We start from the raw sequence: 57671 nt of genomic DNA on the forward strand, positions 1-57671 counted from the left end.
TCATTGTGTCACCTATATTGATATGAAACTGATTATACAGTCTCTAAGTAGGTGGCCAAATTCACTATACCTCTTCATATTAGTCAGTTTTTTTATCATGCATGAATGAGATTGTTTTTGCATTTGGGCTACGATAAAGGTGTAACTGTGGACTCATTAAGTCTGCTTTATATTCATGAATTTTATCAACTTCTGGCCTCACATAATGAGTGAGCGGAGTGATTTTAAGTACTTCTTTTGAAAAAACCAATACAGGGGTGGTTGCACTGCATTCTTTTGGTCTAAGGTGAGTACTTGGATCTGAGCCATATTCATTTTTATATGACAGTTTAATCATAGGTTTGACTCTAACTGGTCGACGGATCACCAATTTGTCGTTACAAGTGTGCAGACTATTAATTTGTGATTGTATATCCCGTATTTTATTTTCTGGTTCTTTTGCTAATGAAGCTTGATGAAGTAACTTCTCTAATTGATTCAGCGCTTGTTTTTTTGTGATTTTTGGAGAGCTCATTTTTTTTGCCCAGTAAAAACGTAAGCGAGCAGGGGCTGTGGGTGTGTCTGCGATGAGGATTTGACGTTTAAGTTGATGGGTCATAATGCGTTTAAAAAGGTGATGAATGACATCCCACTGTTGCTGATGATCTTTAGTGTTGTTTTTTAAGCAATGCATAAATCGCTTTTTTGTATCATTTAATGCTTGAACAAGCTTACAAACATAGGAAGGACAAGCATCTAAATCAAATTGAATAAAGCCTGGATAACGCCTTACAAGTCGAGTACTGTATTCTTTTTCTAGAGTATTGTCTTTCGCATAGTATGCGGTTAATGAATTGAGTGATTGCTCAAAGGCTTCCTTTCCAGCAATACCGGTCACAGAAATGCATTCCGGCTGGTCGTTTTCATCTTCTTTTTCAAATAAAGGAAGCTGAAATAATTGGCTTTCTTTTACTGGAAGTTTAATTAAATGCGTTTTTAATTGTTCAGATAACGTTTGCATTTCTTGCATATGCTGTTTAAGTTCAGTTTCAAAATTTGGCTGTATTTGCAAAACTCACTACCTACATTAAAAATATAATAAACAGATTAGTCTTAAAACGTCTTTATTTCAATTAATAACGTAAAAAATTAGATTTTTACGTTATTGCCTATGATCTAGGCCACCAGCATCCATCGACTTGATTTATCGCGATGTTATCTGAATTAGCAAAAAAACCAGAAACTACTATTTCTTATGATTAGATTAAACACCATAATGATAACTAAATTGCTAGTTATTCAGGGGGCCTTTTAGCGAATAAGCTGCGTCATAGTGAGCAGGTTTATTCGTTGAGAAGTATTAGGGTAATGTGTCTGAAGGTGATTGAACATTGGAAAAATAAAAAGTTTTTTCCTGATAGGCGCTCTCGGTCAGTTCGAGAATACTGTACTTATAAAAGACGCTTGTTATAGGGTAACTCAAGGGAGCAGTAAAAAATATTACCGAACCAGAAATATTAATAGTTGGTTAGCTGCGGGTTGCTTTTTTATTGGTAAAGCGCCATCCAATAATGCAGTGTACTGTAAACTTCATGGGTAATTTTAGTGCCACAATTGCGAGAGCTTGAGCCTGTCGTATGTACTCCACGAATATAAAGTTGGCTGTCAACAATGGCGCTTCCACTGACGCCATTGGAAGTATCAATTTGATAGCATAGTCGATGGGAAGTGGAGGTTACTGGACCTTCATCTGTCCACATGGTCGCGTAAGGTTTTTCACTGGCATACCCACTGATACTGTGAACGCCTGAAACAAAAGGACCGAAACCTAACCAACCGCCATTGGCAATACAATCTAAAATAATAATCCCATAATCGAAATTTGAATCGCTATAATAATGCCAAGCTTCAGTCGTTACGGCGGTTTCCCAAGTACATTTCTTCCAGGGTAAATAAGTGCCATTCTGTGCAACGGAAAAGTCTAAGTTATTATACCAAAAACCGTTTCCATCGGAGATACAGTGGCCAGCAGTTAATACGACATTTTGCGCAATAAGTGTACCTGTACAGCCGATATCTAATTTTCCTATATGCCAATAAGGCGAACTCACTGTCGTATTGGTGACTTGTTTTCGATTGTCTTGTCCCAAGACAACCATAGGTTTTATGGCATCCTCAATATTTAATGTTTCAGCATAATGTTTGAGTGGATCCAAAGCGGCTTCATTGTATCCATCAAAATAGGGTTCTACTGCAATTGCTGGGCTAAATTGCTTTAGTTGCTCAATACTCATCTTAGAAGAAAACTGCTTGCCATTTTTTGATACTGCAATGGCGGTTAATGCATTAGACAGTTCTTGGTCTGTATAAGTGACTTGTTTGTCAACCATAGAGATGGAATGAGCATAGGGACTATTTTCCATTTTCATATTATCAATAAAGATGGCGGGTTCTTTTAAAACATGAGAGGCTTGAGAAAAAATGTGTGTCTCCTTAGGTTTGGCAGATAGGCTTTGATGGGGAAAAAGATGGGTAAAAATGTAGCAGGTTGAGATAAAAAGAATGTAAGGATTGCTTATTTTAATGGATATTTTTTCTATTATCATAATCTAACCTTACCCCTTATAAACTTAACCCTATCACCACGATTAATCATTTAGTTATAAATATAGACAAATCATTTTATAAAGCTAATTTAAAGCAATCATTGAATCTTCTTGAGAAAACCCCACCAGCAAGTATTCAGAAATTGGATACCTATAATCATTTAGGCTCAAAATCAGCATCAAAATCGATATAGATTGATTTTATGATAACAAAGGAATGGTCGCTTTTTACGAAAGTACGGGTTTATTCAAGTTACCCTAAACGTATTTTATTTCTTCTCTTGTATTTAATAGAGGTTAAGTTTGACATTTTTATATCACAGATTTAGGCACTTACTCATTCCAGTGCTATTGACCCTTATAGCGTTAACATTAAGTCAAGTTTATCAGGCAAGTCTAAAAGTATGGGCTGAGATCATTTCAGCGCTTCCTTATTGGTTATTGATGATCACAACACTGATTGCGCTGCAATTTAATCGTAGTCGCATTGCTTTTTTATCTTTGTTATTTATGGCTTACTATGGGCTTCATCAAAATCTTTTTTTGGCATTATCATTAGATATGTTTAATGATAAACCTGTTGTTATCGCTGGTACATTGGTGATTAGTTTATTTGCTCTGGTTAAAGACAGGGGAGTATTATCAAGCCATGGGCTAGTAAGGATTATTTCCATTACCTTGTGTCTTAGTCTCGGTTTTTTGTGGTTTTGGGCGCTTAATCATTATGAAAAACAGATCAGCGCATTATTGACAACGGGGCTCAAACCTCAATATCAGCTTTTGATCCCAATGATCATTTGTTCTTTTTTAGTCAGTTTTAATGCTATTCGCCATACAAATTTAGTCAATTCGGCTATTTTTATTTCTCTGGCTATTTGGATTATGCACTACTATCAACCCCAATGGTTGCCTTTATCTTATTTATTATCCATTCTTGCTATTGTTTATTTAATGACTATTCTAGTTGACTCCTATTTTTTGGCTTATCGGGATGAATTAACAGGTCTGCCTTCAAGAAGAGCACTGTTTAATTTATCTTTATCTCTTGGTAGGAAGTACAGTGTCGCCATGCTAGATATTGATCATTTTAAAAAATTTAATGACACATATGGCCATGATGTTGGGGATCAAGTATTAAAATTAGTGGCATCTAAACTATCGAACATTTCAGGTGGTGGAAGAGTTTTTCGTTATGGCGGAGAAGAATTTAGTATTATTTTTCCACGAAAAAATACGCATTTTGTATTGCCACATTTAGATGCAGTAAGGCAGGCAATTGAAGATTACAATATTGTTTTAAGAGGTGAGAAACGAAAAAACCAAACGAAAGCTAAGCGCCAAAGTCATTCGACAAAGAAATACAAAACCGTTAAAGTGACGATTTCTATTGGTACAGCTGAGCGCTTGCCAGGTCAATCCTTTGTACAAACATTAAAAAAAGCAGATGAGGCGCTATATAAAGCAAAAAGAAAAGGCAGAAACCAAGTTTGTCATTAACATTCTTTGTACACTTCACTAAGTCAAATCCTTTTGGTTATATAGAAGAGATTAATAGAAGAGGTTAATAGCAAACAAACCGCTCGTTCCAACGGCATTCATTTAAGAATAGTGGTTAAAGGAACGAGCATGATAATACTAGGAATTATTCCCCCATTAGTCGCACTAAAATTAAGCACCAAAGACCCATATTTTCACCCTTCATTTTCTTTTGTTTTTTCATTGAAAGTGTCACTAATCTGCTGCAAACGACTGAAAATATCGATTAAGTTAATAATTAGTTAAATTTAAGTTTGATTTATTCCTCTTTATGAGTAAAATTGCTGTAAATAAAATCAAAATGTAACACTTTGTTTCACCTTTAGTGCAATACAAGAGTGCAATACAAGAGTGCAACACAAGATTAGCCAAACGCGTTTTATCAATATAAAAACGTCATTTTAATACTTGATCTTTGTTTTATTCCCATAAGCTTTATTCATTTATACGGGAAGGATCATGTATGCCTAAATTTTAAAATATATACAGAGGGGAAAGAAAAAATGAAATTTGCGTTAAAAATCACCTGCCCGTTACTATTGAGTATACAGGCATTTTTACCCGCTCATGCTTTTACTCAAAGCGGTGCCAGTGTCGGTTTTATTGGTAGCGCCGTTCCAATGGGACATGAATGGTTAACACGTATGTCGGCATTTGAAGTCATAGGTAACGATCCCATTATGAGTGCAGATCCTGAAGATCCAAGAAGTAGCTGGTCTGCTGGTTTAGCTTATAATACACAACTTGATAGTAATGCGCTTGATGAAGTGAACCAATTACTGGCCACACCATTGAATGATCCTCGTTATGAATCCACATACCAATTTATCCATTCAACCATTTTAGGCCAGCGTTGGGTCGATTTAGGTGGATTTAATGTGACAACATCAAGTTTAGGGGATATTAATTGCTTTGATGTTGTCTCTCAAGAACCTGCTGAACTTCAAAAAGATCATTATATGCGTCGTTATGATGACTTAGGCAATCAAGGTGGGATCGATGCCGCACTTCGTTCACAAACGCGTTTTATTGAACATTTTGTTGATGCCGCAATGGCAAAAGATCAACAAATAAAAGTCTGGGATGGCGGTGCCTATTCCGCTCAAGAAAATGTGAATTATCAATATTTCTTATTTGGAAGAGCCGTGCATTTGTTCCAAGATTCTTTCAGTCCCGAGCATACAGTAAGACTGAGCAATGATAATTATGAAACGGTTTATCAAGTAAAAAGTTACTTGTGTGCTGAAGGCTCAGAGCAGCATACACATGATTCAATGGAAGTACTTGATTACAGCAGTGATGATGTCATTTGGAAGGAAGGGTCGCGTCTTGATTCTGGTTGGAATGGCTATAAAGCCAGTAATATGAAAGATATTGCTTTAGTGGCCACTGAAGCCAGTAAAGACTTATGGGCCGCCTTTTTTAGAACCATGGGCACGCCGATCGAAGAAAGGGAAGCAGTTGCATTAATCGAAGCACAAACATTGGTGAATAACTGGTTAGCTATTGATACCTTATCGGCGCTTTCTTGGTATGATGAGGAAACGAATCAAGATGAGACTTATGTGGCCATGTTAGATGCACTCAATCCTGATTATACTCAAGAACAATGTATGATAGATATTGGTGTTGGATCTGGCAATCAACAAGAAAAAGTCGAGCAACTAGAGGAAGACAGATTAACCTGTATGTATAACATGGAAGTCGAGCCAGGCTATGAGGACGTCAATGATCCCCATATGGATATTCCATATAATTGGAAATGGAAAACTGCCACCACTTGGTTAACACCTGATAGTAATTGGTTGCCTGAAGAAAAAGAAGCGGATTCCGGTAAACTCGTGAATATTGTGAGTGCGGTCAATAATGAAGCTATGACTCTTAATTCCCAAGCATTAGCAGATAATGCAATCATTTATGTGGAGCAAGGTGAGCCATTAGATCTTGTTCAAGTCAATACTGATGAAGAAGATGTGGCTTATTTTAGAGCAAAAGATAATCCCGATTTATTTTTAAGCTATGCCACCTTTTCAGGTAAAGTGAAGTTAGCCGATACTCCGCTTAATGCCAGTTATGAAATACAAACAGATTCTGGCAGCAGTACATTACTCAATCAACGTTGGAATGATTATATGTGGTTTTATGAGAACAATGGTACTGTGTATGTCAGTGGTGGCGCAGGGAAAAATGACACTGAATCAAATTGGTATATTGAAACAATCATAGCAAACTAATACCACTTATCATTTTTTACTTTCTATTGATTTTTTGAGAGAAATTTTGATAAGAAAAAAGAAAAAGGGAGTAAAGTCGTGTATTGCTCCCTTTGTTTTAAGCATTCTATCTGTTAAAAAATGTGTGACGTGACTATTGTCTTAATCTTTCGGTTTTAAATAATGTTTAAGTGAGCGAGGATCATTATGCCCAGTTCGAGACATGATGTATAAATGATCTTTATCATTCTCGTAAAGTTGTGTTACGCAACCACTGCGTAGACTATGTGCACCAAAGAAATCGGCATTGAGTCCTGCTTTTTGACAATATTTCTTAATCACTTGATAAATATCATCCCCTCTAAGAAAGCCTGATTGGCGCAATTTATCTTTATTTTCATCCTGCTTATCTCGAACGTGATACTCTCTTAAGCTTCTTCCGTCTCTTGAAAGGGAGCGAAACAAATGCCCATTTGTTATCCCTGCTAATCTTATCCAATCCTTAACCGCGTCATAAGCAGAAAATGGTTCAGATTTAGGTAAGACTTTCCATTCTTTTTGGCCTTGCTGATTACTTTTTGAATAGGGCAGACGCACTCTAAGTTTATCTCGTAAAAATGCAATATGACTGACTTCAATATTGGCCAGCTCTGAACGACGAAAGCCCCCTTGTAGGCCTAATTGTAAAATCGCTTTATCTCGAGTTCGAGTTAATAACTGAGGTTGTTGATCAATCACTTGAATTAAAAGCTCTAATTCATCATACATAATAGGTTGTTGATCATATTCATTTATCTGTCGGTATTGATTACGACTTAGGCCTTTCATGACGCGCAACACTAGTGGGTGCTCACTAGGAGAATGAAAACCTGCTTGAATATGAAAAAAACGAATTGCAGCTAAACGGGTGTTGAGTGTTTGTTTTGAAAGCTGTTTACCCGTTGAAGCTTGGATCATTTCTTTTTGTTGACCAATAAAAGAAATGACTGTTCTAGGATCTGCAGGTAAAGCATTCAATTGATGTTGTTGACAATATTGTTCAAAAATTGAAAAACTCGATTGATAAATTCTACGCGTATTACTTGATATTTCATAGCGCGTTTCTTGAGCCGCATTTTGATAGTCATCCAGTATGGATAAAGGAAGATGCGCTTCCTTAAAGAACTTATCTCTATTCTGGATTAAATCTGTATCAGTTGTATTTTCATCTTTTAATGAATAAGTATGCTCAAGCGAGTTTTTTATTAAGGATTTTTTCATTGATATTGAGTACTGAAATCGTATTTAACAAGGCTAAAATTAGACTAATTATATGAATATCATTCTAATTTTAGCCTCTTTATTAGTCACTATTATAACATAATCCTCAATCTCTACCAGTGATAATTGTCATTATCACTGGTAGAGATTATCAAACAACATTTGCTGAGTAAGTTTTGAACTAACGAGACGAAGAGAGAGAATAGAGAGTGTTGGGTTTTATCAGCATAAAAATGCAATAAATTGCTTGAATAAAGTAGCTTTTATTTCAAGAAAAACAAGGTGAAAAGAAAGGGATTTGACAACAGGCTTAGTAATATGTTGACGTTGTCATCTGTTATGCAGGGAGGGTTAACTGATGAAAATACAAATACTTTAATTTATGGTTAAACATTTTTATATTGAGTGTCATAAAAAAACAACAGAAAGAAAAGATAATAACTGAAGATATTAAGTGGGTGAATTTGTTTATTTAGCGAAATATATCAGCCTATTTCAAAAGCATAATAGAATGGTTAAGCATTTTTTTAAATGTAAAAACGTTAACTTTAACAAAGAGGAAAGCAACCAAAATTTAATTGTGTTCTGCTTAGCAGAAGTGAGACTAGTTGAAAAAATGACAAATGATAATCATACAAATCAATCAACTTTACTCTTCATTACTAATAATAACATTAAATAAGCTAAGTATATAAACAATGAAGATGTGCGTTCATTTTTGTATATTTATTGTGCTTATAGACCTTTAAATGATCATATTGTTGTGATTATTTTCCATATTTAAAGTGTAAATGTTTATGAAATAAAATTTCAATAAAATCAAAAATATTAAAACATAGATATAATTCAGCAAATTACAATTATAGCTTTAAAAAATTAAATAAAGTTAATATTTGTAATATTGTAGATCTTTTAACCAACAAGAATAATAACAGCATATAAGATCACAACTAATAACAGGTGGTATTAATTGAAAATAAAAACGATAAAATGTTAAAGAATAATTTTATACATTCAAACGTACCCAAAAATAAAAGGTTAACGCTGTTAATTATAAATATAAAATGGAGTGAAAAATGATTATTAATAATTCTAAAAGAATACTGTTGTTTTCAGTTGGTTTTTTTATGATGAACCAATCTGCAATAGCTACAAATCCCCAGTCTGTCCTTAAGAATAAAAATATTCTACAAATTGGCGCGAGTGAAACATTTGTTGGAACTGCATTAGAGCAAAATAATCGCGTTTCCAAAATTGATTTTTTAGAACAAGTGCCGCAAAACGACATTATTTACCCAGAGGGAGAAGCAAGCGGTACTAAGCTTAATAATGAAATAAAAAACAAAGTCGCTGATGCCGATATTATTTATGTAGACTTAACCAATAATATTGAAGAAAAAGATGAATTGAATGCTTATATTAAAGAAGGCATTAAACAGAATAAAGTCATCGTATTAGAAAATATGAAAAAAAATCAGTTAACCAGTTTTCCAATGTTTTTTGACGCAGAAATCACTGTTATCAAAGCAAGATCAAATGCTCCCGATAAAATAGTGACTTTTGGAACTCAAGAGCCTGTTGTAGAGGAGGGGCTACAAGATGCAAGCCAAAACGAACAAGATGATGTCGTGAATTTTTCTCAAATTAATAGCTCATACAAGAACAATCCGCATGCGTTTCCCAGAAGATTTGATGATATGCTGGATCACCAAAAAGAAGAGGTATTTCAACAAGTTTCTAAATCAATTAATGCTTTATTGACACCAGCAACAGCCTCATTAATCCAAACCAGTTCAATCTCATCAGGCGGGCAAGTCGGTTACCCTTGCCCTGAAGATGCTAAAGCTGAAAATTTATGTGTTTCATATTTAATAACAACAAATGGCGTTTTTTATTTTGATCGAGATGGTGCAAAAATAAATGTCATTCATCAATATTCTTATGCAGCATATCGTACTGATAATGGAACAAGTATTTTTATTAGCCCATGGGGCAGTGCCAATCCTACATTAACAAGTAACTCTAGTACAAGTAGAGGATATTATATAAAACAGGTTAGACCAGAAATTACCGTCGAACAACCGACTGCTGCAGGTATGATGCTTTATAGGCGTACTCCTGAAAATCAAAATGGTTCAACCAGCGTATCGACAACATCGGGTATGAGTTATGATATTAGTGCTAGCGTCTCTGAAAAACCGTCAATGGGAGGTAAAATATCTTATTCATCCAGTCAATCAGAAAGTACTAACTTAAGTGATTGGGCTGCGACGACTCGCTCAGATACGGGTTATGATGCTAAATGGGACTATCACTTAAATAAATATAAGTCTATTAGTGATTGGATAAGTAAAAAGACTTTTGAAAAAGCAAAAATGAAATCTATACCATCAATATCGGCTAACGGAGTACAATATTCAGCGGAAGCCATTTGGGTCGGATCGCCTAATACCGTTTCAGGTAACTTTAATTTTAACCTGAGGACTTATGTTGTCCATGAAAGGACTTATATTAAAAGTACTAATATTTTTGGATGGAAAGCATCTAATCATTGGTGGGAACATACATTATATACAGGAAATCAATCATTCAATACCGACAGTTTGAAGAAACTTTGATTGAAGTTGGCAGTAAATAACATGGTATAGTACAAGTTGAAATGGTTTAATTAAAATTTCAACTTGTATCCTTCATAATAGTATGTGAACAACAAACAACCTGGTGCTCAAGCTAATGAAGTGAGCTATTAAGCTTATATCTAAGAAGCTTGAGCCAAATCTGAGAAACAAACTACGTAGGGTACAGCACTTATAAGGTACATAATCGCTGAACCAACATATGCCAGATCCTTCGATTCATTGCATTAAAGGAGGTTACAATTCGACCAAAAATTGATAAATAATCTAATAATCTATTGTGTTGACCATAAATTTTACCAGAATTAAAGGTTCTATTCTGGTATTAATATAAAATTATCTTATATCTTTTATTTATATTCCAACATTGGTTGTCTAATGATTAATCATCATAAATATCCATTTACACAAAAATAATAATGTTTTCTATAACGATTAATTCTATTTATTTACTCTATAAATAGGTTGTTATATATATGTCTTTCTGAGATTTAATTAATTAAGACCTGGAAGGGTATATTAATTCATTAATTTTACACTCCCACTTAACATACTGTTTATAATCGCTTTTTATTGCAATGATAATTATTTTTATTCACATCATTAATTATGCTCAGCGGTGGTTCAGCATAATTAATGATAATAGCCATGTCGATATAAAATGATTAAAGGTTGGTAGTTGATGTAATTTATTATTTAGAAATATCAGTACACCATTTTCTGTCGTTTTAATTTTAGACAATAAAAAGTTTAATGAATATTTATTTCATTAGGCCTAGTGATGCATACAATAAAAATGATGATTGAATAGGAAGATTAATAATATGAAACTGAAGCAAACCCTCCTTGCATGCCTTGTTGCTGCATCGTTTAATTCTCATGCCAGTACAGATATTATGCCTGAGCAGTCAGGCAATGTTCTTATGGGTTATTGGCATAATTGGTGTAATAGCCAAGGTTATCAAAGCGGCGTGGCTGCTTGTATTAAGCTGACTGATGTTAATACTAAATATAATGTTGTTGCTGTTTCTTTTATGACAGCCAGTAGTGACTCCTCTATTCCTACATTTACATTAAGTACCGATGTTCAATCGGAATTGGGAATCACAGAAAATGACTTTATTGAACAAATAAGTGAATTAAATCAACAAGGGCGTAGTGTTGTATTGTCATTAGGCGGTGCTGATGCGCATATTGAATTATCCAGTGGTGATGAAACTGCACTCGCAAATGAAATCATCAGACTTGTTGATACTTATGGCTTTGATGGTATTGATATTGATTTAGAGCAATCGGCAATTAGTGCTGGAGATAACAATACTGTTATTCCTCAAGCCCTAATTCAAGTTAAGGAGCACTATCAAGAGCAGGGTCTGAATTTCATGATCACTATGGCACCTGAATATCCCTATTTAAGAGATGGTGGTGCTTACGTCACATACATTGAACAGTTAGAAGGTTATTACGACTTTATTAATCCTCAATTTTATAATCAAGGTGGGGATGGTATTTGGATCGATGGAAAAGGTTGGCTGGCTCAAAATGATGATTCTGTTAAAAGTGATTTCATTTACTATATTGCCGATTCACTCATTAATGGCACTAATGGGTATACGCAGATAGACAATGATAAGTTAGTCTTTGGTTTACCCACTAATATCGATGCAGCTAATAATGGTTATGTTTCAGATCCTCAAGACTTGTATACCGCTTTTACTCAATTGAGTGATGAAGGGCATCCACTAAAAGGAATTATGGGCTGGTCTGTCAACTGGGATATGGGGACCAATGTCAGTGGCCAGAATTATAACAGTCAATTTGTTAGTGATTATGCTTCATTTATTTTAGACGATCAGGCAAGTAGTGATGACGGTAGTAGCGATGAAGCCACTGGCAGCATTGAGTTCTCTGGTATTTATGACATGCGAGTGCAACGAGGTGAAAGCTTTAATGCGCTAGACGGTGTCAGTGCAACAGATGCAGAAGGTAAGGATATCACTAGCAGCATTACCACTTCTGGCAGCGTCGATACCTCGGAAGAAGGCACTTATACCCTTTATTACACCGTTACTGATAGCAACGGAAATAAATTGAACGCTGAGCGAACCATCACAGTATATAACGATGCGCCAGTATTAAATGGCATTGATGATGCAACAATCAGTCTCAATAGTGAGTTTGACCCTCTAGAAGGCGTCAGTGCAACAGATTCACAAGAGGGTGATTTAACAGATAATATTTCTATTCAAGGGGAAGTGAATACTGCAGTTGAAGGCAGTTATACATTAACCTATACCATTGAAGATCAATGGCAAGCGAGCACCTCATTGTCACGGGTGATCACAGTCACCAGCGAAGACATTACAGAATGTAGTGTTGACACTTGGTCCAGTACTAGCGTTTATAACGCCAATGACACTGTATCTTATGCAGGACAAACTTGGACGGCACAATGGTGGACACAAGGCGAAGAGCCAGGCACTACTGGAGAATGGGGCGTTTGGCGCACAGATGATACTGCTTGCAGTACGGTAAGCGATGATACGACAAGTGACGATAGCACATCTGATAGCGACTCAGGTTCAAGCGACGTAACCGGTGACTCATGGTCTGCTTCAACTGTGTATACCCAAGGCGAAACGGTTTCTTATTCAGGCCAAAATTGGGAAGCACAATGGTGGACTCAAGGTGATGAGCCAGGCACGACAGGAGAGTGGGGCGTTTGGCGCGTCGCGCAATAATACAATAAACCATCAATTTTAAAATAAAGATAAACACTGTAAATCATAAAGGCCTATTGCTGCCTAATACAGTGTTTAGTCAATGCTTTTTCTAGGATATAAATTATGAACAAAAAAAAATCACTTGCGCTTTTTGCTCCAGCATTACTTTCTTCATTGATCTTTAGTCAATTTGCGCAAAGCCACGGCTGGGTAGAATTTCCCAGTGCACGTCAAAATACTTGTTATAATGATGGTGGGTTTTGGAGTGATTCGATCCCCAATGCAGCCTGCCAAGCAGCCTATGATGTGTCGGGATACTATCCATTTGTACAGCGTAACGAAGTCGCTGCCAATGTCGTTGACTATACCAATATGGATGCCGTTAAAGCCGTTGTTACCGATGGTAACTTATGTGCGGCAGGTGACAGTGCTAAAGCTGGTTTAGATGTGACCTCTGATGATTGGCAAAAAACCACCATAGATTTAGATGGAAATAATCAGTTTGAGCTCGTGTTTACTGCCACTGCGGCGCACAACCCCTCTTATTGGGAATTTTATCTAACCAATGAAAGCTATGATTTTTCATCGCCACTGACTTGGGATGATCTCACACTCATAGATACTGAAGATGACATTTCAGTTAATAGTAACAATGAATATGTGATCACCGTGACGATTCCTTCTGGCCGCAGCGGCGATGCCGTATTATACACTCGTTGGCAACGTGATGATCCTGCAGGTGAAGGTTTCTATAACTGTAGTGATATCACCATTAGTGGTGGCAGTGACTCAAGCGATTCTGGCAGCTCTGCTGATAGTGGTAGTAGTGATCAAGCTGCTGATAGTGATGACAATGGCAATGAAGTTGATGCGAATTTAACGGATATTGGTTACTTTGTCAGTACTGATTTTGCTAATGCTAACATCGAAACCGGTGACAGTTTACGCCTACGTATATTTAGCAGTAGTGGTAGTGAAGCTATCGATATGAGTTATGCTATCACAGATGATAACCTCGATAACTGGGCCGAATCTTTGGCAACCACCTTTAACGAAGGACAAGAAGGAAAATGGTATATCGGTGTGTGGCGTGAGAATCAAGGTCAATATACTTTTAACAGCAACAATATTTATGCTAATAAAGTTTATGCCCCATCGGCAGATTACAGTTATCAATTATCGTTAGTTAAAGGGACTGATGATTCTAGCAGTGATACCAGTGACAGCACTGATACTTGGAATTCAACCACGGTTTATAATGAGGGAGATACGGTGACTTATTCCAATTGTACATGGAATGCACAATGGTGGACTCAAGGCGATGAGCCTGGTACCACAGGAGAGTGGGGCGTTTGGCGTACGGATGATACTAGCTGCGATTCAACAAGTGATAGCGCATCGAGTAGCGACAGTGATGACAGTACAGATGATAGCTCAAGTAGTAGCTCAGACAGTGGCTCAAGTGCATCTACAACGAGTTATGTAGCTGATACCGTTTACAATAAAGACGATACTGTGACTTACCAAGGTTGTACTTATACAGCTCAGTGGTGGACACAAGGCGAAGAGCCAGGCACCACAGGGGAATGGGGCGTTTGGCGTACAACCGATGAAAATTGCGCTAACTAAAATACAGCCTAAAATATACACTTCTTAATCGTATTTAATTGAATGTGAGTTGATAACTCATCTGGTTATCAACTCATTTATTTTCCTCACTCACTATTTCATCACCCACTTAATAGTCTATATTTAACTCATCATTTATTATCAGCGTCTATTTTTATTCATTAACCAATCCATTCAGCTTAATCGTTATACCTTTGAATGTTATTTCAACATTAATAATACACACCTATTGGGCGGCTTTAAATATTAGTAACTTTATATAAACATAATCAGCCGAGGTTCAGGGAAGATCATGATAATAACGTTATCGACATAATGCTAAAGGTAACTATCTTATTAAATGAAAGTCGATAAGTTATATTTTAATCATCTTTAAGTAATATAAAGAGGTTTTATTGTAGCTCTAGTTTCTGGAATAAAAAATAATAATTTTTAGGATAATGATAGATGAAAAAAACAAAAAAAACGCTCGCACTATTCACACCTGCAATATTGTCTTCTCTCATTTATAGTCAATTCGCACACAGTCATGGTTGGGTAGAGTTTCCAAATGCGAGACAAAATATCTGTTACGAAGATGGCGGACTTTGGAATTCTTCGATCCCTAACGATGCTTGCCAAGCAGCATACGATGTATCAGGATATTACCCTTTTGTGCAACGTAATGAAGTGTCTGCTAATGTTCTCGATTATACCAATATCGATGCCGTTAAAGCTGTGGTAAAAGATGGCAATCTATGTGCTGCAGGTGATAGTGCCAAAGCAGGGCTAGATGTGGTTTCTGATGCATGGCAAAAAACGACCATTAATCTAGATGAAAATAACCAGTTTGAGTTGGTTTTTTATGCGACAACCCCACATAATCCCTCTTATTGGGAAATTTATCTAACAAATGAAAGTTATGACTTCTCGGCTCCATTAACTTGGAGTGATCTTACACTCATTACAACTGAAGGTGATATCGCTTATACAAGCGACGGCTATGTGATGACAGTGACGGTTCCTGCGGGTCGGACCGGTGATGCTATTTTATATACACGTTGGCAGCGTGACGATCCTGCGGGTGAAGGTTTTTATAATTGCAGTGATATCACGATCAGTGGAGGTAATGATTCTGGCAGCTCTGCAAATAATGGCGGCAATGAGGCTGATCAAGATGCTGATAGTGATGATAATGGAAATGATATTAGTGCAAATTTAACGGATATTGGTTATTTCATTAGTACAGACTTTAGTAATATAGAAGTGGGAGATACCTTACGCTTTCGTGCATTTACCGCAACAGGCCAAGAGCAAACCGATGTCACTTTAGGTGTGACTAATAACAACTTAACGACTTGGCCCGCTGTATTAGCCGCTCAATTTAATGACACCACTGAAGGTGAGTGGTACATAGGTATATGGAGTGAAAGCATGGGCCATTACATGTTTGATACGACAAATATCTATGCTAATAAAGTATTTGCACCAAATAGTCACTACAGCTATCAACTATCGTTAATCAAAGCGACTGATGACGACAATGATAATGATACAAATAGTAGTACAGACACTTGGAATTCAAGCACTATTTATAATGTAGGTGATACTGTTAGTTATTCAAATTGCACATGGAATGCACAATGGTGGACCCAAGGTGAAGAGCCCGGTACCACTGGCGAGTGGGGGGTTTGGCGCACCGATGATACGAGCTGCGATGACACCAATGGTTCTGGAGCGACAGATAGTGGTGCCGCAGACAGTGATGATGGCGCATCAAATGACAACACCACTGGAAATACAACTTATGTAACAGACATGATTTACTACAAAGGTGATGTTGTGACTTATCAGGGCTGCAATTATACGGCTCATTGGTGGACAAAAGGGGATATACCAGGTACCACAGGCGAGTGGGGGGTTTGGCGTACCACAGATGAGAATTGCAGTAATTAATTAGAGGGTTATCTCATAAAGGTTGAAAAGTGGCTAAAAGATGATTTTCATTATTTTTTAGCCATTTCTGTTATATGGGGGTATTGCGATATTTTCTATTTTAAAATAAAATGGTTGCACCATAAATAACAAATATCTATATATTGAATGTCAGAATACCAATGGCAATATCATGGGAAAGCGCCGAAAGCAGGACGCAAACTTGTTTTACTTAAACCAGATGAATTACCTCTTGCTTTACCATTAATTTATCGTCGCATACAAGCCAAAAATGCTTCACTTCAACCGACTTGGTTTAATGAAAACATCGACAACCAAGAGCAAGCTTATTTTGCACTTGAACCTTTACTCACTCAACTTGTACAACAACGTAAAAAAGGTGAAGATATTCTTCCTTTGCTGAAAACAGTTAATGTCTCACTCAATGCTTATTTTAGTGATTTAGGCTGGCGAATGATTCGAAAAGAATTATCGCAAATCAAGAAACGCCAGAAAAAATCCCATCTAGAAGTCAGCAATGACATTATTTTTAAACTCAAACATTATATGCAAAAATACCAATTTGATAGTGTCGATCAAGCCATAGATAACCTTTTATCAGAGCATGATGCTAGCGTTAAAAACAGTGAATAAGTTATTCATTTTCTGAAGATATCACTTCTATGATAACATTAAAGAAATCAATACCATTGGGAGAGCCAAATCCGGTGGTCATGTCCCAACCCTCTGTTACAGGGTAACCTGGCGTATCTGTAAAGGAAAAGCTGTCACCAGATATTAATGCGCCAATGCTATCATCAAATACAAATGATTGATTGCTTGTCAGCTCACCCACTAACACTGTTCCAACAGTGTGGGATTGAATATCATTGTACGCACTGTCATCTGTTATTTGATATAAATAGGGATTTAAATGCCCAATGGCATCCATGTCTTGTTCAAGAAGGTATTGGTTAATGAGTGAAAAAAATCCTGCTATTTGAGGGGATGCAGCACTTGTTCCGCCTGCTGGCTGCCATAAACCAAAATCATAATCACCAATATTGACAAAACCTCCATTGTAAATGAATACCGCTGAATAAAAAGCCGCATTCCAAGCAATATCAGGGAGCCCGCGTCCGGATTTTCCGTTTCCATTATCTACAATGAGATCTGCAACAGGTGATTGCCAATTAGGCATAGAAAAAAGATCACTTACGCCACCGCCAGTTGTACCATTACTAAACATGGCTTGGATCCAAGCTTCACTCCAGACCATTTCTGTTTGCTGTCCTGAATTATCGGTAACATTAAAATAATCATCCATATCCAGCAAGAATCGAGTCGATGTGGGATCCCACTGCCAGTCGACCTGCAAGAAACTCCCCCCCACAGCAGTCACATATGGGCTTGATGCTGGATATTGAACGGCAAAAGTATCTTCATCATTGGTACTGCCTCCGTCACCCGATGAAGCAAAAAAAGATCTGTAAATCATTTTCTGCCGTGTCATTGGCATAAACATTTAAAATAACAAGCTTCATACCATCACCTGTTAACCCCATCTCATGTAATATATCGACGCCATAGGCTTGATGGATCTCTTGAGGTGTTAAACAACGTAATGGATTAAAACTAAAAAAGCCTGGGGACACGCAATTTGAGTCACTGCTATCTTCTGTGGCCATGAGTTCATTGATGTAATCATTAGCTCCACCATTGGAGGTGATAAGTCTCGTTGGATCCTTGTTATCATCACCTGAACAACCTATATGAGCGTTTTTTTCATTTCGTATCCTTACTAAAGTGAGGCAATGATGTCATCAGTCATTTTCAGTAATAACATCGACTAGGGCTTTTAAAAAGTATTGAGCACGAGGAGAGCCAAAACCTGTGGTCATATCCCAGCCCTCTGTCACAGGATAACCAGGTATGTCATTATAAGTTAATGAACCATCATCATTGTATTCAAACAACTGATTACTGACTTGTTCGCCCGCTAAGACTGTGCCTTGAGAAAGGGGCAAGATATCATTAAAGGCATTGTTGTCAGTCATTTGATACAAATAAGGATTAATATTGCCTAATGCATCGATACCTTGCTGTTGCAAATATTGATTAACCAATGCAAAAAAACCGGCAACTTGAGGTGACGAGGCACTAGTCCCCCCAACAACATCCCAATAATCATTTACATAAATCCACACCCCTCCATTAATGCTGCCCTGCCAAGCGATATCCGGTACGCCACGGCCGCTGCCTGATTGAGCATAAATGTGATCCGCTACTGATGCTTGCCAATCGGGTATATCAAAAAAGATACTGCTGCCACCAGTACTGGCTTTGCCATGGTATGCTTCGTTCCAGACGGTTTCTAGTCGAAAGAGGATATTGTCTTTGATGTTGAAATAATCAGGATTCTTGTCACCGGAGTTTAAATAAGCTTGATTACTGGTGGGGTACCATTCAAAACCATATTGCAGAAACGTACCACCCACCGCAGTCACATTGGGACTGGTGGCCGGGTATTGTACATTTTGCTCATTCGCATCAGGATCGTTCCAGCCGCCTTTACTGCCATAATCCCCGGATGAGGCAAAAAACGTCATGCCATTGCTTACCCCTTCTTCAAATAATTCTTCCATGGGATCTAGAACATTTTCGATATCCTCATCGGTGAAATCTCGTTCATTTGCACCAAAACTCATAGAAACTAGGGTACCTGGCGATGAATAGGTTTTCACAACATGTTTCAATAGTGCTAGCCAAGAGTCTCCGTCACTGATATTGCCTAAGACTAAATGAATCGTTGCATCGGGAGCTATGGCATGGGCTAATTGGATATCAATTGCAATTTCTAGATTACCTCCATCATCATAAGAGGTATCAAATTCATCGATTTGCAATTCAGGCATTTTTCGATTTGGAAAAAACTGCTTATGAAAAACTTCAAAATAAGCAGCATGATCGCCACTTGCATAATTATCCATTATGACTATGTGTTGGTCTGTCCCTGTTAATCCCATATCGTAAAGGGTATTGAGTCCATAAGCTTGTTGAATTTGTAATGGGGTATAACAAGAAAGGGGGGCTGGTTGATATAGCGTACCATCGGCATCGAAGTTAGGTGCAATACATTCAACTTGATTATTATCATCAGAACACGCAGAAAGCAATAACAACCCAATAACCATATTAAGAATATGAGTGACTTTTAAATCTATCATGTTTACCTTCTTTTATTTTAAGATGTATTTTGAAATGAGATTAGTGGTTTAAATCAAGTCAATTATGAGTCAATCTGAGTATAGAAAATCTAATATCCAATAAAGCACAATTTTTATAGATAAACTGAGAACTAGGGTAACTGACTAGTGAAAAAGGAGCATTGTGAAAAATCGGCGAGTGAAGCTGGGCACCTTGAGGTTAGCATTGATTTTGATTTACCCTGCACTGCGAGCGACAAAACATCATCAAGCTCACTGTTATACTATGGCGTTCAATATAGTGAGCATTATCGGTCTAATTCTCGGACATAACTTTTACTAACGCATTCAAAAAATGTTTACCTCTGGGCGAGCCAAAACCTGTGGTCATGTCCCAACCTTCTGTCGTGGGATAGCCAGTCACATCACTATAAATGAGCGTGCCGTCATTCAAATATTCAAATACTTGATTACTCACTTGTTCACCGGCCAACACAGTACCGAGTGTGGTCGGCACAATATCGTTAAAAGCAGTATCATCCTCTATTTGGTATAAATATGGGTTTAAATGACCAATATAATCCATTCCTTGCTCAGCTAGATATTGATTTATTAATGCAAAAAAACCGGCAACTTGAGGTGCAGATGCACTGGTTCCCCCCTCGACATGCCAAGTACCGTCATAGTAAACGGGTACACCGCTACTCACTGAAGCATTCCAAGCAATATCCGGAATACCACGGCCGCGGCCTGATTGTGTATAAATAATATCCGCAACTGGTGCTTGCCAATCTGGAATATCAAATAAATCACTATTGCCTCCACCAGTGGCATCTCCAGACCAAGCTTCATTCCAGACTGTTTCAATTTGTTGTAAAGGAATTTGTGGAAAAGGGACATCAATAAAATTAAAATAATCTGGATTGGCTACTGCATCCACTGCACCAGAATTATCCGCAGAAGCGAGATAAGGATCATTGCTTGTTGGATACCAATTCCAAGCATATTGTAATTGCGTTCCGCCAACCGCTATAACATATGGACTCGATGCAGGATAAAGCACATTAGGAGTATGATTATCTTCAAAAGCGGTTAAAGAGGCATTATTGCTACCTTCATCCCCACTTGATGCAAAAAAAGTAATGCCTTTTTCTACACCTGCTTTAAATTTCGCTTCCATTTCTGTGATTTCATCAGCTGTATAATCACTTTCTCTCGCCCCCCAACTTAATGAAACAATGGTTCCTGGAGAATAATAATCTATTGTATGTTGAAGAAGACTGGTAAAGTCTGCTATTGCATCGGAAAAATTATCATTGGCGTCACTCGGTGAAACCAATAAATCAATACTGGCATGTGGGGCAATGGCATGGGCCCACTGAATATCAAGTGAACTTTCTTTGCCCCAATCATAAGTAGAATCAACATTACTGTAATCGGGTAAGCCCAAAGGAAAACGTTGCTCAAATTCAGGCATTGCTTGATTTGGGAAAAAAGCATCATGAAATAAATTTAAATCTTCTTCTGCACTCTGACTGCCATAAGAAGCAATAACGACAATTTGAGTTTTTGCTCCCTTTATATCCCATGGCGTACAACTCATAAAGCTGATAAGCTTCTTGCATATCTGTTGGGGTATAGCATTTTAATTTTTCATACTGGGTTAAACTGCCATCACTATTATAAGTCGGTGCAACACAACGAGTAGTGCTATTGTCGTCGAAACAGGCCGATAACAGTAATATACCGACACTTATATTGACACTAGGACCGATTTTTAAATTAATCATATTTTCAACTCACTTTTCAGAGAACTTGAATCGCCTTAAACATCAAATAGTGCTGACTAAAAGTCATTGCTACTTGGTCATCGAAATCTGTGCCTTATTCCAGCCTAATGCCACAAAGACGACCATGTGATCGTTCCATCTTCTAAATATTCAACGAACTTGATTATTGGTCAACCTGAGTATAGAGACTTTCATGTTCAATAAGGTGCTATTCATATTAGCAAACTGAAAACTAGGTTAACTGACTAGTGAAAAAGGGTCATAGTCAGAAATAAGTGAAGGAAGGGCATTTAACCCCTAATCTATTCACTAAAAAGTGAGCGGAAGAACATCATCAAGCTCACTGTTATGAATACTATTATGAATATAATGGGGAAATAATGAGTCTAATCCTCAGACATCACTTTTACTAACGCTTCTAAAAAATCTTTCCCCCTTGGCGAGCCAAAACCTGTGGTCAAATCCCAACCTGCTGTCGTGGAATAACCGAGCACATCACCATAAGCCACACTGCCATCATTCAAATATTCAAATAACTGATTATTCACTTGCTGGCCAGCTAAAACGGTTCCTTGAGTAATGGGTAAAATATCATTGAAGGCATTTTTATCCTCTATTTGGTACAACCAAGTATTTAAATGACCAATGTAGTCCATGCCTTGTTCAGCTAAATACTGATTAATTAATCCGAAAAAAGCGGCAACTTGTGGCGTTGCAGCATCACCATGAATCGCCCACGATCCGTCATAATAAGCTAGCACACCACCGTTTACGGATGAACTCCAAGCGAGATCGGGGATCCCACGGCCTGTTGCTGTGTTATTATCAATTATTTCTGCAACAGGTGCTTGAAAATCAGGAATATCAAACAGTGTACTGATCCCACCACCTGTGGCGATCTCTGCCCAAGCTTCATTCCAAACGGTTTCTAACCGAACACTAGGATTGTCGGGGCTATTAAAGTAATCTGGATTTTTGTCATCAGAATCCAGATAAGGCGTGTTACTCGTTGGATACCAACTCCAACCATATTGTAAAAGTGTTCCACCAACCGCAGTCACATAAGCACTGGATGCGGGATAGTAAATAGTCGGTTCATCCTCATAATTACTACTGCCATAATCACCGGTTGAGGCAAAAAACGTGATCCCTTTATCCATCACTCCTTTTTCTAGTAAGGTTTCAATAGTTTTTATTTGATCTTCACTATAATGACTTTCAATTGCTCCAAGGTTCATGGACACTATTGTTCCTTCGGCATAATCACCCTCATTGACAATATAATTGATCACATCAGCCAAACTATCTAATGAAGTATCAATTTGTCCCATGACTAAATCAATGGAAGCATCCGGGGCAATGGCATGAACCCACTGGGTATCAACGGCTACACCACTTTCCCAACTAGTGTTATATTCTGGATCGCCTACCGTAATACTCTGAAAATCAGGCATATCACGGTTAGGAAAAAAAGCATCATGAAATACACTTAACTCTTCAGCTGTTGTTCTATTCGCATAAGCATCAACAATCACGATTTTCACACCCGCTCCTGTTAACCCCATATTATAGAATTCATCCAGTTGATAAGCCTTCTGTATGTCTTGTGGGGTATAGCACCTAATAATATTGGTTTGTTCAAGTGTGCCATCACTGTTATAAGTTGGAGCTGTACACCTTGATTGATTATTGTCTTCAAAACAGGCACTAAGTCCTAATAAATTGACTATTAGAATGATATTTCTTACTTTTATATTCATCAAAAACCTTCCCTAGAAAATGGTTATTTATATACTTATCTTTATTGACTACTAATATAGATTAAATTATTTATTACATGGATATATAATTGAATTATAGTCTGTAACTTCATAAGTAAAATAGCAATATTCTTTTACCATAACTAAATAAACAAAATTATTTTTAAAATAATTTTATTTATTTAGTAAAAAAGTCGCATTGTTTATATGAGCACCAGCTGATATACCAGTATTGCTTATTTGTTTTTATTAATAAAAGCGGTTTATAAAAACGATTAAATAAAGCCTAACTTTATAAATTCAATAAGAAAAGGTAAAGGAATAACATGAAACTGATACCAAGTTTAATCTTAACTTTAGCGTCAATAGGTTTATTTTCTACATCATTACAAGTTGTTGCGAATGGATCTAAAGTTGAAATGCCCCCCTTATACCAAAAAGAAGTGTTATCAAGATCGATAGCCAATGAAAAAAGAGCTATTTCAAAAGAACTTGCGATAAATTATAAACACTACCATCGCCATTTAAAGTCTCAAGTCAATCAGTATCAACTCAGTATCAACCTTGAAAATTTTCATTATTTGAACTCACAAACAGAGACGAATATTAAGCACCTTAATCAAAATATTAGACAATTAAAAGGCATCACAAAATATAACAGTAACATCATCGACTTACGCTTGGCTGATGTGAAAATGTTAAGTCAGTGGCAAGGGGGGCAATCCCCGTTATTTGCTTATGCACCGGAAGGAAATGATACTCATTGGACGTATATTGAAGCCTTTGACGAAGCAGGTAATATTCATTTACTCGATGCTCACGTAGTACCAGATAGACCTGTGTTCATTATTGAACTGAATAATGAACAAACATTGAAAGAAGGCATCGAAACAATGCGCGCTATGTTCAATGCCACGAAAGTCAATAACGGCATAAGTACATTGAATAGTGAATTTTCAGCTTCAGCAGATGAGCCATTATCAACAACCGCCATTAAACATATTAAACTTAAAAATGTAGAGGAATCTTGGATATCAGGAGATGCGGAAGTTTATGCTATTGTATCCGGAATAAGCCCTGAAAATACAGATGTTGCCCCTCAACTTGATATTTTAGAGTTTCCCTATCTGAATGAAGCTGACACGAATTACTCGCCGAATCAGATTATTGTGCAATGGGAAAACTATCGTTGGCAAGCTGTCGATATTCTCCTTATGGAAAACGATGATAATACCAACTATAAAGCGCTTGCCGAGACTATCTTAGCAGCTGCAGAAGCAGTACTCAGACTCATTCCTGATCCGACTGTTCAAGGTTATGCCATTATACCGCAATTAACGAATGCCATTATTCAAGCCATGCCAGATTCATGGTGGACAAATGATGATGACTACCTAGATGTATTTTACACTATTTTTGAGGATCAAATGTATACTAACCATAAAGGTGCGAGTAACAATGCCACTGTTGATTTAGAACCCTTAATGATCCAACCAAGAAACTAATTCAGGATAAAAAAATGTAAACGACTATTTAAAACTTTAGTCGTTTATATTTTAATTAAGTAAAAATAAACTTGCTTACCCGCATTAAACTTCACCTAAAAACCAATTAACAACTTTGGTTAAATTTCACTTTTATGTTCACCCCCTATATTTATGCTGAATGAAAATTGAAGATTGATAATTGATAGAGTAAATGAATGTAAGTATTGACAAGGAATTAAGTTGAAATTTATTCATTAAAGTAGGTTACACATTGTATTTGCTGTGTTATTGACATCTTAATCGTTATTGTTGTTTTAATTTTAAGTATATATAAAGGCGAAAACATATTAATAACGTGAACGTTTGTTTTTCCTCCACTCTATGTTTAGCCGAAAATAATAAACTCTTGTTCATTTGACTTTAATTGTTCATTTATTATAAAAAAGGTATAAATTTGATTTATCTGCGGTTCTCATATAGAGCTTATCCAGTTCTCATATAGCTTCCAATATAAATATAAATAAATCGTGTTACTTATTTTGATTATTTAATACAGGACTCATTATGAAAACAGAAAATTATCGTTTATCTCACTCTCAGCAGCGTTTTTGGGTTGAATGGGCTCTGGAACCAGAAAAAAGCACCTACAATTCATCGATGGTTTACCGTATTAGCGGTTTTGTTGATAAAGATAAATTAAAACAGGCTAATTATCTTTTTTACTCTCGTCACCAAATTTTACAGTCTAGAATTAGCTTGGATGGTAAAACACAGTGTTTTATTAAAGAAGATGAAAAAAACATCATCAATGAAATATCACTTCCCAATGATAAAACAGCTAGTGAATTCATTCAATCATGGTTAGAGTTTCCTTTTAATTTATCTTCAGACCCTCTATACAATGTTCTCATTTTAAACACTCAAGATGATGAATGTTATTTAATCATTCGTGCTCACCATATCATTGTTGATGCAATTTCTGGCGGTATTATTAATAATGAAATAGCAGAGATCTATAATACACTGGTTAATAATGCTTCTATTGATGAGAAGTTAAACACTGATTTTACTAAAACCATTGAAAATGAGACTATTCTAGCAGGTTCAGAAAAAAGCCAAGTATTTTGGAAAGACTATATAGGGCAAACACCACTTTCCGTCGATTTTCCATATTCCGATATACATAATATCAAGCGAACAGAAAGCCAATCCATATACTTCTCCCTTGATAAACATGATTTAAAACAGCTTAAATCTTTCGCTAAGCAACAAAAAACAACGCTCTTTATTATACTGGCATCGGCTTATAGTATTTTACTCTCCAAATATGCTAATCAAAAAGAATTTGCTTTAAGTTATCCTGTTAATACTCGCCCTAAAGGATATCAATCTACTATAGGTTGTTTTGTCAACAATATTCCTTTGAAAATAGCATTAGATGATAAAATTTGTTTCACCGAATTGCTAAATGATATTAAACAGCAACGTCGATTAATCAAGCCCCATCAAGAATATTCATTCAGTCAAATTATTAAAGATCAACAACAAGTAAGAGATGACATAGGTGAGAACTATTTCAATATAGGTATAGCAGAAGCCAATTTAAATACCGTCACTATGCCATTATCTGGAGTCAATATTGAATCTGTAAACGGAGGAGAAAGTGCACATACTCCTTACTCACTCTTATTACAATACGACCCATATAGCAATGATTCACTCTCATTTAGACTAGAATATCGTGCCTTAGCCATAGACAGTAGCGTTGCAAATAGCTTTTCAAAACAATTAGTTAATTTACTTAAAAACATAACAACATTGACAGGGCCTATTGATCAATTAAAGCTTATTACAGAGGAGGAAGAAACCCATTTACTCAGTTTCAACCAGCCACAAAAGATGTCTGTTGCTCAAAGCACGCTTCATCAGACATTTGAGTATTGGGCGAATAAGACACCTGATGCCATCGCCCTGCATTGTGAAAACAATACCATGACTTATGGTGAGCTTAATCAAAAAGCCAATCAGCTGGCTCATGTCATACGTGGATCTTACTTAGCTCATACAGGCCATTCTTTAACAGCTAATACACTCATTGCTTTGTACTGCGAACGTGGATTTGATCTCGTTGTGAGTATATTGGCCACCTTGAAAGCGGGTGGCGCTTATGTTCCGATTGATCCTAAATACCCTATTGATAGGGTAGAATATATTTTAAATGACAGCGCAGCACCATTAATCATTGGTCAACAAGAACAGCTTGAAAACTTGCCGCTCAAAATTAAAGAACAGGTGGCGGCTTTAGCATTGAATAGCATTGAATATAACAAGCATTCATCTGATAATTTAGACCATAGCGCATCAGCTGATGATCTTGCTTATATTATTTACACCTCAGGCACCACAGGACACCCTAAAGGTGTCATGCAACTGCATAGAAATGTGAGACGCTTATTCACTAGTAGCGAAGAGCATTTTAACTTCAATAAGCAAGACATTTGGACGCTTTACCATTCTTACGTGTTTGACTTTAGTGTGTGGGAGCTATGGGGCGCATTAAATTATGGTGGTCAATTAGTTATTCCGACTTATGAGCAAACAAGGGATATATCAGCATTTTATCAATTATGCATTGATAAAAAGGTGAGCGTACTGAATCAAACACCGACCGCTTTTTATCAATATATTCATCATGATGAGACAATATCACCACAAGATAAAGTAAACAGTTTACGGTATGTTATTTTTGGAGGTGAAGCATTAAATCTTCAACAAATATTACCTTGGTGGAAACAGCATAAAGAAGGTGAGCCTGAACTAATCAATATGTACGGGATCACAGAAACAACAGTCCACGTCACTTATAAGAAAGTCACCTCAAGGGATCTGTCTGATCTTTCCAATATTGGCCAGCCTTTAAATGATTTGAGCTGTTATGTATTAGATAACCATTTAAATCACGTTCCAATGGGTGTGACAGGTGAGCTCTATGTTGGTGGAGCAGGGCTTGCTTTGGGCTATTTGAACCGTCCAGAATTAACCCTTGAACGTTTCATTGATAATCCTTATGCATCAACCAATGAGATAAAACAAGGACTTAATAGGCTTTATAAAACAGGGGATCTGGTTAGGCGCTTACCTAATGGCGAACTACTCTATATGGGGCGTAATGATTTTCAAGTCAAAATTCGAGGGCATCGAATTGAAATAGGTGAAATTGAACAAGCATTAACTCAGGTAGAGTTGATTAATCAATGCCATGTACAAGTTAAGTCTAGACAAGATGGAGAAAGTTCATCCCAATATCTTGTTGCTTATTTCACCTCTGAAGACGTGAATAACCCCATAAGCAGTGATGTATTAGCGGATTCTCTAGGGAAAAAACTGCCTGAATACATGATCCCCGCATACTTTATCCAAGTCGAACAATTTACTATGACAATTAATGGTAAATTAGACACCAAAGCTTTACCCAGTCCAGATAATCATTTATCCGCTGGAACAACTGAATTTATCGCCCCGACCACAGCTAAAGAGTTAGAAATCAGCGAGGTATGGCAAAAAGTCTTAGGCTTAAACACAATAAGCGTGACAGATAATTTTTACCGATTAGGTGGGGATTCTATTCTGTGTATTCGCATTGTCTCTGAGTTAAAATCATTGGGTTATCACCTCAGTGTACAAGATGTTTTTAAAAGTAAAACAATCAAAGTATTAGCGGATACGATAGAGAAGTCATCTTCAACATCCATTCAACCGACATATCAAGCATTTAACCTTATCAAACAAAGTCAATTTTCCAATACATTGAATTTAGAGGATCTGTATCCGGCCAGTTACCTGCAACTGGGTATGTTAATTGAATCAGCACGAAACAATGACGGCACTTATCATGATGTATTTAACTATAATATTTTCCATTCCTTTGATCGAAATAAGTTTATTCGTCTTTGGGACACACTTATCGCAAAGCATCCGTTATTAAGAACACGTTTTATTCAACATGGTAGTTATGGTTATGTGTGCGCGCAGCACCCTGCACAGAGCATAACAGCTGAAGATAAACTCACAGAAATAGACACTGATGATTTAACACATTTTATTGATCAGGAAAAAGGAACGGACTTCGATCTTGATGTACCGGGTTTATTCCGATTATTTGTCACACAAAAAACAACATCACAGTTTACATTAGTCTTTTCTTTTCATCATGCCATTGCTGATGGCTGGAGTGTGGCTTCTTTATTGTCTGAATTCATGCAGGCTTATGCGGAACAATCATCAATAAAAGTCGGTACTCAGATCCCCTCATTTGGCGCTTATGTTGAAGCTGAGCAGCAAGCTTTACAAAATAAGACGTACAAACACTTTTGGCAACAATACTTAGACGATTACGACTGCCATATAGAGAGTTTCAATCCGAATCATACTTCGGCTATGAAAGCGGCGACTTTACCCGAAACCTTGGCATCCCATACTCAGTTAGCGAATGAGTTATCTGAAAAGATTAATCAATTATCTCACCATTTGAGTGTTTCCGTAGATACTGTGTTTATGGCCGCCTATAGCATTCTTTTATCATGCTTTTATGGCGAAAATGATATTGCATTTGGCATGGTCGCCAATAATCGTTTAGAAATCCCTCAGGGGGATGAAACCTTTGGTTTGTTTTTAAATACCATTCCTCTTCGTGTTCAATTTAACAAAGACACATTGTTAGACACAGACCAACTGATCCAACAAGTGAGTCAAGAAAAGCTTTCGATTAATCAGAATAAAGCCTATCCCTATGCAAAAATTAAATCGGATTTGAATACTCAGTCTGATATCTATCAATGTGCGTTTAACTTTGTGCATTTCCATAATTTGGACAATAGCCAAGAGCTAGGCACTTTCAATATGGGAAGCGGATTTGAAAAAACCAATATTCCGCTGGTATTGACTGTTGTTAAACAAGAACAGCACTTTATTCTTAATTTAACGGCAGAATCGACTTTTGCAGACAAAGGGATCATCACCCGTTTTCTTGATTACCTCACGCATTACTTATCACAGCTAGTGGATGAAACATCGCCTGGTTTATCCTTAATAAAAGAAGATGAATACCAAAAGCTTATCATTGATAACAATCAAAACCATGTCGATACACACCCAGAAACATTAGGCTCACTTTTTGAATCTCAAGTGGCCAAAACTCCGAATAATATTGCAGTTAGGTGGGGTGATGAGGCATTAACTTACACGGCGCTCAATGAAAAAGCCAATCAACTGGCTCGTCACATTAGAGAAAAGTATCACACTCTCAATGGGATAGAGCTGTACCCTGATACGCCTATTGGCATAGTCATAGAGCGTAGTCTTGATACCATCATTGCGATTTTGGCCGTTCAAAAAGCAGGCGGGGCTTATATTCCCATTGATCCCAGTTATCCAACGGATCGGATTTCCTATATCATCTCCGATTCTAATTTGAGCCTTTTACTCACTCAAAAAGCATTACACGATAAAGTGGCTGCAGCCACACCAGTTATATTCAATAATCAAGGCATTCTTGACATTGATGCGCTGCCATATGGTACCTATTGTGCAAAAAACTTAACGGGTTACTGCCATAGCCAACATTTGGCCTATATTATTTACACTTCTGGCACCACAGGTAAACCAAAAGGTGTCATGGTTGAGAACCATAACTTTGCAGACTTTATTCAAGCATTCCCCAATGAATTTGAAGGTGACAATGATGCATTAACGACATTAAGTGTAACCAATTATGTTTTTGATATTTTTGGCTTGGAATATGCGTTACCCTTGACAACTGGTGGCACACTCATTTTAACTAACATCGATCACTTTAAGGCTGATTTAACACGGTATAAAGATGACATTGTCTTTATACAACAAACACCTGCTTTATGGGGGCAACTGGTCAATCAAATCGGTGATGATCTACATCATATACATTGTGTTGTTAATAATATTCACTGCTTAGTCGGTGGAGAGCAATTAAATAAAGCCTTGGCTAATACGCTTTATCGCACTTTCAATACTGCAACCAATGTTTATGGACCTACAGAAACAACCATTTGGTCAACTCGAGTGAGAATTGATGAAAATTACCAAGATAGCATTGGTCAACCCCTTGCTAATGAAAAGGTGTATATCGTCAATGATGCCATGCTACCTGTACCTGTCGGCGCCATTGGTGAAATTCTCATTGGTGGGGCGGGTCTTGCTCGTGGCTACTTTAACCGCCCCGAGCTCACCATCGAAAAATTTATTCCTAATCCATTTGATAGTGAAAACCAATCAAGCAAATTATACAAAACAGGTGATTTGGGTCGTTGGAATGATGCTGGACAAATTGAATTTATTGGACGAAATGACTTTCAAATAAAAATCAATGGTCACCGAGTTGAATTAGGCGAAATTGAAGCAAAAATCAATCACATTGAATCGATTCAGCAATCTGTGGTGATCACTTGTAATACGCCTTCAGGCACGCAACTGGCAGCCTATGTGGTTTGTGATAACACCGATTTTGATGAAATTTTAGTTAAAGAGACATTGGCCGCACAATTGCCGCATTATATGATCCCTTCTGCCTTTAAGGTTCTACCAGAGCTACCTTTAACGGCAAACGGTAAATTAGATCGTCGTGCATTACCTAAGATCACTTGGGAAACGAAGACGCAGCAATACCTTGCCCCCTCAACAGAATTAGAAACCAAAATCTGCACCATTTGGCAATCTGTTTTAACACTTGAACAAGTGGGGATTGAAGATGACTTCTTTAACATAGGTGGACAGTCATTATTGGCGATTCAAGTGTCTCACGAAATGAGCCAAGCATTAAGCCAGCAGATCACCATTAGTGATATATTTAACCATCGAACAATCCGTCAAATTTTAGCCCATTGTTCAAACCAAGATTTAGTGAGTATTCCCAAATCAAATCAAATAAAAGCACCTTTATCATTTGCTCAGGAGCGTTTGTTATTTATTGAGCAATATGAGCAAGGATCTCAAGCTTATCATGTGCCTATTGCACTTAATTTATCGAATACGATTAATCTTGACGCCTTTGAAAAAAGTGTTTACGCGGTTATTGCAAGGCATGATATTTTAACCACTGTTTATACCCAAGAAGAGGAGGGGAGCTACTTTCAACATCAGCTCCAAAAGGCGCCTGAATTTACCTATATTGATATTGCAAGTCGACTCGATAATGAGAGAGTTGATACTGACAACATAGGCCAATTGATGCTTGCCGAAATGCAAACGACTTTTGATTTAACCCATGAAGGCCCAGTGAAACTCTTCCTTTATCAAAGTAAACATCAAAATATTGCGCTTATTTTACTGCATCATATTGCTTTTGATGCTTGGTCAGGGAATGTGCTTAATGATGAAATTATGGCTTACTATGGTCATTTCGCCCATGATGAGCCCCTTGAATTGGCGCCATTAGCCATCCAGTACAAAGATTTTGCCATTTGGCAGCGAGAATACCTACAGCACCATGCCATGAAAGAGCAAGCTCAATTTTGGCAAGAGCAGTTAATATCTGCAACTCCATTAAACTTTCCCACTAGCTTTAATCGCCCTGCAGATCAGGATTATGCTGGAGACGACTTCTTTTTTGAATTAGGTGGATCATTATCAAACCAAGTTAGAGATGTCACAAAAAGTGCATCTGTCAGTCTGCACAGTTTCTTAATGACTGCCTTTAACTTGTTATTGGCTAAATACACTGGCCAAGATGACATTGTTGTTGGTACGCCAGTCGCCAATCGTCATTATGCTGATATTGTCGACTCTATTGGTTTCTTCGTGAACACATTGGCTATTCGTACTCAGATCAATGCCGATGATACGCTAGCTCAATTGGTTCAACGTACACATGAAACCATGATCAAAGCACAAGAAAATCAGGATATTCCTTTTGAGCAAGTGGTAGATTCACTCTCTTTAGAGCGTGATCCCTCAAGGCACGCTATTTTTCAAATGATGTTTGAAACCATAGGTGAAAACACAGTGACTAAAGCGGGTCAAGAAGGGCATATATTTGATTTAATTCCTTTTGAGTCTTTGTATAAAACTGCAAAATTCGATCTCAGTGCATTGATGGATATCAGTGAGACGAATATAAAAGGGACCTTCAATTTTGCTACCGCTTTATTTACTCGAAGCTTTATTCAACAATTAGCTAAGCACTATAAAAATATTCTGCGTCAACTCATCGACGCCTATGATCCCACTCTAGATCACAATAATGTGTCAGTTAAATCAGTACAACTACTGACACAAACGGAATACCAAAAATGGGTCATAGATTACAATCACACTCAGGTGAGTTATCCCGTTAATACCACAATACACACCTTGTTTGAACAGCAAGTGACTCAAACACCGCATCGAATCGCTGTGAGTGATGATGAAACACAGTTGACCTATTTAGAGCTTAACCAAAAAGCCAACCAACTTGCTCATTATATTGCTGCTCAACATCAATCTGAACAAGGGCCATTTTTTGCCGCCCTGTTCATGGATAAGTCCGTTGATTTAATGATAGGTTTATTAGCCATTCTCAAGTCTGGTGGAACCTATATTCCTATCGATCCCAATAACCCTGAGGAACGTATTGCTTATATGCTTGAGATGAGTCAGCCAAGCATTATATTAACTCATAGCCATATTGCGCTTAATATTGAGTCTCAGGAGACTCAGGTTATTCATATGGATAACCTTCCTGCATTGGCCGCTGACGCTATCGACAATTTAGCCTTACCTATTCCCAGTAATGCATTGGCCTATGTTATTTTTACCTCGGGTACCACAGGCAATCCAAAAGGTGTCATGGTCTCTCATGATAGTTTAGTCAATCGCTACGTGAGTTGGGACAAGCTTTATAGGCTCAATGATATTGCGCCTATTACCATGTTAAATATGGCCAGCCCAGCATTTGATGTCTTTAGTGGAGATTGGATTCGAGCATTATGCTCCGGCAGCCAGCTTGTTTTATGCTCGAAAAACACCTTTATCGATCCGGCTAAGTTGTACCAAACAATTATTGAACACAATATTCAAATGGCGGAGTTTGTACCCGCTGTGTTGTTAAGCTTGGCACAATACGTCGATAAACACGCTCTCACACTGGATATGTTTAAAATCCTCGTGATAGGTTCAGATGCATGGCAAAGTAAAGATCACCTTTTCATTGAGTCACTGGTCTCAAAGAGTACTCGAGTCATTAACACCTATGGGCTCACTGAAGTCAGTATTGATAGTACTTACTATGAAAGAGAGCAAGATACGCGTTTACTGTCAGGTGTTACGCCAATCGGTAAGCCTCTTGCTAACACGCAACTCTATATTTTGAATGAAGCTTTGCAACCTATGCCAAAAGGCGCCACAGGAGAACTTTATATCGGGGGCATTGGCCTTGCCGAGGGATATTTACATCAAAATGAATTAACCGCTGAGCGCTTTATACCCAGTCCATTTGTCAAAGAAGCACATCGTGGGACCGCCCACGGACGCCTTTATAAAACAGGTGATTTGGTCTGCATGCAAGATGATGGCAATATTGCTTATATTGGCAGAAACGATTTCCAAGTCAAAATCAGAGGACATCGTATTGAACTCACTGAAATCGAAAAAAATCTGGCTAATATTCCCAATATTACACAAAGTTGCGTATTGGTTCAAAAACACGATAACGGCGAAGCCTACTTGGCAGCCTACTATGTGGTTGACCAAGAGATAAGTGAGATCAGCAAAGAAGAAATCGTTAATTACTTATCTCAACACCTGGCAGAATATATGATGCCCACAGGCTTTTTGCAAATGTCTGCCTTTCCATTGACGCCCAATGGTAAAGTGGATAGAAAAGCCTTCCCGTTACCTCAAACGGTCAATGTGAGTCAGTATGTCGCTCCGAGCAGCGAGCTTGAAAAAAAATGTTGTGGAATTTGGGCATCACTACTCGGTCAAGAGAAAATAGGCTTAACAGACGGCTTTTTTGCCAGCGGTGGTCAGTCTATTTTAGCCATTCAAGTGGCACATCAAATGAGCGAAGCAATTGATCAACAAGTGACGATTGCAGACATTTTCAAGCATCGTAATATTCAAAGTATATTAGCCCATACCGCCGAGCAATCTCGCTTGAGCATTCAGCCGACGCAACTCACACAGATCCCACTTTCTTTTGCTCAAGAACGCCTGTGGTTTATTGAGCAATATCAAGAAAGCGCCTTCGCTTATAATATTCCCATGGCTTATGAATTAGCTGCTAATGTGGATGTTGAGGCATTTGAAAAGAGCATTCGCACCATTGTTGAGCGCCATCAAATATTACGGACTGTGTACGGCAAAGATGAGGATGGTCACAGTTACCAGCATGTAACAGATCAAGCCTTGGCTATTCAATACCTTCAAATATCAGAAGATGAGATAGTCTCAGCAATACGTCAAGGAATTGAATATACCTTTGATTTAGAAAATGAACACCCAATCAAGATCACCTTTTATCAAACACAAGAACGCACTCTTGCTTTAGTTCTGTTGCATCATATTGCTTTTGACGGTTGGTCAAGCGGTATTTTTAATCGAGAACTGTCTGCTTTATATCTACAGTGGAGTACAGGTAAACAAGCCAATCTTGCTGAAATTACCTTGCAATATAAAGACTTTGCCGTATGGAAAAAAGCCTTATTACAAGGGGATTATTTACAAAATCAACTGGATTATTGGGTCAATGCCTTGGCCGATTGTGAACCTCTTAATCTACCAACGGATCATACACGCCCTGCGGATATACAATATGACGGTGATGATGTCTTTTTTGCCTTAACGGAAACCGAGTCCAATCAGTTAAGACGCATTGCTAAACAGCGTAAAGTGACCGTTAACAGTTTACTATTAAGTGCATTTTTCGTCGTATTGAACAAATACACAGGGCAAACGGATCTGGTGGTCGGTGTGCCCGTCACTTGTCGCCCAAGTGCCGAATTGGAAGATATGATAGGTTTCTTTGTGAACAATCTTTCCATGCGAGTACAATTTAGCACTGATGATTCGATGATATCGCTTATCGAGCAAGTGCAACAAACCATGTTGGGTGCACAAGCGCATCAAGATTTACCTTTTGAAAAACTAGTGGATAGTTTGTCACTGAATAGAGATCCCTCTCGGCATCCAATATTTCAGGCCATGTTCAGTACCTATACCTTCTCTAATGAGACGTTATTTGAATCAACGCCTGGGATCGCAGAATACCCAGTCGATGAGCAATATAAGGTTGCCAAGTTAGATTTAAGTGTGTTTGTTGATGAAATGTCTCCTGCGATGAAGGGAGTGATGAATTTTGCTACGTCTCTTTTCACTCGACAAACAATAGAAAAGCTGTGCGCGCATTACCAAGCCGTTATTCGTCAATTAATTAATCACCTCGACGCTTCAGTGGCTGAGATTGACATTCTCAGTATTGAAGAGCGTCAGTCCTTATTGATTGATAACAATCAAACTCGTCGAGCTTTTCCTGAAGATAAAACATTGCATGAATTGTTTGAAATTCAGGCAAACAAAACCCCTGAAAACATCGCAACCAGTGATCTTCATTCACAATTGACCTATCAAACGTTAAATGAGCGAGCCAATCAACTTGCCCACCGTATTCGTGATATTTACTTAACACAAACAGGTATACCATTGACTCCTGATAGCTTAATTGCGCTTTATATGGAAAGAAGTGTGGATATGCTCGTCGCGATTTTAGCCGTTATGAAAGCGGGAGGGGCATACGTGCCTATTTCTCCTTCTTTCCCTGAAAGCCGAAGCTGTTTTATCGTTGAAGACACACAATGTCAGCTCATTTTAACTCAGCAAGCATTACAAGAGAGCTTAATTAATACCCTTAACACGTCGACAGTGAAACAACCCTATTTGTTAGCCGTTGATGAGTATGAAGGCTACCAAGATCAACCCACTAGCAATCTCAATGACAATATTAACAAGATTCAAGGTGCCCTCTGTCAGCCTTCTCACCTTGCTTATGTCATTTACACATCAGGTACCACAGGGCAACCTAAAGGCGTCATGTTGCCTCATAGCGCTGTTGTTAATCGACTTCATTGGATGCAAAATCAATATCCTCTCAACGTTCATGATGTTGTTTTACAAAAAACGCCATACATTTTCGATGTTTCTGTTTGGGAGTTATTGTGGGCTAATTTATACGGAGCGCACATAGTATTTGCAGCGCCTGAGCTGGAAAAAGACAGCTTAGCATTACAAACACTCATCATTGAGCGATCTGTCACTACTATGCACTTTGTGCCTTCTATGCTTGATGCTTATATGGGCGCATTGGCTCACAGTGGACAAAGCTGGCCACCGAGTTTGCGACATGTTTTTGCTAGTGGTGAAGCATTACAAGTCAATCAAGTAAAGCAATTTCATGAATTGAAACAACATAATTCCAAAATTGAGTTACACAACCTTTATGGCCCTACAGAGGCGGCTATTGATGTGACATATTATGAGTGCCTGCCATCAAATAACAGCTGTGTGCCTATAGGAAAACCTATTGATAACATACAAACCTATGTCCTTAATGAGTCACAAAAACCTGTGCCTGTTGGTGTGGTGGGTGAACTTTATTTAGGTGGTGTCGGCTTAGCACGAGGGTATGTCAATAAACCTGAACTGACCGCAGAGAAATTTATTGCTAACCCATTTTATACTCAAGATGAGAAACATCATTCATCATCGCGTCTATACCGTACAGGCGATCTCGTTCGCTGGTCCAATGCTGGCGAACTGGAATATATGGGACGTAATGATTTCCAAGTGAAAATACGAGGCTACCGTATTGAACTTGAAGAAATAGAAAATGCACTGTTAAACCTTGATGAAGTGAAGCAATGTGTTGTCTTAGCAAAGAATAAGCATAACACAACAGACAATAGCCAATATTTATGTGCGTATATCATTGGTGAGGCAGCGTTATCCCATGCACAATTAACCTTAGCCTTGGCGGATGCGATCCCCAGTTATATGATCCCCAGTGCATTTGTGTTTATGGATAAATTTCCCATTACGATTAATGGCAAGCTTAACCGTAATGCACTACCCACACCGACTTTTGGTGGCGATGAAACACAATATCAAGCCCCCAGCAATCGATTAGAAAGCTTAATTTGTCATGTTTGGGAACAAGTATTGAATGTCGATAATATTGGCGTCAATGATGACTTCTTCAGCGTCGGTGGAGATTCGATACTTTGTATTCGCATCATCTCTTTATTAAATAACCATCAATTAAAGGTGAGTGTTAAAGATATTTTTAAACAACGGACGGTTGCAGCCTTAGCTTCCCATATAGAAGAAAGTCATGCTCTCAATGTGGCCGCAAGCGAGATTGACTACCAAGCTTTCTCATTAATCAAGCAGGATGATTTATTTAACCAACATCCTGAATTGATCCAAGATAAAGATTGGATTGAGGATGCCTATCCATCGAGCTATTTACAAATGGGAATGCTAATAGAATCGGAGAAATTAGCTGATGGCACTTATCATGATGTCTTTAGTTATGAGATAAAAGCTCAGTTCAATGAAGATAGATTCACGGCAATTTGGAATAGCTTAGTGGATAAACATGCACTACTACGTGTTGCTTTTGTCAATGATGATGAGCATGCTTATATCAACTTACAATATGGGTATGACCCCATTCGCCACAATGTGAAAAATAAGCTGACTGTACTGGAAGGCGTCTGTACAGAGGACTTTATTGAAGCTGAAAAATTACAAGCACTCCCTCTAACAAGTCCTGGTTTGTTTAGACTCTTTGTTGCTAATCAAACTGAAGCGCATTTCACATTGATTTTCTCTTTCCATCACGCTATCACTGATGGATGGAGTGTGGCTTCTCTGCTTTCTGAGTTCACTGATTGTTACTTAGCTAATGAGCTGGCAGACACTCAAGTGCCTTCGCTTTCATATGGTGAATTCATTGCCTTAGAGCAGCAAACCTTGGCCGATAAACAGCAACAAAGCTTTTGGCACCATTACCTTTCTGGTTTCGATAGCCAACTGAAATCGTTACACAGTATCGATCATCATGAGCCGAATAAAGAGAGCCATAATACTGAAGAGCAGAGTATTGTAAGCAATCAATCAAAACTTGAGATTGACATTGCTCCTCAACTGTCTGAAAAAATTATTGCATTAGCCGCTGAGAATAATATTTCACCGGATACGATTTTCATGTCGGCTTATTCATTATTACTGTCTTGGTTGTATGAAGGGAAAGACTTTACCTTTGGTATAGTGATGAATAATCGCCTAGAGAAGTCAGGCGGAGATGCATTATTTGGTTTATTCCTCAATACCATTCCAATGCGACTTTCACTGAATGAACGGCTTTTATTCACACCCAATGCATTAGTATTGAAAGTGGCCGAAGAGAAAATGAAGCTCTTTGAATATAAAGCTTATCCTTATGGAAAGATCCGTTCCGATCTCAACCGTCAGCAAGATCTTTACCAATGCGCCTTTAATTATGTTCATTTTCATGTTGCAGAGCAGAACGTAAAAGAAGGCAACATAGACTCTCATGCCGCATTTGAACAGACCAATATTCCATTCGTCTTTAATGTTGGCCGCATGAATGACCAATTTAATGTTGAATTTGTTGGACGTGATTCTTTTGTTGATAAAATCACACTTGAGCGATTTGGCACTTATATTCAATATTATCTTGAACAAATAGCCAATCAATCTGATCGCTTATCATTATTACCTGAGGCAGAAACGAAACAATTACTGCAAGATTATAATCTCACTCAACATGACTATCCAAAGTCACATACATTACACAGTTTATTTGAACAACAAGTGGCGAAAACACCCAGCTCAATTGCCTTAATAGACAGTCAAATGTCATTAACTTATGATCAATTGAATAAACGCGCCAATCAGTTGGCACGTCATATTCGAGCGCACTATTTTGCGTCACATCAAATAGACATGCCAGCAGATACCTTAGTCGCCCTCTATTGTGAGCGCAGTGTTGACATGGTGATCGCTATTCTTGCGATATTAAAAGCAGGGGGAGCCTATGTCCCTGTTGCACCAGATTTTCCATCAGAGCGAGTGCGCTATATCATCAATGATGCGAATAGCGGTATGGTGATCACTCAACGTCAGTGGGCCGAACAACTGACTCAAACATTAACAGAAAAGGGTGAAGTGAAATCAAATCATCCTATTCCCCATTTATTGTTTGTAGACCAACATGAAGATTATCAACATCTTAATGTAAATAATCTACTGGGTAAAAGCCAAGCTCATCATTTGGCTTATGCCATATACACTTCAGGCACAACAGGGAAACCAAAGGGGGTAATGTTAGAGCATGCAGGTGTCGTGAATCGTCTCGATTGGATGCAGCGCGCGTACCCCTTATGCGAAAAGGATAAGGTTTTACAAAAAACACCTTATATTTTTGACGTTTCTGTATGGGAACTGCTTTGGGCAAACCTCTATGGCGCACAAATTGTGATGGCCGAACCCAATGCCCATAAAGATGCAGATGCCTTGATTGGGTTAATTAAACAACATCAGATAACCACCATACATTTTGTGCCATCAATGTTGGAAGCCTTTACTTCACAACTAGAAGCATTGTCTGAATCTTTGCCATTGAGCTTGAGACATATTTTTACCAGTGGTGAAGCGCTGCAACCTCAACAAGTTAAGCAGTTGCATGCTTTGCATTCTCAAGAACATGCTGTTGGGCTTCATAATCTCTATGGTCCAACAGAGGCGTCAATTGATGTCAGTTACTTTGAATGTATCGATAATGATCCGAAAGTGGTTCCGATTGGTCAACCTATCGCTAATATGCGTTTATACGTCCTCTCTCCACAAGGGCTTCCAGTGCCTGTGGGGGCAGTGGGTGAATTACATTTATCGGGTGTGGGCTTAGCAAGGGGTTACTATAACCGAATTGACTTAACCTTGATGAGCTTTATCACTAACCCATTCACCAGTGATGATGAAAAAGCAGCTGGGTATGATCGCTTATACAAAACAGGGGATTTAGTCCGTTGGCTGCCAAATGGTCAATTAGAGTATATAGGGCGTAATGATTTCCAAGTGAAAATCAATGGTCACCGTATCGAACTGGCTGAGATAGAAAATGTATTAGCACAACAAGCAGGCATAAAACAATGTCATGTTATCGCTAAAGAACGTCCTGAAAACAATGGCTATTACCTTGTTGCTTATTACATCACAACATCGGAAGAAACCGTTGAGCAACAGCACTTATTAGCGGGATTATCGGCTCAATTACCTGATTATATGTTACCGCAGTTCTTTATGGAAATGCGCGAGTTCCCAACCACTATCAACGGAAAATTAGACAGAAAAGCCTTGCCGAGTCCGGACTTAACGCCAAATGAAAATCAATATTGTGCACCAGAGACGCCTTTACAAGTCTCGTTATGTGACATTTGGCAACAAGTACTTGGCCTTGATAGAGTTGGCATTAACGATGATTTCTTCTCCATCGGAGGAGACTCTATTCTTAGCTTACGTGTAGTGGCTAAAATTAAAGCCTTGGGTGATCAGATTAGTGTCAGAGATATTTTCATCGCTAAAACCATCGCAAATTTAGCCCATATCATTGAAAGTGAAGCGCAAAGTAATGACATTCGTGTTGATAATTACCTTCCATTTAGTCAAATTAGCTTAGAAGAGGTCACTCAACTGGGTTACGATACCGCCCAAATTGAAGATTGCTATCCTGCAAGTTATCTTCAAATGGGGATGTTATTAGAAGCGGATCGCGCCGCCGATGGGACTTATCATGATGTGTTTTCTTATCATATTCATGAACCTCTTGATGAAGCGCGCTTTACACAAATTTGGCATCAACTTGTTCAAAAACACCCATTGCTGCGTGTTGCATTAGCAAAAGGCGCTAAAGATGCTTATCTGAATTTACAATATCAAACCATTGATATTGAAGATAAACTGAGTTTTCTTGAACAAGAGGATCTATCTGAGCGTATTAATACAGAAAGAAATTGTCATTTTAATACATTACAACCCGGTTTATTCCGATTACTTGCAGTAAATCCAACAGATACAAGCTTTACATTAATTTTCTCATTTCATCATGCGATAACCGATGGATGGAGTGTCGCTTCATTAATGACTGAATTTACAGAAGCTTATGTCAACAAACAGGCTGTTGAACAAGTTAATTTACCGAGCTTTGGTGAATATGTTTCTATCGAACAAGGTATTTTGAATGACAAGGCACATCAAGACTTTTGGCATGACTATTTAGTCGATTATGATACCAAAATCTCTAACTTCATCATTGATGAACCTCTGCATAAAGATAAGCAAGCGATTTCTCGAGCTCAACTATCGACCGAATTAAGTGAGCAAGTGCTCGCACTGACTTCATCCATGAAGATTTCAGTGGATACACTCTTTTTATCGGCTTATGCCACTTTACTCTCTTGTTTTTATGCGCAAGAAGATATTGCCATTGGTGTTCCGGTTAATAACCGTCTTGAAAAAGAGGGGGGGGATCGTATGTTCGGCCTCTTCTTAAATATGATGCCAATGCGTGTGGCACTGACACAAGACAAACTCGATGACTCTCAAGCTTTCTTACGTTATATCTTTAAAGAAAAAACACAGCTTTTACAATATAAAGGCTACCCTTATGGGCGAGTAAAATCTGATTTGAATCTAGATGATGACATTTATCAATGTGCCTTTAACTATGTTCATTTTCATATTGGTGAAACGGTTTATGACGAAGGCAATGTTGATATAGATGAAGTGTTTGAAAAAACAAATATTCCTTTGTTATTCACTGTATCAAGACATCGTCGTCAATTTATGTTGAATTTAGTTGGCGACGCAGACTTTATCAGCCAAGAAACCAATGATCGTTTCATCGAGTATTTGACCTTTTATGTTGAACAATTGGCAGCCCATGATGCTAAGGCCATGACATTTGTTCCGCCTCAGGAATACCAGACGTTAGTGATTGAGCATAATCAAACTGACAATGGATTCCCAAGAAATCTCACATTGAGTCAAATTTTTGAACAACAAGTAGAACGTTCTCCACAGGCTACAGCCATTAAATATGAAGGAGAGTCTCTGAGTTATCACACGCTTAATTGTCGTGCGAATCAACTGGCTCACCATATTCGTGCACAATATCTTGAACGCACAGGCGAGCCACTCACAGGCGATACACTGATTGGATTATGCGTTGATAGAAGCATTGAGATGATGATCGCCATCTTGGCCATTCTAAAAGCGGGTGGGGCATACGCGCCCATTGACCCTCTGTCACCGCAAAGTCGTATTAACTTTATTGCCAACGATACTCAAACAGCCATGATTTTGACTCAGTCACATTTGCGCAGTCAATTTGACAGTCAAAATGATACAGTCACAGTGATAGCACTGGATGAACTTCAGCTTAACCAATACGACAACAATAACTTACCCTCCTTTAGCCATGGACGTAACTTGGCTTATGTGATTTATACCTCTGGTACCACAGGTAAGCCTAAAGGTGTCATGGTTGAACAACGTAATGTAATCTCATTGGCTTACCAGTGTGACTTTGTCGACATCAATCATCAGGATGTTTTCTTGCAGATCTCAAGTCCGGTATTTGATGCAGCGACATTTGAAATTTGGGGGGCAATGCTCAATGGTGCACAACTCGTCATCGCTGATAGCGGTAAAGACAGTCTGACACCTGAGAAGCTACAAAAAACACTGCAAGAAGAAAAGATCACTGTTCTATGGTTAACGCGAACACTGTTCGATAATTTGTATACCATTAATAATCATTTATTCGATGATCTCAATTATTTACTTGTCGGTGGGGAAGCATTAACACCCAGTTTGATTAAAAATATTTGCCAGCAAGAAAGCAGACCTAATGTGATCCTCAATGGTTATGGTCCAACTGAGAGCACAACATTTACAACAACCTATGCATGTCATAGTCGTATTCAGCAAACGGTGCCTATTGGCTCACCCATCAATAACCGCCGAGTGTATGTATTGGCTAAAAATGGGCAGGTTGTTCCAATGGGAGCGGTAGGTGAATTGCATATTGCCGGTGCAGGGCTTGCGCGGGGCTATTTACATAACCCTCAACAAACTAATGAAAAATTCATCAGCAATCCTTTTGCGACAGCCCACGAGCTCGAAAACGATGAAAAGACATTATACAAAACCGGTGATATGGTTCGTTGGTTACCTGATGGCTCTATTGAATACATGGGACGTAATGATAACCAAGTTAAAATAAGAGGCTTTAGAATTGAACTGGGTGAAATTGAAAATGCCCTTTCTAAAGTAGAAGGGGTTGAACAATGCCATGTCATGGCCTATGAGCGAAATAATAGTCATTCACTGGTGGCTTATTACACGCGCTATGTCGAAGAAACGGATCGTGACGCAGAAATTCAGTCCTCTGTTGATACTTGGGAAGATGTTTTTGACGAGAACTACACTGTCGACGATGTTGCTGTGAATACATTTGATATCAGTGGCTGGAACAGTTCCTATACGCAAGCTCAAATCCCCGATGAGGAGATGAGAGAGTGGGTCGATGCGACTGTAAGTCGTATCTTGAGTGTGTCACCTCAGTCCATTTTAGAAATAGGTAGTGGTACTGGGCTATTATTCTACCCATTAGTGGAGCATATACAGCACTATGTGACAACGGATCTGTCTTCCCAAGCGATTAGGCGAATAGAGCGCGCAGCAGAAGATCTGAATATCAGTGAAAAAGTTGATAGCTTGGCTTGCGGTGCACATGAGGTCAATGCCCTATGCCATCGAGAGGATGTTGATACCATCATTTGTAACTCTGTGGCGCAATATTTCCCTAGCCTAGATTACTTTGACAGTGTCATTCAATCTTCTATCAATAAAATTGCCAACAAAGGACGCTTGTTCTTTGGTGATTTACGTGACAATCGATTACTAGAAGCCTTCCATTTAAGCATCCTTGCTCATAGAGAGCCTGAGCAATCCATGGCACAGCTAAGTCAGCGGGCAAAATGGTATGCATTAAAAGATAAAGAGTTATTAATATCACCGGCTTACTTTATTGACTTGCAAAACACTCATCCCAGTGTCACGCATATTGAATTACTGCCGAAACGAGGTCATGCTCAGCATGAAATGAACCGTTATCGTTTTGATGTGCTGGTACACATTAATAAACAACAGGATGTTGCAGCCCAAGATGATCTGATTGAGCATTTTTATCAACATGAATACCGTACTCATGACGATTTAGTTCCATTATTGAATGCCCATAAAAAGCTGATTGTTCGCCATTATCCTAATCTGCGTGTTTGGGATGCTTGGTCAAGCTTACAGCAAGGGGCTCATGATGAACTGATTTTAGAAAACTGCTTATCTCTTGAAGAGCTACACTTGCAAGCTGAGCAAAGCGGGCATCAACTTAAAATCTTGTTAACCACACAAAGCCACAATGCAGGATACTTCGACCTTGTCTTTAGCCGTTCAGCAGAAGTCCTCACTCGCATAACGAGTGATATGCTTAACAGCAATCCAGTCCAAACAAGTGATTGGGATCATGATTTTGTTAACACACCTTATTTAGAACGAAACGAAATCAGCAAAAAACAATTGTTAGATGCACTCAATGTACAACTTCCTGAGTACATGATCCCAGGGGTATTTGTTTGCTTAGAACGTCTGCCTTTAACCATTAATGGTAAGTTAGATCAAAAGGCATTACCTGAACCAGAATGGATTGATCATAGTGACTATGTTGCACCGCGTAATGAAATCGAAGTTCAACTTTGTCAAGTTTGGCAAAACATTCTTGGATTGGAGCAAGTAGGAATAGAAGACAGCTTTTTCCAAATCGGAGGCAACTCTATTCTCGCGATTAAAGCCTTGCATAAAATGAAAGAGGTGATCGCAAGAGAAATTCCTATTGCCTTACTCTTTGAGCTGAAATGCATTCGAGCGATAGTGGATAAAATAGCTAGCCTTAAACAAGCTATACACATAGACAGAAGTGCAGTTGAGCAACCACCGCTTTCTTTTGCACAAGAGCGTTTATGGTTTGTCGAGCGATATGAAGCAGGGAGTCATGCCTACCATATTCCAATGTTATATCAATTTGATAATCAAGCCGTTGATATCAATGCATTGCGTACAGCACTCATTGCTGTCGTTGGCCGACATGATGTATTGCGCACAGTTTTTGTTGAAGCTCAAGAAGGCCATTATTACCCTCAAGTGCAAGAGGAAGGCTTGCATATCACACAAGAAACCTTATCGGCTGACAGTGATGAGCATCAGCAATTAATCACACTCACCAATAGGTTAATTTTAACACCGTTTGATCTTACCAGTGAAATGCCCATTAAAACGGTGATTTATACTGGTCAACAGCAAAGTTACTTATTTATGTTAGTGCATCACATTGCTTTTGATGGTTGGTCTGCTGATATTCTGTTAAATGAATTGCACCAGGCTTATCGCGCTATCATCAATAACGAAGTGATAAACTTGCCTCCACTGGCTATTCGTTACAGTGACTACGCAGTCTGGCAACGTCAGTACTTAACAGGTGAGCAACTGACTCGCGATATAGACTATTGGACTCAGGCATTATCAGATCATGAAACCTTGCACTTCCCATTGGATAAACCAAGGCCTCAACAGATCGATTATACAGGTGAAAATATTCCCTTTAGTCTTGATGAGAAGCGCTCAACACAGTTACGGGCATTAGCCACTCAGCAAGGTGTGACTCTCTATACACTATTGCTTAGTGCATTCTATATGAGTTTGGCAAAGGCCAGTGGTCAAACCGATCTCGTTATTGGCACTCCTTCTGCGAATCGAAATTATTCTGATACACAGGATTTAGTGGGCTTTTTTGTTAACTCTCTCGCACTGAGAGCACAGATTAAAGAAAACCAATCTATTGAAAGCTTCATAAAAGACGTCAATCAAATGGTGGCTTCAGCGCAAGCACATCAAGAATTACCCTTTGAAAAATTGGTAGATGCATTGTCTATCAGCCGTGATGTGAGTCGCCATCCTATTTTCCAAATTATGTTTGGCGTACAAAGCTTTGGAAACAAACAACAGACGCGTTCTCCACAGCTTCACTTAGAACCTGTGGTGTTAGATGATAATAGCGATGCAGCTAAATTTGATATGACGGTACTGATTGATGACAGTAATGAGACATTGCAAGGGAACTTTAACTTTGCAACGGCTTTGTTTGAGCGTGAAACTATCATTCGTTTCATTGAACGCTTTACACTAGCCATAGATCAATTAATTGATTCTGTTGATGTGAATATTCAAGATGTGGCATTAATCACTCAAGATGAACATCAACTATTGATAACAGATTGGAATGACACTGACGTGCCATTGAGTGAGCAATCTTTGCATCAATTATTTGAAGCACAAGTCAATAAGACACCCGAAGCCATTGCGCTGGTTTTCACCGATGATAAGCAAGTGAGACACACTGTCACTTATCGCGAACTGAATCAAAGAGCCAATCAACTCGCGCGTGCAATCAGGCACACCTATCATGAAACGCAAGGTTGTGAATTAGTCATTGAAACGCCAGTCATGTTGTATTTTGAGCGCAGCATTGAAATGATAGTGGCTATTATTGCAACCTTTAAAGCGGGCTGTGCCTACGTGCCTGTTTCACCCGACTTCCCAGCACAAAGGATCGCTTATATTGTCAATGATACTCAAAGCCAAATCTTGCTTACAGACTCTTCATTACAAGGGGCGTTTTTAAGCCATATTCAAGGTCATACCCATGAAATCTGTACCATTAATGTGAATGACATTGAGGGCTATACGCATTATGAAAGGGATAACCTCAATCTTCCTTATCATCATAGAAATCTGGCGTACATCATTTATACCTCAGGCACAACAGGCAATCCAAAGGGAGTGATGGTCGAGCATAGAGGGGTTGTCAATCGCATACTGTGGGGACAAAATGCTTATCCGTTAGGTGAAAATGATGCAGTGATGCAAAAAACGGCCTATATATTTGATGTGTCAGTGTGGGAATTACTGTGGGCAAACTGTGTTGGGGCTAGAATTGTCATCGCGAAACCCGGCGCGCAAAAAGACAGTGATTATATCGCGTCACTGATTGAGGCCGAACACATTAGTGTGATTCATTTTGTTCCACCTATGCTAGAAGCATTTACCAGCACATTACAAGCGGAGTCAAAAACACTACCTAGGGCATTAAAACATGTCTTTACCAGTGGAGAAGCCTTACAATCGCATCAAGTGAATCACTTTATTGCATTAAACCATAAAGATTTACCTGTTCAGTTACATAACCTTTATGGCCCCACTGAAGCGTCTATTGAAGTCAGCGCATTTGACTGTCCGAACACACCTGTTAGTCAAGTCCCTATTGGTCAACCTATTGCCAATACTTACACCTATGTCTTATCCAATGGACTCCCAGTACCAGTAGGGGCTGTCGGTGAATTGTATTTAGGCGGCGTTGGCGTTGCTAGGGGATATTTGAATCAGCAAGAGTTGACCCAGAACAGCTTTATCGATAATCCATTTGCCACTGAGCAGGATAGAGCAAAAGGTTATGATCGATTATATAAAACTGGGGATTTGGTCCGCTGGTTACCTGATGGCAATATTGCTTATGTGGGACGTAATGACTTTCAAGTCAAAATACGTGGTTATCGTATTGAGCTTGGGGATGTTGCAACAGCCATGACTCACCTTCAGGGCATTGAACAATGCCAAGTGTTAGTGAAGGAGCAAATGTTGCCTCAAGGTTCCATTCATCATTTAGTGGCCTACTTTGTGCCAAGCCTTGAACACAAGGTTGATGAGGCTGAGCTAAGAAATGCGCTAGGTAAACAATTACCCGATTATATGATCCCATCCGTTTTTATCCCATTAGATGTGATTCCATTAACACTTGCGGGTAAATTGGATCGTCGAGCTTTACCTGAACCTGTTTTTGGCGCCAATAAAAGTCACTATATTGCACCGAGTAATGACATTGAAAAGCAGCTATGTCAGATTTGGGAAACTGTCTTAGGGATTGAAACGATTGGAGTAACAGATGATTTCTTTACCATAGGTGGGGATTCCATTTTAAGTATCCAACTCAATTCAGCCATGAGAAAAGCCGGATTTGTATTCTCTGTTAAAGATATTTTTGACTGTCGTTGTGTCCAGCAATTAGCCTTATTAGCACAAGCTGAGCATTCAGGTATTAGCATGCAAAGCGAGCAAGGGATCCTCGAAGGGCAATTTGATTTACTGCCCATTCAGCAATGGTTTTTTGATCAAGTCAATTCGGGTCAATTTACCAATGCCAATCACTGGAACCATAGCTTTATGGTAAAAGTTGATGCACTTGAATTTGATAAATTACAACAAGCCGTTAATGCGCTAAATATAAAACATGACATGTTGCGGGCAAATTTTGTCAAAGACATTGATACTGAACAATATCAGCAAGTGTTTAATAATGATAATCATGTTGTGGTTCAATCCATTGATATATCAGGTTTATCTGAGCAACAATGCCAAGATACCTTAAGTGAACTTCAGGGGCATTTTAATTTGTCTCAAGGATCCTTATGGACCATTGCTTATTTAACCGATGATGAACAGCAAAGTTATCGACTCTTCTTTGCACTGCATCATTTAATCGTCGATGTGGTTTCTTGGAACATATTAATAGATGATTTAGCTGATTTTTATCAACATGCTATAAAAGGGGAATTAAATATTGCTCACATGTTAGAGCAAAATCCAAAAGGCACCAGTTATAGGCAATGGACACAAGCAGTGAAAAACTATGGCTTGTCCTTAGGGCATGAAATCGACTATTGGCGTTTCCAGCAAGAAAATACACCTAACTATCATGAACATAAAGATTTAGGTGAAAACAGTGGCACTCAGCATATTCAGCTAACTGAAACACATACGCAAGCGCTACTGAATAAAGTATCTAATGCTTATCACACCGATATCAACGATTTGTTATTAAGTGCGTTATCTTTGACTCTATACGAATGGGATCAAAGTCAATCTCATGCCATTACTCTTGAAGGCCATGGTAGAGAACAAATGCAGCGCACATTAAACTTGGATAATACAGTCGGTTGGTTTACTACTTTCAGTCCCTTTAAATTGGCGTATAGCCATGATATTCGTCATTTAATCAAACAAATGAAAGAAACAAGGCGCCAACTGCCACATAAAGGATTGGGTTATGGCGCATTGAAACACAGTGGTTTATACCAAGGCTTAACAGGTTCACTGCCCGCCATTAGTTTTAACTATTTAGGCCAATTTATTCAGCAAGAGAATCATTGGCATATTACAGAGGAGTTATCAGGGATCAGTATGCCGCTTTGCAACCCTTCATCGGCGATTATTGACATCAGCGGGGGGATCATCAATGGCTGTTTATTATTTGATATCAATACTCAATTGATCCAGAGTAAACATGACTTGATCACTCAGCGTCTGCAATATCACATTGAAACGATTATTGAACATTGTTTAACCGTCATAGACAATCATCAAGAAGAGTACACTGTGAGTGACTTATTCGACTTTGAGCCTTATGTGAAGGAAAATCCAACACATTATAGTGGTGTACAATCAGGTCGCTTAAATACCCTATTCATGCTGCCTCCAGGGACCTTTGGCGCAGAAAGTTACTATAACCATTTACTTCCTCAACTGTCTGAACGTCAATGTGTATTATTTAATAACTTTAGAAGTCAATTAGTTGAAAAATATGGAGAAACACATGTTGAGCGATATTCGATGGAAGATATTGCCAGTGAATACATTATTATGATGAAAAGGATCCAACCTTATGGCCCTTATGAACTTTTCGGTTGGAGTTTTGGTGGCGTATTGGCCTTTGAAATCGCAAGACAACTGCATGACAATGGCGATAAAGTGTCACATTTAACCTTGCTTGATCCTTATTTTAATATGCGTCAAGCCATGGAAGAAACCTCAGCGAAACATCCAGAAATTAAACCATTATATAATAATGTTAACTATTGCTATCAACCTGAAAAAGTGCGCTTCAATGAAGATATCAATATTACTTTGTTTAAAGCAACATTACCTGTGTATCAAGTAGAGGACATCAGTTTAGAGCAAGGTATTGAAGCCTATTATCTCAACAATAATCCAGATAACGATGCCAACCTTTATATCGATAATCAGGTGAAGGTGATAAACCTCAATGCGGATCACGACAATAGTCTCTTTAAGCTTGCTTATAGCACTGAAACAGGCTTTACGCTTCTAGATGAAAGCAGTGACGGCACTGAAGAAGATCAGCCAAATAACCCAACATTTAAAGAGGAAAGCTAATATGGCGAAATTAAATAACATGCGTCCTATGGATGTTGTGATGACTGAAAACTACCATATGATTATGGAAGAATATGTCCTACAAGAACGTCCTGTTTTGATCAAAGGTGCAGCAAAGAAATGGCCAGCCTTCACTCAATGGCCTTCCGATGCTTTTGTTAATCTCTGTGGGGACGAAGAGGTTGTCATTAAAAAAGGGGCTAACAAAGATATCACTAAGCCGTGTTCATTAGCATCTTATCTTGATTACATTCAAACAACTGAGGATACAGATCCTTATTACTTAGTTGATTGGAGTTTTTCAAGACAATTTCCCGAGCTCATGAATGATTATGATGTTCCCCTTTATTTTGAAAATTGGTTACGTCGCATTCCCCATGCTGAGCTATTAAGAGAGCAATTTGATTATTTACTCCGGTGGATATACATAGGCGCTAAACACAGTGGATCGTCAATGCATCAAGATATCGTGGGTACTTCGGCATGGAACGCCGTAATAAGTGGCAAGAAGGAATGGGTGTTTTTCGATCCTAATGAGACTGATAACATTTATGAAGGCAAAGCAGATTTGTTTAATCCTGATCTTAATCAATATCCCAATTTGGCTAAAGCAAAAGGTTTAAGCTGCATTCAAGAACCGGGAGATATTGTTTTCACGCCAAGTCTTTGGTGGCATCAAATTAATAATGTAGAAGCTGGTATTTCAGTGACTGAAAACTTTATTAATGAAAGTAACATACATCATGTTGCTAATATATTGTTAAATATAGATATTGAAGATAAAGCATTCATTAATACTTTGCTTAACTATATCCCTGAGTTTAATGCTTTCTTTGATAAAGCGAGCTAATTGACTCAAATAGCACTTCAATAGATAGCTTATTGAGGTGCTATTTTTATTGCAGAAAACATGGATTCTAACGAGTTAATTTTTAAGATTAATATCAAATTTAGCCAAATCACTGACAGAATACACCTTATTAATGGGAGTGTTCATCACTTCACTCAGGACGTACTGATTTATGAGTAAAACTCTTGATCCATTAACCTCAGCACCGCTTCCCTTATTTTTTAGGTATGCATGGCCTTCAATACTGGGCTTATTAGCCATTTCAACAGCCAGTATTATCGATGGTATGTTTGTTGGCCATTGGGTCGGCGCTGATGCACTCGCTGCCATTAACCTGATCAGCCCCTTTATTTCGATCATTTACAGTATTGGATTAATGATTTGTATTGGCACTTCACTGTCTGCTGGAAAACGGTTAGGTGAGAAAGATCCGCAAGGTGCTTCACAAATATTCACTCAATCCTTTATTTTATTAGTGTTTATCTCCAGTATGGTGGTGTTAACTATTACACTGAATTTAAATAACTTTCTATCTTTAATGACTGTGCCGAATGGCTTGTTCCCCTTTATTTATGATTATTTTCACATTTTATTGCCTTTTATCCTCATTCAAATACTGAGTCTATTTCTGTATTTCTTTGTTAAAGTCGATAAACAGCCAAGTTTAGCCGCTGCAGCGCTGATCATTGGAGCATTAACCAATATTATCTTAGATGCCATTTTTATCGTGCCATTAGGGCTAGGGATAAAAGGCGCAGCTTGGGCAACCGGGCTGTCACAATGCATCCAATTGATTTTTCTACTCCGCTATTTTTTTATACCAGAGCGGCAATTATTTTTCGTTGTCCCAACCAAAAAAATCCACGAATTGGCAAAAAGCTGTTTCAATGGTGTATCAGAATTAATCAATGGGATCACCGATAGCATCATGGTGATCATCATTAATTGGATGCTTATTAAACAAGCAGGCGCCATAGGGGTAGCCGCATTTTCGGCCTTAAATTATGTTCTAATGATCGCTATGGTGATCACTTTTGGCTTATCCGATGCTATGCAGGTGCTGATAACCCAAAATTTTGGGGCGAAACAAAGTGAAAGAATTTATCAATTACGTCATCTGGGTTTTATCACCGCTTTCGTCATCGGTGTCATATCTATGCTTAGCATTCTCTTTTTCCCTGAAACAATAGTGGGTTTGTTTATCGGGACCCAACATAGCCAAGCCATCAAACTCGCACAAGAGATGAGTGCCTTTATTTGGCCTTTGTTTATCACGTCAGGCATTAACGCCATTGCCATTGGCTATTTTACCGCGATCCACAAACCTAAACATTCAAGCATACTTGCTATTCTGCGCACCTTTATTCTTCCAAGTGGGTTACTGATCATTACTTTTTGGATATTTCAGGATCTTTCTGCATTAATTGCGCTGCCTTTAGCTGATGGAATCGCCATGCTCTTGGGGTTATCATTGATGATAAAAATGACACCTGAGAGGGTTATTCTTTCTCAAATAACGCAGGAGAGCGGACTAAAAGAGACAAGGCATCTTGTGTGATCTTTTGACTAAAGCCATTGTTTTTGGGATGGTTAGCAGACCATCCCAATAAAAACCGTTGAAAATCAGCCCAAGCAATAACAAACAAATCACGCCACTCACGCTCAAGTTGTGCAATATCGACTTGTGGGTGAGCGTCTCTGACAGCCTTCTTAAGTACCGCAAAATAATGGTGAAGTAATGCTTGAGTGTACTGATGACATTCTTCTTCTGTCAGGCAACTTCCTAAAAAATATGCCACATCTTTCATGCCACAACCCGCACCGATATATTGAAAGTCAACCGCTGCAACTTGATTATCATTTGAAAAACAAAAATTGGCAATTTTAGCGTCACCATGGACTAAGGTTTGAAATCGGCATGCACTCAATATGTGATCAATTTGCTTTGCCGCCATCTTTAGGGGAGAAGAGGGCATGTTTTCAAATTCCTCTAATCTTGTCGCTAAATGCCAGTAAGTCCCCGTTTGCCAAAGGGCTTTCATCCAATCATCTTGAGGATTTTCCTGTACAAATTGCCCATGAAACTTGGCTAACCAAGTTAAACAAGCTTTTGCCTGCTCAAAGCTGGCACTTTGATAACGCAAGGTAAAGCCTTGCGCATCTAAATCACTCAATAGTATAATTTTTTCTTGTTCATTCCCTTCCTTAAAGGGATCGGTAAAGATACCATAACATGTGGGCATTATTGTGCTATTTGAACATAAATGTGCCCAATGGGCGTACCAATGCGCTTCAACATCATAAGAAGTGAGCTTACGCTGAAAAGAAGCCTGCGTATTCCATCCTCTAGGATGATGGTTTTTTAATGGGGGCTGAATGTATTTTACAATGACAGAAGCAGGCTCTTGACCTTGTTGCTCAATAGAAGAATAGGTCAAATGATAACGGCTAATGTCACCATAACCACTCCATAAAGGCTGTATAACAGCCACTTTTTGGACAAGACGCGCATTGAACTGCTTTAATAAAATGGACTCAATGTTCATGGGTACTAGCAACGCACTAAATGAAAGCCAGCATAGTAGCAGAAAGAAGCCAACAAAAGAAAAAGGCTCAAAAAAGCGCCTTTTTTGAAAACTGGCTTTTTGAGATCCGTATTATGCATTTAGATGCAGATCTTGCTTTAGGGCTTAAAGCTTACAAACCCAAAACGTGATGTCGCTTTATTACCATTACTATCATAACATTCCACTAAGAGCTTGCCTGAAACACTGTTAGATTTGCAATAGCGCTGATCACCAGCTGGTGTGATGACGGTCGCATAACTTAAATAATAATAACTCTCTCCAGTGATACTGATCTCATAACGTGTATAAGTTGCATTATAAGTGGATGACCAATTATCACTGCCGGCGTATTTAGCCCCAGTAGAAAGCACAGTGCCATAAGCAACAGGTCCCACACTTGTTATACCATATTGTTCATGATCTTGAGCAGGTTTAGTCAATTGCTGGCTATCTGCCATGGCTTCAAGTTCATCAGCATTAAGGGGTGAACATAATAACAAAGACAATAATAAGCAGCTTGATTTTAAGTATTGCATAGTATCTCTCCTTGATAATGTTTTATAAGCAAAACATGCAAATAACATAAACCATAATGAACATAGAAGATAGGCAATAATTGACCTAATACCAAGCTAAATTAATTGAAAGCAATACAAAATTTCCCCATGCAACCTCAAGCTGCATGGGGCTCACATCTAAAACAAAAACTCAATCAGCAAATGGAAACTCACCAATGAGGCTAATCCCAACGATTAAAAATCATATGAACGCTATGATCTGCGCCTGTCACAAAAACAAAGTAACCGGCTTGTGTATTGGGTAAAGAGCAATACTGAGTGCCAGACGCTAATACTGAACATTGCATGTTCGATGCCACCTCTTCAGTCGTGCGGTAATAGCAATAATCATTCCGATTAGCGATTTCTCTTACGGTATCTCGAGTCGTTCTGGCTAAAACATAACGAAAATCACCGAAGTATCGATAACTACTGGCATCCACTAAATAAGCTTGAGAGTCCATTCCTCCTTGAAGAAGCCCGTCATAGCAATAACCAGGATTAGGCACATATAAGGCCTCTGCATCATTACTATTGTGTATAGCAGGCCAAGTTTCATTACTGTGCTTACTTAAGACAATATTACTGGCATCCACAAAGTCTTTTACAATGACAAAGTCACCCGTATCACTTTCAAGGGTACAAATGCTTGTTCCTCCAATTTGGGCTTCACATTGAATATCATCCGTGCTTGCTTGTGTATATTGACGACACATTGAACCTTCTTCGGCAAATTGCTGTGTTAATTCAGTCAATGCCGCTAGTGCGTATTCTTTAGGATCTGTGTATTCATAATAGAAATCAGAGTACACATTATAGACTTGATTATTTCGAGTGTTACTTTGTGATAACTCGCTATCACATTGGCTAAATACAGGCACATTGATCGTATCTGCTGTCGCATTGGCTTGAAACAAAATACCCACTATTACAGGTAAAAATGCCCTTTGAATCAATACTTTTAACATAAATCCTCCCTTGATCTATTTAAAGCAGGTTAACCTCTTCCAGCCAACAATAGGCTGTAACCTTAGAGGGAAACGCTATTTTTTACAAAAAATACAATTTGAAAACTAAAGCCTAAGAAATTTAACAAAATTAATTAGGTGGCACAGTAAAAAGGGTTTTAAAGCTAATGTCAAAATTAATCCATATAAAATCAGTTTTCTGCTTATTTTGTCACAAAAATGGTGATTTTTTGCCAATCCAATCCATTAAAACAAAGTTATATATAAAGCTTAAAACAGTTAGCAGTTGGCTTAACTTAAATGAAAAGTCAATGTGACGCAGTTATTTTTCTCTGTTATGTATCAATCCCCCTTATCAAACAGCCAAAATGTTAATCAAGTGTTTTTAATTTGTTGCAGTAAAATCAGGGCTATTGTAGTCTTTTTTATCTGCTCAAAAAGAGCAGGGTTTGATTTTAGAATAAAAAATAATCACCTTCCTGTGACTTAAGCCATTTTTATATTGATGAAAAAGCGTGGACAAAGGACATAGGCAAAAAACAACAAGCAAGGATTTCATTTTTATGATCAAAAAGAGCATTCTATCCCTCGCTGTGGCGTTAGCTATCATTCCAGGCGCTACCATTGCAGCACCTCATACATTATCCTCAACACCATTAGATATGGTCATTGCAGACGAAGAACGTCTCATTGATATGTTAAAAAAATCAGGAAAAATTGCCCATAATGCTTCTCTTTCAGAAGCTGAAATCGCGCTTAAAGCCTATTTAACGTCCCGTCAGCAGCAAGAAATACAGAAACGTCGTTTAAGAAAAGCCCCTGTAACTGATCTTTTTGAAATGGAGCCTAAAGTTAGGCAAAAACGTAAAAACCCTTATCGTCATCCCAGCATGGATGGCAAGCTAAGTTCAGGACGCCAATATCACCCTGAAAATATGGTTGAAGAAATCTATGGGGGGGAAACACGTGAAGGGCGTGTGCTGGCTATTTTAATGGAGTTTCCTGATTTTCCTCATAACAGCATCTTGCCAGAAGACAGTAAGATGTATTATGAAGATTACAATCAAGCGCATTATCGCCAAATTTTATTTGGTGAAAATGGCTGGATAGCGCCAAATGGTTTTCATGCCAATTCGTTTAAACAAATGTATGAAGCGCAATCAGGTGGCAGTTATTCTCTCACAGGTGATGTGGCAGGATGGTATATGGCCAGTCAACCCGCTGCTTATTACGGTAACAATATTGATGGAGATGCAGCGAGTTTAGTGCGTGAAGGGCTAGCTGCTGTTGGCATGGATCCCAATGTAGATCTGAGCCAATTTGATATTGAAGACAGATATGATCTTGATGGTGATGGTGATCTCTGGGAGGCTGATGGTCTGATTGATCATGTCATGGTATTTCATTCCAGTGTTGGCGAAGAAGCCGGCGGCGGACAAATCGGGGAAGATGCTATTTGGGCTCACCGCTCAAATTTAAGCAATGTTTTTGCCATCGAAG

At 38.4% G+C, this 57671-nt stretch carries 23 protein-coding genes (1 of these 23 running past the window's edge); 12 read left to right on the plus strand and 11 right to left on the minus strand.

From position 1 onward, the window contains the following. Nucleotides 1-79: 79 nt before the first annotated feature. Nucleotides 80-1051 (minus strand): DNA replication terminus site-binding protein, encoded by a 972-nt coding sequence (locus tag Q0791_RS06980; RefSeq protein ID WP_299004156.1) that lies wholly within the window; start codon nt 1049-1051, stop codon nt 80-82. Between the two features lie 475 nt (nt 1052-1526). After that, nucleotides 1527-2585 (minus strand): trypsin-like serine protease, encoded by a 1059-nt coding sequence (locus tag Q0791_RS06985; protein ID WP_299004158.1) that lies wholly within the window; start codon nt 2583-2585, stop codon nt 1527-1529. A 303-nt stretch (nt 2586-2888) separates the two neighbouring features. Between Q0791_RS06985 and Q0791_RS06990 the strand changes: the two genes are divergently transcribed. Both Q0791_RS06990 and Q0791_RS06995 read left to right on the plus strand, forming a co-directional pair. Then, nucleotides 2889-4082, plus strand: a complete 1194-nt coding sequence (locus Q0791_RS06990) for a diguanylate cyclase (protein ID WP_299004160.1) — start codon at nt 2889-2891, stop codon at nt 4080-4082. Between the two features lie 542 nt (nt 4083-4624). Continuing rightward, nucleotides 4625-6355, plus strand: a complete 1731-nt coding sequence (locus Q0791_RS06995) for a hemolysin D (RefSeq protein WP_299004162.1) — start codon at nt 4625-4627, stop codon at nt 6353-6355. Nucleotides 6356-6496: 141 nt separating this feature from the next. Here Q0791_RS06995 and Q0791_RS07000 read toward each other — a convergent pair whose 3' ends face one another. Then, nucleotides 6497-7594: a tyrosine-type recombinase/integrase gene (locus Q0791_RS07000; RefSeq protein WP_299004164.1), complete on the minus strand. Its 1098-nt coding sequence runs from the start codon at nt 7592-7594 to the stop codon at nt 6497-6499. A gap of 1076 nt (nt 7595-8670) precedes the next feature. On the opposite strand from Q0791_RS07000, the gene Q0791_RS07005 reads away from it, so the two are divergent. The 5 genes from Q0791_RS07005 (at nt 8671) to Q0791_RS07025 (ending at nt 17150) form a co-directional block, all read left to right on the plus strand. Continuing rightward, the gene (locus tag Q0791_RS07005; protein WP_299004166.1) at nt 8671-10212 is read left to right on the plus strand and encodes a hypothetical protein; all 1542 of its coding nucleotides are present in this window, start codon (nt 8671-8673) and stop codon (nt 10210-10212) included. Between the two features lie 842 nt (nt 10213-11054). Further along, complete coding sequence (locus tag Q0791_RS07010) at nt 11055-12971, plus strand: immunoglobulin-like domain-containing protein (RefSeq protein WP_299004168.1); 1917 nt, start codon at nt 11055-11057, stop codon at nt 12969-12971. A 105-nt stretch (nt 12972-13076) separates the two neighbouring features. Then, on the plus strand, nt 13077-14582 hold the full coding sequence (locus Q0791_RS07015) for a lytic polysaccharide monooxygenase (RefSeq protein ID WP_299004170.1): 1506 nt from the start codon (nt 13077-13079) through the stop codon (nt 14580-14582). Nucleotides 14583-15029: 447 nt separating this feature from the next. Then, on the plus strand, nt 15030-16517 hold the full coding sequence (locus Q0791_RS07020) for a lytic polysaccharide monooxygenase (protein ID WP_299004172.1): 1488 nt from the start codon (nt 15030-15032) through the stop codon (nt 16515-16517). 147 nt (nt 16518-16664) lie between these two features. Further along, the gene (locus Q0791_RS07025; RefSeq protein ID WP_299004174.1) at nt 16665-17150 is read left to right on the plus strand and encodes a hypothetical protein; all 486 of its coding nucleotides are present in this window, start codon (nt 16665-16667) and stop codon (nt 17148-17150) included. Between the two features lies 1 nt (nt 17151). On the opposite strand, the gene Q0791_RS07030 is transcribed toward Q0791_RS07025, so the two are convergent. The 5 genes from Q0791_RS07030 to Q0791_RS07050 all read right to left on the minus strand — a co-directional run bounded on the left by Q0791_RS07030 (nt 17152) and on the right by Q0791_RS07050 (nt 23252). Continuing rightward, nucleotides 17152-17994 carry a hypothetical protein gene (locus tag Q0791_RS07030; RefSeq protein ID WP_299004176.1) on the minus strand — a complete coding sequence of 281 codons (843 nt, stop codon included), beginning with the start codon at nt 17992-17994 and terminating at the stop codon, nt 17152-17154. After that, nucleotides 17960-18184, minus strand: a complete 225-nt coding sequence (locus tag Q0791_RS07035) for a hypothetical protein (RefSeq protein WP_299004178.1) — start codon at nt 18182-18184, stop codon at nt 17960-17962. Before Q0791_RS07035 ends, Q0791_RS07030 begins: the two co-directional genes overlap by 35 nt. 135 nt (nt 18185-18319) lie before the next feature. Beyond that, complete coding sequence (locus tag Q0791_RS07040) at nt 18320-19723, minus strand: S53 family peptidase (protein ID WP_299004180.1); 1404 nt, start codon at nt 19721-19723, stop codon at nt 18320-18322. A gap of 295 nt (nt 19724-20018) precedes the next feature. After that, nucleotides 20019-21305, minus strand: a complete 1287-nt coding sequence (locus tag Q0791_RS07045; protein WP_299004182.1) for a S53 family peptidase — start codon at nt 21303-21305, stop codon at nt 20019-20021. A gap of 573 nt (nt 21306-21878) precedes the next feature. Beyond that, nucleotides 21879-23252 carry a S53 family peptidase gene (locus Q0791_RS07050; protein WP_299004184.1) on the minus strand — a complete coding sequence of 458 codons (1374 nt, stop codon included), beginning with the start codon at nt 23250-23252 and terminating at the stop codon, nt 21879-21881. 326 nt (nt 23253-23578) lie between these two features. On the opposite strand from Q0791_RS07050, the gene Q0791_RS07055 reads away from it, so the two are divergent. The 4 genes from Q0791_RS07055 (at nt 23579) to Q0791_RS07070 (ending at nt 53637) form a co-directional block, all read left to right on the plus strand. Further along, nucleotides 23579-24757: a DUF3103 family protein gene (locus Q0791_RS07055; RefSeq protein WP_299004186.1), complete on the plus strand. Its 1179-nt coding sequence runs from the start codon at nt 23579-23581 to the stop codon at nt 24755-24757. A 546-nt stretch (nt 24758-25303) separates the two neighbouring features. Then, complete coding sequence (locus Q0791_RS07060; protein ID WP_299004188.1) at nt 25304-51229, plus strand: non-ribosomal peptide synthase/polyketide synthase; 25926 nt, start codon at nt 25304-25306, stop codon at nt 51227-51229. Nucleotide 51230: 1 nt separating this feature from the next. Continuing rightward, nucleotides 51231-52079: a cupin-like domain-containing protein gene (locus Q0791_RS07065; RefSeq protein WP_299004189.1), complete on the plus strand. Its 849-nt coding sequence runs from the start codon at nt 51231-51233 to the stop codon at nt 52077-52079. A gap of 172 nt (nt 52080-52251) precedes the next feature. Next, nucleotides 52252-53637 carry an MATE family efflux transporter gene (locus tag Q0791_RS07070; RefSeq protein ID WP_299004190.1) on the plus strand — a complete coding sequence of 462 codons (1386 nt, stop codon included), beginning with the start codon at nt 52252-52254 and terminating at the stop codon, nt 53635-53637. Here Q0791_RS07070 and Q0791_RS07075 read toward each other — a convergent pair. From Q0791_RS07075 to Q0791_RS07085, 3 genes are all read right to left on the minus strand, one after another. Further along, nucleotides 53579-54625, minus strand: coding sequence for an oxidoreductase family protein (locus Q0791_RS07075; protein WP_299004191.1), 1047 nt, complete (start codon nt 54623-54625; stop codon nt 53579-53581). The two genes, Q0791_RS07070 and Q0791_RS07075, sit on opposite strands and share 59 nt — an antisense overlap. 137 nt (nt 54626-54762) lie before the next feature. Continuing rightward, the gene (locus Q0791_RS07080; RefSeq protein WP_299004192.1) at nt 54763-55182 is read right to left on the minus strand and encodes a hypothetical protein; all 420 of its coding nucleotides are present in this window, start codon (nt 55180-55182) and stop codon (nt 54763-54765) included. 203 nt (nt 55183-55385) lie between these two features. Further along, entirely contained in the window at nt 55386-56171 is a 786-nt protein-coding gene (locus Q0791_RS07085) for a hypothetical protein (RefSeq protein ID WP_299004194.1), read from the minus strand. Nucleotides 56172-56734: 563 nt separating this feature from the next. On the opposite strand from Q0791_RS07085, the gene Q0791_RS07090 reads away from it, so the two are divergent. Continuing rightward, nucleotides 56735-57671, plus strand: partial view of an immune inhibitor A domain-containing protein gene (locus Q0791_RS07090; protein ID WP_299004196.1) — the 5' end (the start) only. 1385 nt of this gene lie beyond the right edge of the window; the window shows 937 of its 2322 coding nt (coding positions 1-937); its start codon is at nt 56735-56737; its stop codon lies beyond the right edge, outside the window.

This window comes from uncultured Shewanella sp. (genome assembly GCF_947495455.1).
Classification (GTDB): domain Bacteria; phylum Pseudomonadota; class Gammaproteobacteria; order Enterobacterales; family Shewanellaceae; genus Shewanella.

Excerpts from the sequence above, each read along its gene's own strand:
- Q0791_RS06985 (WP_299004158.1), bottom strand. The coding sequence starts at position 2,585 with ATGATAATAGAAAAAATATCCATTAAAATAAGCAATCCTTACATTCTT.
- Q0791_RS06995 (WP_299004162.1), top strand. The coding sequence starts at position 4,625 with ATGAAATTTGCGTTAAAAATCACCTGCCCGTTACTATTGAGTATACAG.
- Q0791_RS07000 (WP_299004164.1), bottom strand. The coding sequence starts at position 7,594 with ATGAAAAAATCCTTAATAAAAAACTCGCTTGAGCATACTTATTCATTA.
- Q0791_RS07005 (WP_299004166.1), top strand. The coding sequence starts at position 8,671 with ATGATTATTAATAATTCTAAAAGAATACTGTTGTTTTCAGTTGGTTTT.
- Q0791_RS07010 (WP_299004168.1), top strand. The coding sequence starts at position 11,055 with ATGAAACTGAAGCAAACCCTCCTTGCATGCCTTGTTGCTGCATCGTTT.
- Q0791_RS07015 (WP_299004170.1), top strand. The coding sequence starts at position 13,077 with ATGAACAAAAAAAAATCACTTGCGCTTTTTGCTCCAGCATTACTTTCT.
- Q0791_RS07020 (WP_299004172.1), top strand. The coding sequence starts at position 15,030 with ATGAAAAAAACAAAAAAAACGCTCGCACTATTCACACCTGCAATATTG.
- Q0791_RS07025 (WP_299004174.1), top strand. The coding sequence starts at position 16,665 with ATGTCAGAATACCAATGGCAATATCATGGGAAAGCGCCGAAAGCAGGA.
- Q0791_RS07030 (WP_299004176.1), bottom strand. The coding sequence starts at position 17,994 with ATGATTTACAGATCTTTTTTTGCTTCATCGGGTGACGGAGGCAGTACC.
- Q0791_RS07035 (WP_299004178.1), bottom strand. The coding sequence starts at position 18,184 with ATGGCCACAGAAGATAGCAGTGACTCAAATTGCGTGTCCCCAGGCTTT.
- Q0791_RS07040 (WP_299004180.1), bottom strand. The coding sequence starts at position 19,723 with ATGATAGATTTAAAAGTCACTCATATTCTTAATATGGTTATTGGGTTG.
- Q0791_RS07045 (WP_299004182.1), bottom strand. The coding sequence starts at position 21,305 with ATGAGTTGTACGCCATGGGATATAAAGGGAGCAAAAACTCAAATTGTC.
- Q0791_RS07050 (WP_299004184.1), bottom strand. The coding sequence starts at position 23,252 with ATGAATATAAAAGTAAGAAATATCATTCTAATAGTCAATTTATTAGGA.
- Q0791_RS07055 (WP_299004186.1), top strand. The coding sequence starts at position 23,579 with ATGAAACTGATACCAAGTTTAATCTTAACTTTAGCGTCAATAGGTTTA.
- Q0791_RS07060 (WP_299004188.1), top strand. The coding sequence starts at position 25,304 with ATGAAAACAGAAAATTATCGTTTATCTCACTCTCAGCAGCGTTTTTGG.
- Q0791_RS07065 (WP_299004189.1), top strand. The coding sequence starts at position 51,231 with ATGGCGAAATTAAATAACATGCGTCCTATGGATGTTGTGATGACTGAA.
- Q0791_RS07070 (WP_299004190.1), top strand. The coding sequence starts at position 52,252 with ATGAGTAAAACTCTTGATCCATTAACCTCAGCACCGCTTCCCTTATTT.
- Q0791_RS07075 (WP_299004191.1), bottom strand. The coding sequence starts at position 54,625 with ATGAACATTGAGTCCATTTTATTAAAGCAGTTCAATGCGCGTCTTGTC.
- Q0791_RS07080 (WP_299004192.1), bottom strand. The coding sequence starts at position 55,182 with ATGCAATACTTAAAATCAAGCTGCTTATTATTGTCTTTGTTATTATGT.
- Q0791_RS07085 (WP_299004194.1), bottom strand. The coding sequence starts at position 56,171 with ATGTTAAAAGTATTGATTCAAAGGGCATTTTTACCTGTAATAGTGGGT.